Below are 57,671 nucleotides of genomic sequence, written 5' to 3' on the forward strand. Positions count from 1 at the left end.
TCGCAAGAAATTCAGTCGGCCGAACTCGATACGGGCACATTCGACTACAAGCGTCCGGACCTTTCGAAGCACGTCACGATGCCCGCGTTCGATCTTGACGATGTGCCGGGGCTGGGCGAGCAGTACGGATACACGGGGTCGCATACGTGGTCGGATCGCGACATGGGCGAGGCTCAATTGGGAAAAGGCCGGCGCGGCAAGCGGTACGCTGAAAAACCCGCTGCATTCGTCGCCGGTATCGGTCGACGGCGGGCGTTCCGCGCTGTTCTCCGGTTGAATCGCGCAGCCGGTATCGTTTCACCATAAGAAATCCTGAAAACCGAATCCGAGTCGGGAATCATGACCAAAACGACCCATAAGAAGAAGCACCATCCGGCGGCCGCGCCGCACCCGGCCGCCAAACCTGCCGAGCCGGTCGATACGCCGCTGAGTTGGGCCTACCCGTTCACGCCCGCAGACAAGAGCGACGCGGCCGACCCGATGACGTATTTCAAGGCGCTGGCGAAGTCCGCGACCGGCTTTTATCCGTTGGGCGTCAGCGGCATGTGGCATGGGGGCGTGCACTTCGACGACGGCAGTGCGCAAATGCTCAAGTTGGACAGCGGCGTGCATGCGATTGCAGACGGCAAGATCGTCGCGTACCGGCTGAACACGAAATACGAGGAAACGAAGTACCCGGACAACAGTCTGGCGCACTTTTCGACCGGCTTTGTACTGGTCCGGCATGAACTGAAACTGCCGCCGAAACCGGCCCCGAAGGAACCCGCGAAACCGGCGGCGGCTCCTGCGTCGGCACCCGCGCCCGCATCGACCACCGCTGCGCCTGCACCCGCGTCCGCTCCGGGGGCTCCCGCGCCATCCGACAGCAAACCGGCGAACGACAAGCCGCTCGTGTTCTTCAGCCTGTACATGCACACGATGGATTGGGCCAGCTACCAGAAGGCCATCGAACAGGCCAAATCGAACCCGAAGCCCGATCCGGCGCTTCCCGCGCCGATGTCGTATTGGGAAGGTGACCGCTACTATCGGGTCGGCAACAAGGCGAAGGACAAGCAAGCTATCCCGAAGCCGAAAGCGCCCGTGCCGCCCGCGAAGCGCACCGATGGGGCCGACGATCTGCCGATCAACAATACGAACGAGAGCGCGCCGCCGCCTGCCGATACCGATCAGGATGTCGTTCTGCCGCCGCCCGAGACGGGATTGAACATTCGGGAATTGCCGAACGGCAGGAGCAAGATTATCGGCGTGTTGCCGACAGGGGCCGAAATCATTGCGGGCGAAGGCGACCCGGCCCACCCGGACTGGATCAAGATCAAATCGATCAAATCGGGCACGGTTCTGTCTGCCGAAGTCGGTAAGCCGGTGTCCCCCCAAGCGCAGTGGAGTTACGTGTTCAAGGGGGAACTGGACGCCGTAGTCGACCCGCAGCCGCTTGATACGGTCGTGATCCTGAAGGAGCCGCAGCACGTCAAGGCGGGCGAAGTCGTCGCCCACGTCGGCCAGTATCAATGGCCGATGAAGGCCAGTCCGATACCACCGAAGCCGAACTACCCGATGCTGCATCTCGAAGTGTTCGCGGGGCCGGACCTGAAGGACTTCATCGATCGAAGCCGTGCGCGTGCGAAAGAACTGAACGAGAAAAACAAACCGCTTCTGGAAATCGAACCGGGGGCGAAGCTGGTCAGCGAAATTCCCGCACCGGACCAGAAACTGACCCAATCCGGGTTGAAGCTCGTGCCAATAGGTGATGCAAAGGGTTCGCACTGGATCAAGGTGCAGCCCAATAGCGTGACGAATGTGCCCGCGAAAGGCAAACAGAAGGCCCAACAAAAGTTAGTGCCCGTCGGCAACCCGCTGTGGGTCGAAAGCAGTCTGGCGAACACGATCAGCACGGCGAACGTAGCGGGATGGCAGAATTTTCCGCTGGACGTTTCCAAGGCAAGCGGACCGGGCGCAGATTTCAGGAACGTGTTGCGCCGTACTGAACTCGACAAGCTCGGTGAGGGCAATGTCGCGGTCGACGACAAGGGCCATCATTGGTGGAACGTCACGGTTGGCTCGAAGGACGGGTCCGGCCTGACTGGCTGGGTGTGCGATACCGATCACCCTCACGTACAGCTTCGTAGTCCGTGGGAATGGCCGGGTTTCGAATTGGTGGACAACGGCGGCGTCAGCCCGGCCGACATGTTCAAACGCCATATCCATACGACTGAGCAGTATTTGCCGGACGAGGAAGGCACTGAGTTTGCAGTGGAAGCGGTGAAGGTCAACGCTGGCGAACTCATCACGAAGATTGAACAGGCGATCGATACGGACCACGGCGGGAAGGTGACGGCGCAAGAACTGAAACACGCACTGGAAACGCAATGGATGGCCGAAGCGGTGTCGCATCTTGTGGTGCGCAACGAAACCGAATGGGGCGGCGGTCTGAGCAAGTGGGAAGAACTTATCCCGCTCATGCAGCAGCAGACCGAGGTGTGGAAGACGGAACTTGATCGGCTCGCGAAGCTTCAGTGGTGGGACCAAATCAAGGGCGTCGACGGCTTCCCCGCGGACCTTTCGCCGTGGCACCTTCATCCGATTGGGTTGATCGGGAATTTTGCAGGGAAAAATCTCGTATGCAAGAAATGTGGCGCAGTTATCACGTTAACCAAGGATTTTTTAAGAAAAATTGCGCCAGCGGCCAAGAGTGATTTTGTTGATGAATTGATTCTCGCATCAACCGATTTGTTTAAAAATTATGGGGTCAATAGTTGCAGACAGATAAAGCACTTATTGGCTCAAGCTAAGGTGGAGACGACTCGCTTTACCTCATTTCGCGAATCTCTTAATTATCAGAGCTATACTGGGAAGAGTTTATATAGAATGGCCCCGACGGCAATTGATAAGGGGTTTGCGAGAAAGAATATGAAGTTTTCTTCTCAGGATGAGAAAATAAAATGGATTCAAGATCACTTGGTTGCAAATGATGCAGCCTATGCTGAGCATTGCTTTGGGACGAATGATCAGCCGGGAAAAGATTTTCGCGGTAGGGGTCTGTTGCAGTTGACTTTCTATGAAACCTACCAACGGTGCGCAAAGGCAATTGGCTATCCTGTAGACAGTCAGCCTGAACTTGTGGAAGCAAATAATCGCGTTATTATAGAAAGTAGTCTATGGTATTGGCATAGTACAGGGATCGGTGCGATTGCGGACGATCCAGCTACCAGAGGTGACGAAGGAGTCAGGAGTGTTACCAAGCCAATTAATTCGGGCTATAAGGCGCTCGATGAGCGACAGCAGTATCATAGGGAAATTTCCCTTGAATTTAATAAAGATTTTTCATCCGGGTGCACTGATGATTAAAAGTATTATTGCGCTGGCTACTATTATTATTTGTGGCTCGGCATGTGCAGAGAGTACATGTGCGGATATTCGCGGTCAGCAAAATTATCCGCCGCTGAATATAGGAAGCGGGAGTATTTGCTTTATTCAGGAGCCTGTACTAGACTCAAAGACTAAAGAATCAATTGGCGCTGACGCAATTTCTTTGTACTATATTGCAAATGGGGGTGTCCCGGTCAAAGCGGAAGGACGAGGTCTTCTTTACGATGATACGCCCGGAAAAATTGTAGACGCGTTTTCGTCAAGCATCGATCGCGGCCACACAGAGAATATTTTTGTAATCCACTCCATGAATGTTCGAAGCTCGCTTGTTGAGCCGAATTCGTCTGGAAAATTTTATTCCGTTTCTGTTTTTGATTTGGTTGACAAAAAACTTCGCCGCGACGAGCGGGCATCCGAATGGTTTGGGGCGGACTATAGTTGGTTGTCGGATGGGCGAAATATAATTTATAAATTTCCATACCAATCAAGGAATGATGTTTTGCGCGCGATTGATTCCCAATTTTCTTCATTGATGAGCAATGGAAAGAAAATCCCGGTTGTCGTCAATAAAAAAAGCTATCTTTTTGATGATTCGAGCATAAAAAATAAAACTCACAAATACTTGATAAAAGGGGATCGCGCTGTTGTTGAAGATGTTTCTGCAGGGTGGTGTCGGGTCAACTACTCGTCGGGAAAAGCGCCGCTGGATATGTGGTTAATGTGTACATCCCTTGATGTCGCGTCGCAATAGAGAGTGTGATTTTTGGGTTGTTGCCAATCTTATCTGGATTGAGTGCAAAAATATGTCGATCAATATTATTCGAGTTGGCGACGATACCGACCATGGCGGCAAAGTCGAAACGGGTTCATCGACTATGAAATTCGATGGCCGCTACGTCGCGCGCAAAGGCGACCGGGTGTCGTGTCCGCAGCATCCGGCGTGTCGCCGAATGTCATAGAGGAAGGCGACGACTCGATGAAGGACAACGGCATCCCGATTGCGCGGCACGGCCATCGCGCTACGTGCGGCTGTCACCTGATTTCGAGCCTCGTGTAACGCTACAACAGCGGCGCGAGGCCCGGTCGCAGTGGACAGCGAACGATCACGGAGCCGTCGTTCTTCGACAGCACGACGAGCTGCGTGAAACCGTTGGCGGGCGCGTAGCGCGACAGGTACCCATCGAGCAGATGGATCAACGTTCCCATGCTGTTTTCAACGAATGCGCTTTCGTCTGCCGCCATCACGATTTCGAAGCCTCTCACAAGGGCCGAATGCGGCTTGATCGCCAGTAGTCGCTCGACGACGTTTCGCTTGACGAACGAAAGTGCCCCGACGTGTTCGGCCCGTCGATCATTCGGAGCAAGCTGGCGCATGAGCTTCACGAAGTCGGGCCACCCCTCACGCGTCAACTGCGTCAGGTTGGCCGTCGTCAACGCGATCACGCGCCACTGCGCGGCCGACTCGCGGGACGCGCTGTAAATCGGCGTCCGCTGTTTCAGCAGCGTAATTTTGCAAGGTACTTGGTCGTTTTCGTTCTTAAATCGCCCTTGGGCGAGCCGATTCGCATCCGCGACGGCCAATCGCGATTGGTGCACGTGAGGTCGACGGCCAATTGCAGCGGCATCTTCGTCGCCGCCGTGCCGTCGGCGCGCAGCAGGACCAGCGACGTTTCACGTCCGGGATGATGGGTTGCCGCATAGGGATCGTGACGCGCGAGCCAAAATCGTTCGCCCTTTCCGACGCCCCATGCGTTCAGTGGTGCAATGACCGTCCCGTCTGTTGGATCACGAACCGCGTCAATCGAATAGATGCCGCGCATGTCCGGGCGGTTCGGCTTCGGCACGAGCGGATATTCCGCAACGATTTCGCCGCGCGATGACTTGACGCCCGCGTGTTCAAACAGGTTGACGATTGGCGTACAGAACAAGCCGATGTTGTCCACCGATAACGGTGCAAGCGCCTGCGCGATGCGCGAATCGGCATGCACGCCTTCGATCGCCAAATGCAGCGTTACGCGCCGCGCGCGGTTCATTTGGCCGGGTTCAAGACATCGGCGCAATTGAATATCGACGAAATCGAACTTGTCAGGAAACCCGACGTATTCGAGCAACGGTTGAACCAGCGGCGAGGTTCGGGACGGCGGCAACAGCATGCCAGCCCCAGCTTTCGAGTTGGGCGGAGGTCAGCGTGGCCGTCAGCAGCGCGCCGAAGCCCGACGCGAGCAACGTCGCGAGGCCCTGGCTCGCGAACTGCCAGCTCGACATGAAGCCGCGCCGCTGCGGCGCGTGTTCGACGAGGAATGCGGTCGAACTCGCGAATTCGCCGCCCGCGGAAAAGCCCTGCATCAGCCGCGACAACATGATGCCGAGCGGCGCGAACATGCCTATCGATGCGTAGGTCGGCATCAGCGCGATCAGCAGCGTGCCGACCATCATCATCGCGATCGACAATAGCAGCGACGCCTTGCGGCCCGCGCGGTCGGCGTACGCGCCGAGCACGAAGCCGCCGATCGGCCGGATCAGGTAGGACAGCCCGAACGTGCCGAGCGTCAGCATCAGCGACGTCGCTTCGCTCGTGGCCGGGAAGAACAGCTTGGCGATCGTGACCGCGAAGAAGCCGTAGACGATCAGGTCGAACCATTCGAGCGCGTTGCCGATCGACGCCGCGAAAATGATGCGCCGGATTTTCGCGGCGCTCGGGTGCGCGGCGTCCTGCGCGGTGAGGGTGGTCGTATTCATCGTGTGTGCAGATCCCGTGAAAGGGGCGAAGCGCGTTACAGGGTGGCGCCGGCCGCGGCGGATGCCGCGCGGCGAACGGGCGGCGCGTCGTCGCCGAGATCCCAGAAGAGGCCGGCCATCATCTGCAGCCCCTCGCTGACGACGCTTGCGAGCAGATGCTCGTCGGGCGCGTGCTGCGAGCACGCCGGGTACGAGTGCGGCACCCACAGCGTCGGCAGCCCGAGCGTGTCGGCAAACACCTCGTTCGGCAGCGTGCCGCCGAGATTCGGCAGGATCGCCGGCTTCTTGCCGGTGGTGCGCGCGAGCGACGCGACGGCCCAGCGGACCCACGGATCGTCCGGCGGCACGCGCGTCGCCGGTGCGCCGCGCTCGACGTCGATCTCGACGTCGGCGAAGCCGTGCGCATCGAGGTGCGCACGCAGGTGCGCCTGCAGTGCTTCCCAGTCGGTGCCGACGACGAAGCGCAGCTGGCAGTGCGCATACGCGGCCGGCGGGATCGCGTTGACGGGGTGCTCCGGATTGCCGGCCTTGAACGCGAGGATCTCGAGCGTGTTCCAGCCGAACACGCGCTCGGCCGCGGACAGCCCGGGCTCGCCCCAGTCGGCGTCGAGCGCCGGGTCGCCGGGGCCGCCGCCGACCGAAAGATCGGCCAGCGCGTCGCGCACCGCGGCCGGGATCGGCGGCGGGCGCAGCCCCGCGACGCGAATCGCGCCGCGAGCGTCGACGAGGCTCGCGAGCGCATGTGCGAGCACGATCGCCGGATTGCGCAGCAGTCCGCCCCAGTTGCCGGAGTGATGCGCACCGTCGCGGGCGCGCAGGCTCAGCTTGAAGTTGACCGCGCCGCGCGAGCCGAGGAAGACCGTCGGCCGCGCGGCGGCGATGCGCGGGCCGTCGGACGCGATCAGCACGTCGGCCGCGAGCGCGTCGCGCTCCTGGCGGCACAGCGCGCCGAGGCCCGGCGACCCGGTTTCCTCGCCCATCTCGATCAGCAGCTTCGCGTTGAAGCCGAGCCGGCCGCCGCGCGCATCCAGCACGCTCGCCAGCGCGGCCAGGTTGATCGTGTGCTGGCCCTTGTTGTCGGCGCTGCCGCGGCCATACCAGCGGTCGCCGTCGGCCGTCAGCGTCCACGGCGACAGCGGCGCGCGCCATTGCGCGTCGTAGCCGCGCACGACGTCGCCGTGGCCGTAGATCAGCACGGTCGGCAGCGCGTCGTCTTCGTGGCGCGACGCGAGCAGGAACGGGCCGCCGCCGTCCACGGGGTTGTCGACGATCCGCGACGTGAAACCGAGGCGGGCGGCCTCGGGCGCGATCTCGTCGGTCAGGTAGGCGCGCAGCGCGGCTTCGCTGCCGCTTTCCTGGCTTTCGGTGCGCAGGCCGACGCGGCGGCTCAGGGTCGTGAAGAACGCGCCGGATTCGAATTGGTTCAGCGCGTGCTGGATGGCGGCGGTACGGCTCAAATCGTGTCTCCTCGGTCGGGTTCGCCGTGCGCGGGCCGCGCAGGCAGCGGGAAGTGCGATCGATTCTAGAAAGCCGGTTTTTTTGTCACAATGATCGAATTTCGAACCTTTCTTTGCCAAAAAGGCAAAGCAGCGCGGCCGGATGCGGCACGGAGACAGAACGATGGCGGCTTTCCTGCATGGCCTGGCGTTGCGGTATTTCGTCGAGGTGGCGCGCACCGGCTCGATCAGCGACGCGTCCGCGCGGCTGCACGTGGCCGTATCGGCGATCAGCCGCCAGATCGCCAAGCTGGAAAGCGAGCTCGGCGCGCCGTTGTTCGAGCGGCGGCCGCGCGGGATGGCGTTGTCGGAGGCGGGAGAGCGGCTGCTGGCGTTCGCGCAGCGCAGCCTGCTGGAGGCCGAGCACGTGATGAAGGACATCGGCGGGCTCGAAGCGCTGCACGGCAGCCTGCTGAAGATCGCGTGCTCGGAAGGGTTCGCGATCGATTTCCTGCCCGGCGTGCTCGCGAGCTTCAAGGCACGCCATCCGGGCGTCGATTTCACCGTATGGGTCGTGTCGCCGGCGGACGCGACCCGACGCGTGCGCGACGGCGATGCGGACGTCGCATTGACGTTCAGCCTCGCGCCGGAGAAGGGCGTGCGTGTCGACCACACCGAGCGCGCGCCGGTCTTTGCGCTGGTCCGGCACGATCATCCGCTCGCCGCGCGCGACGCGGTGTCGCTCGCCGATGTCGCGCGGCACGCGCACGTGCTGCCCGAGGCCGGCACGACGGTGCGCCAGCTGATCGACATCGCGTGCGCGCTCGACGGGCTGCTGCTCGAGCCCGAACTGACGAGCAACAACACCGCGGCGATGTACGGCTACGCGCGCCGCACGGGCGCGGTGATGTTCACGGGGCTGTTGTCGGTGCGCGATCGCGCCGATGCGGACGGCTTCGTCGTCGTGCCCGTGACCAACCCGCAACTGCGCGAACGCAGCATCCAGGTGCAGACGATGGCGGGCCGCGATCTGCCCGCGTCGGTGCGTGCGTTCCGCGACCATCTGATCGACGCGATGCAGGCCGCGTCGTCGTCGCCGACTGCCGCATGAGGCCCGGGACGCCGGCCCGTGAGATAATCGTCAATCCGCCTTCCGTGCCCATGCGGCTCCCCGAGCCGCATCGCTCCTGTTCGACGCCAAATTGAAGAACCTGATTGTTACCCTCGATCGCGCCGGCGAGTTCGACGAGATCATCGACGTGCGCACGCCGCTCGAGTTCGCCGAGGACCATCTCCCCGGCGCGCTGAACGCGCCCGTGCTCAGCAACGAGGAGCGCGTGCTCGTCGGCACGATGTACCGGCAGGTGTCGCCATACGAGGCGACGCGCGTCGGGGCGGCAATGGTGGCCCGCAACATCGCGCGCCATCTCGACACGACGTTCGCCGACCGGCCGCGCAACTGGCGGCCGCTGATCTACTGCTGGCGCGGCGGCAAGCGTTCGGGCTCGATGACGACCTGGTTCAACCTGATCGGCTGGAAGGCGCGTCAGCTCGACGGCGGCTACAAGGCATACCGCCGCTCGGTGTGCGCGACCCTCGATTCGCTGCCGACGCGCTTTCGTTACATCGCGCTGGTCGGCCATACGGGCTGCGGCAAGACGCGCCTGCTGAACGCACTGCGCGACGCGGGCGCGCAGACGCTCGATCTCGAGGCGCTCGCATGCCATCGCGGCTCGTTGCTCGGCGCGCTGCCGGGCAAGCCGCAGCCGGCGCAGAAGGGCTTCGACTCGGGGCTCGTCGAGACGCTCGGACGTTTCGACCCTCAATGGCCGGTATTCGTCGAGTCGGAAAGCCGCAGGATCGGGCTTGTGCAGTTGCCGGTAGCGCTGATCGAAGCGTTTCACGCGGGGCCGTGGGTGCAGGTCGAGGCGGCGCACGACGAACGGATCGCGTTCCTGCTCGACGATTACGCGCACCTGTTCGACGAACCGGCCGCGTTCAAGGCGCAGCTTCATCGGCTGATCGGCCTGCACAGCCGCGAAGAGGTGATGCGCTGGCAGGCGCTGGTCGATGCCGGCGCGCGGGCCGATTTGTTCACCGAACTGATCGACAGACATTACGATCCCGCCTACGCACGCACGTATCGCGCGACATACGACAAGCCGAACCGGGCGCTGACGTTCACGTTCCGGCCCAACGCGGCCGACGTGCGCGACCAGGCCCGCACGCTGCTGGCCGAACTCGCGCAAGCCGGATTGCCCGCATCGGCCGCGCTTGCCGCCGGCACGACATCCGAAACCCACAAAAACCAATCGACGATCACCACACGATGACGACCACACGCACCCAACCCAACCCGGCCCTCGGCTGGATGACCTTCCTGCTGATCGCGGTCGCGGGATTGTTCTACGTGAAATGGTTCCCGTACTACAACAAGGCATTCGTCGCCGCCGAGCACCATTCGATCGGCCAGTCGATCCTGATGGGCACGTCGGCGGCGGCGCCCGAGCCGTCGCTGAAGGCGGCGCTCGACTACGCATGGGCATACGGCAAGGCGATCTGGCAGGCGATGGTGCTCGGCCTGCTGCTCGGCTCGGCCGTGCAGGCGCTGCTGCCCGCGCACTGGGTGGCGCGCGTGCTCGGCCGCACGGGCTTCGGCAGCGTCGCCGCGGGCGGGTTGCTGTCGCTGCCCGGGATGATGTGCACGTGCTGCGCGGCGCCGGTCGTCGCGGGCTTGCGTGCGCGCCATGCGTCGCCGGGCGGCGCGGTCGCGTTCTGGCTCGGCAACACGGTGCTGAATCCGGCCGCGCTGGTATTCATGGGTTTCGTGCTCGGCTGGCACTGGAGCGCGCTGCGCGTCGTGCTGGGCGTCGCGATGGTGTTCGGGATCGGCTATCTGCTGAACCGTATCGCACGCCCCGAAGACCGCAGCATCGACGATGCACAGCTCGCCGCGCTGGCGGCCGAACAGGCCGCGGCCGGCAATCCGTTCGTCCGCTGGATGAAACTGCTCGCGCGCATGGCCGTGCGGCTCGTGCCCGAATACATCGTGCTCGTGCTGCTGCTCGGCGCCGCGCGCGCGTGGCTGTTCCCGCACATCGGCCCGGACATCGGCAATCACCTCGGCTGGATCGTCGCGTTCGCGGTCGCGGGCATGCTGTTCGTGATTCCGACGGCCGGCGAGGTGCCGATCATCCAGGCGATGCTGTCGCTCGGCATGGGCGTCGGTCCGGCCGCCGCGCTGCTGATGACGCTGCCGCCGATCAGCGTGCCGTCGCTCGCGATGCTCGCGCGTTCGTTCAAGCCTTACATGCTGGCGATCGTCGCGACGCTCGTCGTCGTATTCGGGATCGCGAGCGGCTTGCTCGCGATCGCGTTCGGGTTCTGATGCGCAGGCCCGGTGCGATAACTGCATTGATATTCGTCCGGCGCCGCCGCTTCGCGCGTGTGGCGCCCTTTACAAGAAGCAAACAGGAAAACGCATGACCCAACCGAAGATTCATCCTCGACTCGAAAAGGCGCTGACGCGCGGCGATCTCGCGATCCGCCAGGCCAATTCCGCGCGGGCGACTGCCGTGCTGCACGCACTCGGCACGATGATCATCGAGGCTTCCGCAACGATCGGCGTCGAGGCCAGCATCGACATTCCGCAAGGCGATCGCATTTACGATCCCGTCAACGGCCTGTGGCCGCAGAAGATGCTGGTGTCGTTCGACGGCCCGGTGGACGAAGCCGACAAGGAAGAACTGCGCACGGTGTATCTGGTGGCGGACGATCCGGGCACGCAATTCCGCGTCGAATGGCATCGCGCGGACGGCAAGCTCGGCCGCCAGGAAGGCGGCCCGCTCGCGACCGTCGCGTTCCTGACCGACGTCGAAATTCCGTGGAGCGATGACGACGAGTAACGTCGTCGCATGAAGCCGGCGCCCGGTGCGCCGGCCGTCAGCGCATCATCCGCCGCCGGAACAGCCACGCGGACAGCAAGAACCCGCCGACCGCGTAGCCGGCGAGCACCGCGACGTGCAACGCGATGTCGGCCGCCGGCCGGCCGAGCATCGCAGGCCGGATCAGCTCCACCGCATTCGCGAGCGGCAGCGCCTGCGCCGCGTGCCGCGCGAGCGGCGGCAACTGCGTGATCGGGAAGAACACGCCCGACAGCAGCAGCATCGGCGTCAGCACGAGCGTCTGGTAGAACATGAAGAAATCGTAGGACGGCGCGAGCGCCGTGACGATCATCGCGAGGCTGGCGAACGCGAGGCCGGCCAGCGCGATCACGGGCAGCACCGCGAGCATCGACGGAAACTCGGCGTAGCCGAGCACGCCCGCGACGAGCATGATCGCGCTCCCCGACAGCATCGCCTTGCTGGCCGCCCAGACGATCTCGCCGAGTACGATGTCGCCGAGCGCGAGCGGCGTATGCATGATCGCTTCCCACGTGCGCTGCACATGCATCCGCGAGAAACCCGAATACATCGATTCGAAGCTCGCGGACATCATCACGCTCGAGCCGACCGTGCCGGCCGCCAGGAACGCGATATACGACACGCCGTCGACATGGCCGAGCATCAGGCCGAGCCCGAAACCCAGCCCGAACAGATAGATCATCGGATCGGCGAGATTGCCGAACATCGATGCGAGCGCGAGCTTGCGCCATACGAGATAGTTGCGCCGCCAGACGGCGACCCAGTTGCTGGCGTTCGCCGGCATCGCGATCGCGAAGCGTGATTCGCGTGGCGGGGCCGACGGCGTGGTGGCGGAGTAGTTGCGAACGTCCATGGTCGATCAGTCCTGCATCTCGCGGCCCGTGAGCCGCAGGAACACATCCTCCAGATTGGCCGGGCGATGCAGATAGCGCAACCCCGTGCGGCCCTTGAGTCGCGCGCTGAGCGGTTCGGGGTCGGTCACATAGCAGAACAGCGTCTCGCCGCTGATCTCGGTGTGCTTCGCGAGCGCCGACAATTCGTCGCGCAGCGCGGCCGGATCGGGCCCGTAGATCTCGATCACGTCGCAGCCGATCTCCGATTCGATCAATGCGTGCGGCGCGCCTTCGGCGATCTTGCGGCCTTCCTCGATCACGCACAGCCGATCGCACAGGCGCTCGGCTTCTTCCATGAAATGCGTGGTGATCAGGATCGTCTTGCCGCGCGCGAGCAGTGAGCGCAGCCGTTCCCACATCAGGTGCCGCGCCTGCGGATCGAGGCCCGTCGTCGGCTCGTCGAGTACCAGCACGTCGGGATCGTTGACGAGCGCGCGGGCGAGGGTCAGGCGGCGCTTCATGCCGCCAGACAGCTCGCCGACCTTCGCGTCGGCCTTGTTCTCCAGCTTGGCGAATTCGAGCAACGGCGGCACGAGCGCGCGTGCGGCCTGCGCCGACATCCCGAAATAGCGGCTGAACACGAGCAGGTTTTCGCGGACGGTGAAGTCGGGGTCGAGGTTGTCGAACTGCGGAACGACGCCGACGCGCCGGCGTGCATGTCGCGCGCGTGATGGAACCGGTTCGCCGCACAGCGCAATCGTGCCCGCGTCGGGATGCGCGAGGCCGAGCAGCATCTTCAGCGTCGTGGTCTTGCCGGCGCCGTTCGGCCCGAGCAGGCCATAGCATTCGCCGGCCTTCACGTTGAAGGACAAGCCATTGACGACGAGCTTGTCGCCATAGCGCTTTTCGACGTTTCGGAAATCGATCGGTGCGACGGACATGGGCGTGTTGTCGTTGTAAGCGGGCGCGTTCCGCTGCCGGTGCGCGGGCCGATGTGCGAACGGATCGCGCGAAGGCGTGTCACATGGGCATGGCCGAAGCATGCGACGCGGGCGCGAGATGGCGCGCCGGACGTGGAACGGGGCCATTCTAGTGCATCGGCTGCATCGCTCAAGGGCATGCGTGCACGGTGCGATGCAAGTGCGCACCGATCGTGCACCGCATCATCGCGCACGCGCCACGCGGGGCGAATCAGCGTTTTCCATCCCTTGCGTCCTGAATTGCGGCGCACCATGATGAATGCGTAGGCTCGTTGTCGCGATAGGGAGGCTTCATGGCTAGCTACAACAAGATTTTGCTGTGTTACGACGGCACGCTCGAAGGGCGCAAGGCGCTGCGTTACGGCGCCAATCTCGCAATGGATCTGAAGGCCGAAACGCACTTGCTTTCGGTCGTGGACATGCGTTCGAGCATTGCGCAAAGCGCGGGTTTGCTGACCGATGTCGCATGCGGCCGCTTCGAGGAAACCGCGCGCGAAATCCTGCAGGAAGGCGTGAACTGGCTGCGCGAGCGCGGCGTCCAGGCCGAAGGCCATTTCGCATTCGGTTACCCGATCGACGAAATCGCGAATCTCGCGTCCGAGCTGAAGGTCGACCTCGTCGTCGTCGGCCACCGGTGCCGCAGCGGATTGTCGAGATGGTGGATGGGGTCGGGCAATACGCAACTGCTCGATCGCGTGAACTGCAGCATTCTGGTCGCGTGTTCGTCGGCGGAAGAGCAGAAGGCCGAAATCGCGCGCGAACGTGAAGCGGCCACGGCGAGCAGCCAATGATCTAAAGGCTGGATGACCCGCCTGACAGCCTGACCGGCGATACGGGCCGGTCAGGCGTCGCACTGCATTGGCGATGCGCGCATCACGCGCAGCTTGTTATGCGTGCAGGTCGATTCCGGACAATTTCCACGAGAACAGCCCGAAGCGGTGGAAGATCGCCGCATAGCGCGTGCCATCGGCGCTGCGCTGATACGTGACGACGAATTCATCGATGTTCCGATAGCCCGCGCTGGTTTGCTGCTGGCGCGACGCTTGCGGCGTTTCGCTCGGGCTAGCCGGTGTGGCGGGCGCGGGTGCCGGCGACGATGCCGCCGAAGCAGCCGCGTTGCCGCCCGGTACCGCAGTACTTGCCGGCGGCGGATTGGCGGGCGGTGCGGCAGGCGCGTTGCCGGACGCATTGCCTGCTGGCGGCTGACTCGACCATTCAGGCGGGCGCTCGCCCGGATTGCCGCGCGGCGGCAATCCGCTCATCAACGCGGCGACGCCTTCCGGCGTCGCGTACGCATCGACCAGCGGGCCGATCAGCGCGGACCCGATCAGTGCGCCAATCACCGCGAACGGATTGTTCTTCTTCACGGCGTCGATCCGGCGCATCAACTCTTCCGTGACCTGCTGCTTCAGGCTGATGCGTAGCGACGGAAAGTCGACATACTCGCTGATCGCCTGCGCATCGCGCGCATCGATCGCCGATTTCAGGCGACCGAGCGCGACATACGGCGACGCGTACGCATAGCCGAGCGCCGCAATGAGGGCGACGACCAGCGCAACGATCAGCAGCGGCTTGATTCGCCATGCGCGGCGCGACGGTTCAGTCACGTTGCCTCCGGTGCGGGAAGATTCCGCAATCAGAGACCGCCCGGCGTGGCCGATCGTTCCTCAGCGATGCAGCGATCGATCATCCGGCACACGGCATCGATCGTGCCCACCATGATCAGGCGCGAGCGGCCGTGATAGACGCGCACCGGCGCACGGCGCGCGGGTTCCGCGTGATTCAGACCGGCGTTCAGCGACACCCGCGCGAACGCGGGAAGCGCTGACGGCAGCAGGGACGCCTGCCGTTCGACTGCGATTTCTTCTTGCACAGGCGCCGCCGCGGACAGCGGTGCGCAGGGCGTGCGGCCGCGCAGATGACGCAGGCGACCGAATTGACGGAAAGGCAGCAGGCGGGAAAGGCGTTCCATGATGTTCTCCTAGCGAGACCGAATGTCAGAGTTCGCCCGAGCGGATCAGCCCGACGGCGATGCCTTCCAGCGCGAAATCCGCGCTGCCGGCCTTGACGAAGATGTTTTCGTAATCCGGGTTCTCCGCGATCAGCTCGAGGCCGCCGGGCCGGCGCATCAGGCGCTTGACCGTGACGTCGTCGCCGAGACGCGCGACGATGATCTGGCCGTCCTTCGCTTCCGTGCGCTTCTGCACGGCGAGGAGGTCGCCGTCGAGAATGCCGGCGTCGCGCATCGACAGGCCGCGCACCTTCAGCAGGTAGTCGGGCTTGCTGGTGAACAGCGCGGGATCGCACGCGTAGTGCTGCGAGATATGCTCCTGCGCGAGGATCGGGCTACCGGCCGCGACGCGGCCGACGAGCGGCAGCGACAGTTGCATCAGGCCGGCGTGCGGCAGCGTGAACTGGTGCGGGGCGTCGTCGATGCCGAGCAGCCGGATGCCGCGCGATGCGCCGGCCGCCAGCTCGATCACGCCCTTGCGCGCCAGCGCGCGCAGGTGCTCCTCGGCGGCATTCGGCGAGCTGAAGCCCAGTTCGGCCGCGATCTCGGCACGGGTGGGCGGGAATCCGGAGCGCTCGATCGCGCGACGGATCAAGTCGAACACTTGCTGCTGACGGGCGGTGAGTTTGGTCATGGCTCAACTGTATGGATAGACAGTGAGCTGTATTTTTATACAGTACTTGGGGAATTTCAAGTGTTACTTGAGGTTCGACGCGATCGCGCCGGTTCCGGCGCGATTTCGCGACGCCCGGACGCCGGTTTGTCCGCCGCAACCGTCCGTCCCGTCTGCGTTAGCACTTTTGAGTATTAAAAAATGAGGAACGATTATTTTTAATCATGTAACCCGTTCGATAGACTGGCCCGACATCGCAATACCGACAACACTGGAGAACCAAGGATGGCGAAGCGCAATACGGGGCTGGCGGGCGGAGTGGGTCGCCTGATCGCAACACTCGCGCTGGGCGCGGCGGCGGCGCTGGGCGTCGCGACGCACGCGCAGGCCGACACGACGTTCCTGAACGTGTCGTACGACCCGACGCGCGAGCTGTATCAGGATTTCAACCAGGCGTTCGGCAAGGAGTGGAAGGCGAAGACGGGCGAAACCGTCAACTTCAAGCAGTCGCACGGCGGGTCGGGCGCGCAGGCGCGCTCGGTGCTCGACGGCCTGCAGGCCGACGTCGTCACGCTGGCGCTGGCCTACGACATCGACGCGCTCGCGAACAAGGGGCTCGTGAACAAGGATTGGCAGAAGCGCCTGCCCGACAACGCGTCGCCGTACACGTCGACGATCGTGTTCCTCGTGCGCAAGGGCAATCCGAAGGGAATCAAGGATTGGGACGACCTGACCAGGCCGGGCATCTCGATCGTCACGCCGAACCCGAAAACCTCGGGCGGCGCGCGCTGGAACTACCTGGCCGCATGGGCGTACGCGCTGCACAAGCCGGGCGGCAACGAGCAGTCGGCGAAGGCATTCGTCACGAAGCTCTACAAGAACGCAGGCGTGCTCGATTCGGGCGCGCGGGGCGCGACGACGAGCTTCGTGCAGCGCGGAATCGGCGACGTGCTGATCGCATGGGAAAACGAGGCCTTCCTGTCGGTCAAGGAATTCGGCACCGACAAGTTCGAGATCGTCGTGCCGTCGGTAAGCATCCTGGCCGAGCCGCCCGTCGCGGTGGTCGACAAGGTGGTCGACAAGAAGGGCACGCGCAAGCTGGCCGAGGCGTACCTGAACTACCTGTACAGCCCGCAAGGCCAGGAGATCGCGGCGCGCAACTACTATCGGCCGCGGTCGAAGAACGTGCCGGCGGAGCTGACCAAGCAGTTCCCGAAGCTGAAGCTGTACACGGTCGACGACACGTTCGGCGGCTGGACCAATGCGCAGAAGACGCATTTCGCGGACGGCGGCGTGTTCGATTCGATCTACAAGCCGCAATAACGCACGCAGTCACACCATAACGACAAGCGGCGCGCCACGATAGCGCGCCGCCTCCCCGACGGGCCGCCGGCGCGATGCACTGCGCCGGCGTTTGCGTCGGGCCCGTGAGCAGCATCGACCCAGCAAGAGCATCCGATGACGACGTACACCTTTCGCAAGCCGAGCGCGCTGCCCGGTTTCGGCGTGACGCTCGGCATCACGGTGGCCTATTTGAGCCTCGTGGTGCTGATTCCGCTCGCCGCCACGTTCCTGAAGACCGCGACGCTGTCGTGGGACCAGTTCGTCACCGCCGTCACGTCGCCGCGCGTGCTCGCGTCGTACCGGCTGACGTTCTCGGCCGCGCTCGGCGGCGCGCTGATCAACGCCGTGTTCGGCTTCCTCGTCGCCTGGGTGCTGGTGCGCTACACGTTCCCGTTCAAGCGCCTCGTCGACGCGGTCGTCGACCTGCCGTTCGCGCTGCCGACGTCGGTGGCCGGCATCTCGCTCGCGGCCGTGTACGCGACCAACGGCTGGGTCGGCCAGTATCTGGCGCCGCTCGGCATCAAGATCGCGTTCACGCCGGCCGGCGTGCTGGTCGCGCTGACCTTCATCGGGCTGCCGTTCGTCGTGCGCACCGTGCAGCCGGTGCTCGAGGATTTCGAGCGCGAGCAGGAAGAAGCCGCCGCTTGCCTGGGCGCGTCGCGCTGGTTGACGTTCCGCCGCGTGGTGCTGCCGGCCGTGCTGCCGGCGCTGCTCACCGGTTTCGCGCTCGCGTTCGCGCGTGCGCTCGGCGAATACGGTTCGGTGATCTTCATCGCCGGTAACGTGCCGATGAAATCCGAGATCACGTCGCTGCTGATCATCACCAAGCTCGAGCAATACGACTACGCGGGCGCCACCGCGCTGGCGGTCGTGATGCTGGTCGTGTCGTTCCTGATGCTGCTGCTGATCAACACGCTGCAGTGGTATCTGCAGCGCAGGACGAGCAAGGGCGCGAGCGGCCCGGCGCCCGCCGCCGGCACCGCCGTCGCAGCAGGAGGCCAGCAATGAGCCAGAAGGCCACCGTCGTGCTGAAAACCCCGTCGCCGGCCGCGCGTGCCGCGAAGCGGCTCGACCCCGTCAGCGAGTCGCGCGTCGTGCGCTGGCTGCTCACCGGCATCGCGCTGGCGTTCCTCGCGTTCTTCCTCGTCGTGCCGCTCGCCGCGGTGTTCGTCGAGGCGTTGCGCAAGGGCGTCGGCTTCTATCTCGAATCGCTGGCCGATCCCGATGCGTGGTCGGCGATCAAGCTGACGCTGACCGTCGCCGTGATCGCGGTGCCGCTGAACCTCGTGTTCGGCGTGTGCGCATCGTGGGCGATCGCGAAGTTCGAATTCCGCGGCAAGGCGCTGCTGACGACGCTGATCGACCTGCCGTTCTCGGTGTCGCCGGTGATCTCGGGCCTCGTGTACGTGCTGTTGTTCGGCGCGCAGGGCTGGTTCGGGCCGTGGCTGCAGGATCACGACGTGCAGATCATCTTCGCGGTGCCGGGCATCGTGCTCGCGACGATCTTCGTCACGTTCCCGTTCGTCGCGCGCGAGCTGATTCCGCTGATGCAGGCGCAAGGCACCGACGAGGAAGAAGCCGCGCGCGTGCTCGGCGCGTCGGGCTGGCAGATCTTCCGCCGCGTGACGCTGCCGAACGTGAGATGGGGTCTGCTGTACGGCGTGATCCTGTGCAATGCGCGCGCGATGGGCGAGTTCGGCGCGGTGTCGGTCGTGTCCGGCCACATCCGCGGCGTGACCGACACGATGCCGCTGCACGTGGAGATCCTTTACAACGAATACAACTTCGCGGCGGCGTTCGCGGTGGCGTCGGTGCTGGCGCTGCTCGCGCTCGTCACGCTCGCGCTGAAGCTGATCGCCGAGCGTCACCTCGCGGCCGAACTGGCCGATAAGCACGACGCCGTTCCCGCACATGCCGGCCCTGTCGGCGCCGTTTCGTCGAAATCGTAAAGAGGCAACCAGAATGGGTATCACCGTCCGTCACCTTCAGAAGCGCTTCGGCGATTTCACGGCGCTCGACAACGTCTCGCTCGACTTTCCGCCCGGCGAGCTGGTCGCGCTGCTCGGGCCGTCCGGCTGCGGCAAGACCACGCTGCTGCGCGTGATCGCGGGCCTCGAGCACGCGGACGCCGGCCAGGTCGTGCTGCAGGGGCTCGACGTCGCGTCGGTCGGCGCGCGCGAGCGCCAGGTCGGCTTCGTGTTCCAGCACTACGCGCTGTTCCGCCACATGACGGTGTTCGAGAACGTCGCGTTCGGGCTGCGCGTGAAGCCGCGCCGCGAGCGGCCGTCCGAAGCCGCAATTCGCGAGAAGGTGCACGAGCTGCTCAAGCTCGTGCAGCTCGACTGGCTCGCGCAGCGCTATCCGTCCGAGCTGTCGGGCGGCCAGCGCCAGCGTATCGCGCTCGCCCGCGCGCTCGCGGTCGAGCCGAAGGTGCTGCTGCTCGACGAACCGTTCGGCGCGCTCGACGCGAAGGTGCGCAAGGAACTGCGCGGCTGGCTGCGTCGCCTGCACGACGACCTGCACATCTCGACGATCTTCGTCACGCACGACCAGGAAGAGGCGCTCGAGGTGGCCGATCGCATCGTCGTGCTGAATCGCGGCCACGTCGAGCAGGTCGGCAGCCCGCAGGACGTCTACGATCATCCGCAAAGCGCGTTCGTGTACGAGTTCCTCGGCGCGGCGAACCGGCTGCCGGGCACGGTTGCCGGGCGCGGCTTCGTCGCCGAGGGCGCGGCTGCGCCGATCGAGGTCGACGCCGATTTCGCGGGCCCCGCGAACGCGTACGTGCGGCCGCACGATCTGCAGCTGTGGCCGGCGGGCGATGGGCACCGCGACGGCATCGCGGTGGACGTGCGGCGCGTGATTCCGCTCGGCGGTTCGGTGCGCGTGGAGCTCGAGGCGCGCGCGGGCGGCGCGCTCGAGGCGGAACTCGACCGCGACGCATGGCGCGCGCTTGCGCTGCAGGTCGGCGACGGCGCGACCGCCGTGCCGCGCGCGGTGCGGGTATTTCCCGCACGTTGACGAGACAATGCAGGGCAGAGGGCGGGATTCGCTCCGATTCGACAAGCAAACAACGACAGCCTAAGAGGCATACCCATGAATTTTCAGCAATTGCGGTTCGTGCGCGAAGCGGTGCGCCAGAACATGAACCTGACGGAAGTCGCGAACGTGCTGTACACGTCGCAGTCAGGCGTGTCGAAACAGATCAAGGATCTGGAAGATGAGCTAGGCGTCGACATCTTCATTCGGCGCGGCAAGCGGCTGACGGGGCTCACGGAGCCCGGCAAGGCGGTGCACCAGCTGATCGAGCGGATGCTGCTCGACGCCGAGAACCTGCGCCGCGTCGCGCGCCAGTTCGCCGATCAGGACAGCGGCCACCTCGTCGTCGCGACGACGCACACGCAGGCGCGTTACGCGCTACCGAAGGTGATCCGGCAGTTCACCGAGGTGTTCCCGAAGGTGCATCTCGCGCTGCGCCAGGGCAGCCCGCAGCAGATCGCGCAGATGATCCTGAACGGCGAGGCCGATCTCGGCATCTCGACCGAGGCGCTCGACCGCTATCCGGACATCGTCACGTTCCCGTGCTATTCGTGGCACCACACGGTCGTCGTGCCGAAGGGCCACCCGCTCGTCGGCCGCGAGAACCTGACGCTCGAGGAAATCGCCGAATACCCGATCATCACGTACGACCAGGACTTCACGGGCCGCTCGCACATCGACCAGGCGTTCACGCAGGCGGGCGCCGTGCCCGACGTCGTGCTGACCGCGATCGACGCGGACGTGATCAAGACCTACGTCGAGCTCGGGATGGGGGTCGGCGTGGTCGCGGCGATGGCCTACGACCCGCAGCGCGATACGGGGCTCGTCGCGCTCGACACGCAGCATCTGTTCGAGGCGAGCACGACGCGGGTCGGGCTGCGCAAGGGTGCATTCCTGCGTGCCTACGCGTACCGGCTGATCGAAATGTTCGCGCCGCACCTGAACGAAGCGGAAATCGCGGGGCTGTTGCGCGAAGCCGTTTGATTCGCGCGTGTCGCGCGCTGTCCGGGCAGACGGACGGCGCGCGATACGCATGACGCCCACCTTGCCGTACGCCACACCGGGCGGCGGTGCGTGATGGCGGGGATGGCCGCCATCACGCTCGAAGCATCGGCCGACGCCCCCGATCAGGTGCGTCGCGTCGGCCGACGCTCGGCTTGCATTCCTTTGCGACAGAAAAACAAGAACAACCGGCAACGCCGAACTGCACGGCGCTTCGGCGAGCCGCCGTCGGCATCGCGAGTGTCGTATTTGCGCGTCGTGAAGCGCGCTCGCGCGCTCCGAATAAACCCTTAAATATTGGTTAGACAGGTTGCGCGCCGAAGCGAATCGGTACAGCATAGCCTTCACTCCGCCGGCGTCCCGCCGGCGGCGGCGCGTCAACGCCAGCACGCGCCAGGCAGTCGGCCGTCTGCCTCGTTTCCATTCCGTGGTACCGACAGCAGCATCGATGGCCATTGCCCGGGTAGTGTGACGCAAACGTTTGCTCTCATTAAAACAACAACCGAACAACAATCCGGCCTTCGGGCCAGTCGCCAGGAGATGTGTATGAATGTCCGCTTTCGCCGTCGCTTCCTGACCGCCGCGCTCGCCGCCGTCGCGGTCGCCGCCGCACCGGTCGTCCACGCGCAGTCCGCGGCCAAGCCGAAGGTCGCGCTCGTGATGAAGTCGCTCGCCAACGAGTTCTTCCTGACCATGGAAACGGGCGCGAAGGAATACCAGAAACACAACGCGAACCAATTCGACCTGATTACCAACGGCATCAAGGACGAGACCGACACCGCGAACCAGATCCGCATCGTCGAGCAGATGATCGTGTCGAAGGTCGATGCGATCGTGCTGGCGCCGGCCGATTCGAAGGCGCTCGTGCCGGTCGTGAAGAAGGCCGTCGATGCGGGCATCGTCGTCGTGAACATCGACAACCGGCTCGATCCCGACGTGCTGAAGTCGAAGAACCTGAACGTGCCGTTCGTCGGCCCGGACAACCGCAAGGGCGCGCGCAAGATCGGCGATTACCTCGCGAAGCGGCTGAAGGCGGGCGACCAGGTCGGCATCGTGGAAGGCGTGTCGACGACGACCAACGCGCAGCAGCGCACGGCCGGCTTCCAGGACGCGATGAAGGCGGGCGGGATGAAGGTCGTGTCGGTGCAGTCGGGCGAATGGGAAATCGACAAGGGCAATGCGGTGGCCGCCGCGATGCTCAACGAATACCCGAACCTGAAGGCGCTGCTGTGCGGCAACGACAACATGGCGATCGGCGCCGTGTCGGCCGTGCGCGCGGCCGGCAAGCAGGGCAAGGTGCTCGTGGTCGGCTACGACAACATCAACGCGATCAAGCCGATGCTGAAGGACGGCCGCGTGCTCGCGACCGCCGACCAGTACGCGGCGAAGCAGGCCGTGTTCGGCATCGACACGGCGCTCAAGGCGATCGCCGAGCATCGCAAGCAGGCCGACATGTCCGGCGTGGTCGAGACGCCGGTGGATCTCGTGACGAAGTAACGCCGCACCGGTCCGGCCGCCGCGCTCAAGAATCCGGCGCGGCGGCCGTTATCCGGTGTGAGCGCGATCACGGCCACTGCATGCACATGCACTTGTGAGCGTCATACCCGCGCGCCCCGTGCGCGCGGCCGCAACCAGGATCGCGATGGAACCGACCTTCCAACCCTCCCGTTCAGCCCACCCCGTGCTGTCCGTCTCCGGCATCGGCAAGACCTATGCCGAACCCGTCCTCGCCGACGTCACGCTGACGCTCGGCGCGGGCCAGGCGCTCGCGCTCACCGGCGAGAACGGCGCCGGCAAGAGCACGCTGTCGAAGATCATCGGCGGGCTCGTCGAGCCGACCGCCGGCACGATGCAGCTCGGCGGGGAAGCCTATGCGCCGGCGAGCCGCACGCAGGCCGAGGCGCTCGGCGTGCGCATGGTGATGCAGGAGCTGAACTTGCTGCCGACGCTCAGCGTCGCCGAAAACCTGTTCCTGAACCGCCTGCCGCGGCGCTTCGGCATCATCGATCGCGCGCGGCTGCGCGAGGACGCGCGCGCGGCGATGGCGCAGGTCGGGCTCGACGCGGTCGACCCCGATACGCCGGTCGGCGCGCTCGGCATCGGCCACCAGCAAATGGTCGAGATCGCGCGCAACCTGATCGGCGACTGCCGCGTGCTGATTCTCGACGAGCCGACCGCGATGCTGACCGCGCGCGAAGTCGAGCTGCTGTTCGAGCAGATCGACCGGCTGAAGGCGCGCGGCGTCGCGATCGTCTACATCTCGCACCGGCTCGAGGAGCTCGCGCGCGTCGCCGAGCGCGTCGCGGTGCTGCGCGACGGCCGGCTCGTGCATGCGGGCGACATGGCGGCGACGACCTCCGACGGGCTCGTCACGCTGATGGTCGGGCGCGAGATCGGCGAACACATCGATCTCGGCGAGCGCCGCTTCGGCGCGCCGCGGATCGCCGTATCGGGTCTCACGCGCGGGACGGCGGTGCGCGACGTGTCGCTCGAGGTGCGCGCGGGCGAGATCTTCGGGATCTCGGGGCTGATCGGCGCGGGGCGCACCGAGCTGCTGCGGTTGATCTACGGCGCCGATACGCCGGATGCCGGGACGATCGCGGTCGGCCAGCCGCTGAAGCCGGCGCGGATCGCGTCGCCGGTCGATGCGGTGAAGCGGGGCATTGCGCTGATCACCGAGGATCGCAAGGGCGAAGGGTTGCTGCTGTCGCAGTCGATCACCGCGAACGTGTCGCTCGGCCAGCTCAACCGGCTCGCGCGCGGTGGCATCGTCGATTCGGCACGCGAAACGGCGCTCGCCGAGCAGCAGATCGATGCGCTGCGGATCCGTACGCACGGCGCGGCGCAGCCGGTGGGCGAGCTGTCGGGCGGCAACCAGCAGAAGGTCGTGATCGGCCGCTGGCTCGCGCGCGACATGGGCGTGCTGCTGTTCGACGAGCCGACGCGCGGGATCGACGTCGGCGCCAAATTCGAGATCTACACTTTGATGGGCGCGCTCGCGCGTGAAGGCCGCGCGCTGGTGGTCGTATCGAGCGACCTGCGCGAGCTGATGCTGATTTGCGACCGGATCGGCGTGATGTCGGCCGGGCGCATGACCGCCGTGTTCGAGCGCGGCAACTGGACCCAGGACGCGTTGCTGGCCGCGGCGTTCGCCGGCTTCGGCCGCGAGACGCCGGCGGCCGCCATGCAGCATCCGGATGCGGAGCACGCGCGCGGCGCCGCTCCCGGCACTTCGACGACAGGACGACAGCAATGACCCAGCCTCCCGTATCCTCGACCGACGCAGGCGCGCAGCAGGACGTGACGGGGCGCCGCGCGCGCACGCTGTCCGGCACGCGGCTCGGCGTGTCGACCTATCTCGGGCTCGCCGGCGCGCTGGCCGCGATGATCGCGCTGTTCTCGGTGCTGAGCTCGCATTTCCTGACCTACGACACGTTCAGCACGATCGCGAACCAGATTCCCGATCTCGTCGTGATGTCGGTCGGGATGACGTTCGTGCTGATCATCGCCGGGATCGACCTGTCGGTCGGCTCCGTGCTCGCGCTCGCCGCGTCGATGGTCAGCGTCGCCGCGCTGAAATGGCAGTGGGGGCCGCTGCCGGCCGCGCTGATCGGGATCGCGGTCGCGACCGCCACGGGCGCGCTCACCGGCGCGGTCACGGTCGGGTGGCGGATTCCGTCGTTCATCGTGTCGCTCGGTGTGCTGGAGGCCGCGCGCGGCCTCGCGTACCAGCTGACGAATTCGCGCACCGCGTATATCGGCGACGCGTTCGACTTCCTGTCGAACCCGATCGCGCTGGGCATCTCGCCGGCGTTCCTGATCGCGGTCGCGGTGATGATCGCGGCACAGTTCGTGCTGACGCGCACCGTGTTCGGGCGCTATCTGGTCGGGATCGGCACGAACGAGGAAGCGGTGCGACTTGCAGGGGTTAACCCGCGGCCGTATAAAATCCTCGTATTCGCCCTGATGGGCGCGCTCGCGGGGCTCGCGTCGCTGTTCCAGATTTCGCGGCTCGAGGCGGCCGATCCGAACGCGGGTGCGGGCCTCGAGCTGCAGGTCATCGCCGCCGTCGTGATCGGCGGCACGAGCCTGATGGGCGGGCGCGGCTCGGTGATCAGCACGTTCTTCGGCGTGTTGATCATCTCCGTGCTGGCCGCGGGGCTCGCGCAGATCGGGGCGAACGAGCCGACGAAACGGATCATCACGGGTGCGGTGATCGTGGTGGCGGTCGTGCTCGATACGTATCGGAGCCGGCGTACGCGCGTGCGGTAAAAAGACAGACAGAACAGACCAGAGAGAAACGGGAAATGGCGACGATCAAGGATGTGGCGGCCATGGCGGGCGTGTCGTTTACGACCGTCTCGCACGTGGTGAACAATTCGCGGCCGGTGTCCGCCGACGTGCGTGCGAAGGTCGAGGGCGCGATCCGCGAGCTGAATTACGTGCCATCGGCCGTGGCGCGCTCGCTGAAGGCGCGGGCGACGGCGACCATCGGCCTCGTCGTGCCGAACAGCACGAATCCGTACTTCGCCGAGCTGGCGCGCGGCATCGAGGATCAGTGCGCGGCCAACGGCTATTGCGTGTTCTTCTGCAATTCGGACGACGATCCCGTGAAGCAACGCAACTACCTGCGCGTGCTGCAGGAAAAACGCATCGACGGGCTGATCGTCGCGTCGGCGGGCGAGGACGCGGTGCTCGCGCAGACGCTCGCGGACATCCATGCGCCGCTCGTCGTCGTCGACCGCAACATCGAGGGGCTCGCGGCCGATCTCGTGCAGATCGATCACGAGCGCGGCGCGTATCTGGCGACGCGCCACCTGCTCGAACTCGGACACGCGAAGATCGGCTGCATCACCGGGCCGACCGACACCGCGGTCAGCGCGATGCGCGTGCACGGCTTCATCCGCGCGATGGCCGAGCGCGGGGTCGACATCGTGCCGGGCGCGATCGCCGAAAGCGATTTCTCGTGCCTCGGCGGCTATCACGCGGCGGCGCGGCTGTTCGAATCGGTGCGGCCGAGCGCGATCTTCGCGGGCAACGACCTGATGGGCGTCGGCGCGCTGCGCGCGGCGGCCGAGCGCGGGCTGCGCGTGCCCGACGACTGCTCGATCATCGGCTTCGACGACATCGAATTTTCCCGCTACACGTATCCGGCACTGTCGACGGTCGGCCAGTCGGTGCGCGCGCTCGGCGAAATGGCCGCCCAGACGCTGATCGAACGGATCGGCGGCGGCTCGAGCGCCGTGCCGAGCCGCCGCCGCGTCGTGTCGCCGCGCCTCGTGCTGCGCGAATCGACGGCGGTCTACCGCGAGCCGGCCGCGCCGGGCGCGCGCGCATGACGGCGCGCGCAACGGGCGCCGGCCGCGTGACGGTGGTCGGCAGCCTCAACATGGATCTCGTCGTGCGCGCGCCGCGGCTGCCGCTGCCGGGCGAAACGCTCGCCGGGCACGCGTTCGCGCAGGCGGCGGGCGGCAAGGGCGGCAACCAGGCCGTCGCCGCGGCCCGGCTCGGCGCGCAGGTCGCGATGATCGGCTGCGTCGGCGCGGATGCGCATGGCGCGGCACTGCGCGCGGGCCTCGAGGCCGAGGGAATCGATTGCACGGGGCTCGCGACGAGCGCATCGGCGTCGACCGGCGTCGCGCTGATCGTCGTCGACGATGCGAGCCAGAACGCGATCGTGATCGTCGCGGGCGGCAACGGCGAGGTCACGACCGATACGATCGCGCGGCACGAGGCCGCGCTGGCGGCGGCCGACGTGCTGATCTGCCAGCTCGAGACGCCGCCGGACGCGGTGTTCGCGGCGCTATCGGCCGGGCGCCGGCTCGGCCGCACGGTGGTGCTCAATCCGGCCCCGGCCGTCGCACCGCTGCCGGACGGCTGGCTGCCGCTCGTCGATTACCTGATCCCGAACGAGGTCGAGGCGGCCGCGCTGACGGGGCTGCCGGTGCGTGACCCGGCGGAGGCCGAAGCCGCTGCGCGGGCGCTTCGGACCGGCGGCGCGCGCAACGTACTGATCACGCTCGGTGCGCGCGGCGTGCTGGCGCTGACGGCCGACGGCACCGCGCGCCACTATCCGGCGCCGGTCGTGCAGGCCGTCGACACGACGGCGGCCGGCGACACCTTTATCGGCGGGTTTTCCGCACGGCTCGCGGCCGGCGCGGATGTCGATACAGCCATCCGCTTCGCGCAACGCGCGGCGGCACTGTCGGTTACGCGCGCGGGCGCGCAGCCGTCGATTCCGACGCGTGCCGAACTGGCCGACTAGGGCCGGATCACCGGTTTCCCGCTCGCCGTGCTGCCGGGTCCGTCGCATGAGACGGCCGGCCGCGCCGCCGGCAATCCGTTGCCGCTTCCCCCAGGCCTTTACCCCGATTCTCCATCCAGCCCCGAATTTCGTCATTTATTCAGACTTATTCAATATACGGACGAATAATTTGAAGTAAACACGCCAAAACCATCAAGTTATGCGTGGCGCGGTCGTAAATGCACCGAGTGAAGCAATGCTTCGAGCCAACGGGCCCGGCCCGTTCATGACGACGCAACACAGGATGGATGATGGTGTTCAGGAACCTGACGATTCGTGCGCGCATCGGTTTGACGATGGCGTTTCTGGCGGTACTGCTCGGGGTCACCGGCGTGCTCGGTCTGCACGGGATGACGCGCTCGAACGATTCGATGCGCGAGATTTTCACGAACCAGATGCCGAGCGCGGTCGACGTGGCGATGGCGGAAATGTTCTCCGCGCGCGAGCGTCTCGCCCTCGACCGTGCGGCGCTGCTGGTCGGTACGCCCGACTCGGCGGCGGCCATCGAGCGCAGCCGCGCGATGCGGGCGCAATCGGACGCCTGGTGGCAGAAATACCTTGCGCTGCCGCGCGAAGCCGACGAAGACCGGCTTGCACAGGACGTCGCCGCCCGGCGCAAGGTGCTGCAGGGCAGTTGCGACGCGTTCGCGAGTGCGGTCGTGGCCGGCGATCACGACCGGATCGGCGACGGCGCGAAGCAGCTTCAGGCGCGCTATACCGAGCTGGCCGCGGCCGGTGAAGCGCTGCGCGGCTTCCAGTTCACCAATGCGCAGGCGCGGTTCGATCAGGCGGAATCGGTGTTCGGGACGATGCGCGCGCTGGCGATCGTCATGCTGCTGGCCGGCATCGGCGCCGCGGTACTGTCGTGGCTGGCGCTGAGCCGCGCGATCGGCCGTCCGATCGCCGACGCGCTGTCGCATTTCGACGCGATCGCCGCGGGCGACCTGCGCCGGCCGATCGTCGTGGACCGGCGCGACGAGATGGGCCGGATGCTGGAAGGCCTCGCGAGGATGCAGCGCGGGCTCGTCGACACGGTGCGCACCGTGCGCGGCGGCAGCGAGTCGATCGCGACCGCGGCCCGCCAGATCGCGGCCGGCAACATCGACCTGTCGTCGCGCACCGAGGAACAGGCCTCGGCGCTGCAGGAAACCGCGTCGAGCATGGAGCAACTGACCGGCACCGTGAAGCAGAACGCGGACAATGCGCGTCAGGCGAGCTCGCTGGCCGCGAATGCGTCGGAGATTGCAAACAAGGGCAATACGGTGGTCGGCCAGGTGGTCGGCACGATGGGCGAAATCAACGACAGCTCGGCGAAAATCGCGGACATCATCGCGATCATCGAGGGAATCGCGTTCCAGACCAACATTCTTGCGCTGAATGCGGCCGTCGAAGCCGCGCGGGCGGGCGAGGAAGGCCGCGGTTTCGCGGTCGTCGCCGGCGAAGTGCGCAGCCTCGCGCAGCGTTCGTCGAGCGCGGCGAAGGAAATCAAGGCGCTGATCGACGCGTCGGTGGAGCGTATCCGGACCGGCTCGACGCTGGTCGACGAAGCAGGGCGCACGATGAGCGACGTGATCGGCGCGGTCCAGCGCGTGACGGACATCATGGGCGAGATCGCGGCGGCGTCCGAGGAGCAGAGCAGCGGGATCGACCAGGTGGCGCGCGCGGTCACGCAGATGGACGAGGTCACGCAGCAGAACGCCGCACTCGTCGAGGAAGCCGCGGCTGCCGCGCAGTCGCTCGAGGAACAGGCGGCCCGCCTGCGCGAAACGGCGGCGGTATTCCAGCTCGACGACGCAGCGGCCCGCGCGGGCGCCGTCGTTGCGGTGGCGGCGCGTCCCGCGCCGCGCGCGTCTGCCGTGCCTTCCGTCTCGGCTGCGGCGCCCGCACCGGCTGCCGCACGCGTCGAACGCGACGCCGCGCCGAAACGCGCGGCCGCCGCGACGCCGGCGCGCAAGCCTGCCGCCGTATCGGCGGCGCCCGCGCCCGCGCCGGCCGCCGCGACCGCGGGCGGCGACGACTGGGAGACGTTCTGATCCACGCGCGTCGCGTATCTATCCCCATTTGGCGACGCACGACGCCCGCGATTGCGGGCGTCGTCGTTTCCGCGACCGGTCGAATGTGACAGCGCGGACGATCGAGCGTGCATCGGCACGTGCGTGGCGCGTCGTGCGCCGACGGATCCCCCGGGAAGCGCTGCGTGCGCGTCGTGTTCCCGCGTTCGTCGTACGGGTATGTCCGTAAGGGACTGCGAAAAAAATTTGTAACGGTGCGCGCGGCGTGTCATCGCACGCGAGCGCTCGAACGTATAGGGATGAAGGGGAGAAGCGGCGACGTCGGAGGTGTCCAACGCACGAGACGTTTCGATGTTCGACGAGACGCGGCGGATGCAGTTTCTGCGGCTCGGGAGGTCGATTGTAAAACGACGAAATGCGTTGTCCAAGCGGTGTTGTCGAGAATGACGAACTTCATACGAAGAGTTCGTGAAAAAAAATAAGAAAGGGTTTAGGATGAATTCGAACGCGCTTGCTTCTGCGCAGTCGTACGAAGGCAGGCACGTCTTCAGACTCAGGCGAGGGAGGTAGCATGGATATTTACAGCAGCTTCGCGAACCGCTTCGAAAAAACGCGAGAGGAAGAGCTCTCGCTGGAGGAGTATCTCGCGCTCTGCAAGAACGATCCATCCGCGTACGCGACGGCTGGTGAACGCATGCTGGAAGCAATCGGGGAACCTGAACAGATCGATACCCGCAACGACCCGCGCCTGTCGCGGATCTTCGCGAACAAGGTCATCAAGGTGTATCCGGCATTCCGTGAGTTCTACGGAATGGAGGAGGTGATCGAGCAGGTGGTCGCATACTTCCGCCACGCTGCGCAAGGTCTTGAAGAGAAGAAGCAGATTCTCTATCTGCTGGGCCCGGTGGGCGGCGGCAAGTCGTCGATCGCCGAGCGCCTGAAGCAACTGATGGAGCGCGTGCCGTTCTATGCGCTGAAGGGCTCGCCCGTCAACGAATCGCCGCTCGGGCTGTTCGACTACGACGAGGATGGCCCGATCCTCGAGGAACAGTACGGCATTCCGCGCCGCTACCTCAAAAGCATCCTGAGTCCGTGGGCGGTCAAGCGCCTGCACGAATACAACGGCGACATCCGCCAGTTCCGCGTGGTGCGCCGCTATCCGTCGATCCTGCGGCAGGTCGGCATCGCGAAGACGGAGCCGGGCGACGAGAACAATCAGGACATCTCGTCGCTGGTGGGCAAGGTCGATATCCGCAAGCTCGAACAGTACGCGCAGGACGATGCCGACGCGTACAGCTACTCGGGCGGCCTGTGTCTCGCGAACCAGGGCCTGCTCGAATTCGTCGAAATGTTCAAGGCGCCGATCAAGGTGCTGCACCCGCTGTTGACCGCCACGCAGGAAGGCAACTTCAAGGGTACCGAAGGTTTCGGCGCGATTCCGTTCGACGGCGTGATTCTTGCGCACTCCAACGAATCGGAGTGGAAGGCGTTCCGCAACAACCGCAACAACGAGGCATTGCTCGACCGGATCTTCGTCGTGAAGGTGCCGTACTGCCTGCGCGTGTCGGAAGAGATCAAGATCTACGAGAAGCTGATCCGCAACTCGTCGCTGGCCGAGGCCGTATGCGCGCCGGGCACGCTGAAGATGATGTCGCAGTTCTCGGTGCTGTCGCGCCTGCACGAGCCGGAGAATTCGAGCCTGTTCTCGAAGATGCAGGTATACGACGGCGAAAACCTGAAGGACACCGATCCGAAGGCGAAGTCGTACCAGGAGTATCGCGACTACGCGGGCGTGGACGAAGGGATGACCGGCGTGTCGACACGCTTCGCGTTCAAGATCCTGTCGCGCGTGTTCAACTTCGATACGAGCGAGGTCGCGGCGAACCCGGTGCATCTGATGTACGTGCTCGAACAGCAGATCGAACGCGAGCAGTTCCCGCCGGAAACCGAGCAGAAGTATCTGTCCTTCGTGAAGGACGTGCTCGCGTCGCGCTACGCGGAGTTCATCGGCAAGGAGATCCAGACGGCGTATCTCGAGTCGTATTCGGAATACGGCCAGAACATCTTCGATCGCTACGTCACGTATGCGGACTTCTGGATCCAGGATCAGGAATTCCGCGATCACGACACGGGCGAGAGCTTCGACCGCGCCGCGCTGAATGCGGAACTGGAGAAGATCGAGAAGCCGGCCGGGATCAGCAATCCGAAGGATTTCCGCAACGAGATCGTCAACTTCGTGTTGCGCGCACGGGCGGCGAACGCCGGCAAGAACCCGGTGTGGACGAGCTACGAGAAGCTGCGCGTCGTGATCGAGAAGAAGATGTTCTCGAACACCGAGGAACTGTTGCCTGTCATTTCATTCAACGCCAAGGGTTCGGCGGAGGAGCAGCGCAAGCATGAGGACTTTGTGAACCGGATGGTCGCGAAGGGCTATACGCCGAAGCAGGTAAGGCTGCTTTGCGACTGGTACCTGCGCGTGCGCAAGTCGTCATGACGCGCGCGGTATCGCGCCCGTACGGCGAGTCCGTACGGGCGCTTTCAGAGGCGCCGCCCGCATGACGGCACACGGCATGCGCGGCGAGTGCCCCGGCAGATCGACTTTCGAGCGGGAGACCGGGAGTGCTTCATCAAATCATCGACCGCAGGCTGGCCGGCAAGAACAAGAGCATCGCCAATCGCGAACGCTTTCTGCGTCGCGTCAAGAACTACATTCGTCGTGCCGTGTCCGACGCGGTGCGCGACCGTAGCATCAAGGATATCCAGAGCACGCAGAGCATCACGATCCCGCGCAAGGACATCGCGGAGCCGAATTTCCGGCACGCGCCGGGCGGGCGTCGCGAATACGTGCACCCGGGTAATGAAGACTACGTGCGCGGCGACAAGATTCCGCGTCCGCAGGGCGGCTCGGGCGGCGGCGGCAGTCAGGCGAGCAACGAGGGTGAAGGGCAGGACGACTTCGTGTTCGAGCTGTCGCGCGACGAGTTCATGCAGTACTTCTTCGACGATCTCGAACTGCCGCGCCTCGTGAAGACGCACCTGCTGACGGTGCCGAGCTGGAAGAACGTGCGCGCGGGCTGGTCGGCGGAAGGCACGCCGAACAACATCGACGTCGTGCGTTCGCTGCGCAGCGCGCTCGGCCGGCGCATCGCGCTCGGTTCGCCGCTCGTCAACGAGCTGCGCGAGCTCGAGGCGCAGCTCGAAGCGCTGAAGAGCGACCCCGAAGACCGCCGCGCGGAAATCGCGACGCTCGAGGCCGAGATTCATCACCTGAAAGGGCGCATTTGGCGGATTCCGTTCATCGATCCGTTCGACCTGCGCTACATCAACCGCGTGAAGCAGCCGCAACCGTCGAGCCAGGCCGTGATGTTCTGCCTGATGGACGTGTCGGGGTCGATGGACGAGCAGCGCAAGGATCTCGCGAAGCGCTTCTTCATCCTGCTTTACCTGTTCCTCAAGCGCAACTACGAGCGCATCGAAGTCGTGTTCATCCGTCACCACACGCGCGCCGAGGAAGTCGACGAGGACACCTTCTTCCACTCGACCGAAAGCGGCGGCACGGTCGTGTCGAGCGCGCTCGAACTGATGCGCAAGGTGATGGACGAGCGCTACTCGCCGACCGAGTGGAACATCTACGGCGCGCAGGCGTCCGACGGCGACAACTGGACTGACGATTCGCCCAAGTGTCGCAAAATCCTGGAAGAGGATATCCTCACCAAGACGCGTTACTTCGCGTATATCCAGGTCGCGCCGGAAGAGCAGAATCTGTGGCTGGAATACGCGCAACTGGCCTTGTCGCAACCGCATCTCGCGATGAAAAAAGTGGAATCGGCTGCGGACATTTACCCGGTGTTTCGCGAATTGTTCGAAAAGCAGGTGGAAATGTCATGACGACCCGCCACCTGCACAACGAGTCGCGCGGCTACGAGCCGCGCCCCTCCGGCGACGACACGGCCGGCCCTGCCGCACCGCAGCAACGCGCGCAGGCCGAACCGCCGCCGCCGGCCGCCGACTTGCCCGGTTCCGGGCAGAAGGAAGCGCGTATGAACGTTGCCGAACGCAAGCCGCTGCCGTGCCCGTCCGACTGGACGTTCGAATTGCTCGAGGAATACGACACGCACATCGCGCAGGTCGCCGAACAATACGAGCTCGACATCTACCCGATCCAGCTCGAACTGATCAGCGCCGAGCAGATGATGGATGCGTATGCGTCGGTCGGGATGCCCGTCAACTACCGTCACTGGTCGTTCGGCAAGCACTTCCTCGCGACCGAGAAGAGCTACCGCCGCGGCCAGATGGGCCTCGCCTACGAAATCGTCATCAATTCGAACCCGTGCATCGCGTATCTGATGGAAGAGAATACGATGACGATGCAGGCGCTCGTCATCGCGCACGCGGCGTACGGGCACAATTCGTTCTTCAAGGGCAACTACCTGTTCCGGCTGTGGACCGACGCGCACGCGATCATCGACTATCTGGTGTACGCGAAGAACTATGTCGCGGAATGCGAGGAGCGCTACGGCCTCGATCGCGTCGAGGAACTGCTCGACTCGTGCCATGCGCTGATGAACTACGGCGTCGACCGCTACAAGCGGCCGCAGAAACCGTCGCTGTCGAAGGAAGCGGCGCTGCGGCGCGAGCGCGAGGCGTACCTGCAGTCGCAGGTCAACGAGCTGTGGCGCACGCTGCCGGGCAAGAAACCCGAGCTCACGGAGGAGCAGGACGACCGCTATCCGTCCGAGCCGCAGGAGAACCTGCTGTATTTCGCTGAGAAGAATGCGCCGTTGCTCGAGCCGTGGGAGCGGGAAGTGATCCGCATCGTGCGCAAGATCGGCCAGTATTTCTATCCGCAGCGGCAGACGCAGGTGATGAACGAAGGCTGGGCGACGTTCTGGCACTACACGCTGCTCAATACGCTGTACAACCAGGGGAAGCTGGAAGACGGCTTCATGATGGAGTTCCTGCATTCGCACAGCAACGTGGTCTACCAGCCGCCCGTCACGAAGCCGTATTACAGCGGGATCAACCCGTATGCGCTCGGTTTTTCGATGATGAGCGACATCCGACGGATCTGCGAAGCGCCGACGGAGGAAGACTACAAGTGGTTTCCGGAGATCGCGGGCACGCCGTGGCTGCCGGCGATGCACTATGCGATGCGCAACTTCAAGGACGAGAGCTTCATCGCGCAGTACCTGTCGCCGAACCTGATCCGCGAGATGCGGCTCTTCTCCGTGCTCGACGACGACATGCGCGATTCGCTCGAGGTCTCGGCGATCCACGACGACTCCGGCTACCAGTACGTGCGGCAGGCGTTGTCGCGGCAGTACGACATCCATCACCGCGAGCCGAACATCCAGGTGTGGGCCGTCAACACGCGCGGCGACCGCAGCCTCACGCTGCGCCACTTCATGACCGACAACCGCCACCTGTCGAACGACAGCGACGAAGTGCTCAAGCACATGGCGCGGCTCTGGCAGTTCGACGTGTACCTGGAAAGCGTCGACGAGGCCGGCACCGTGCGCAAGCGCTACGAGTGCCGCTACGTGCCGCCGGAAGTGCGCGTGTGATCGTCGCGTCGACCATGTTTGCATCGGACGCCAGCCTTCGGGCTGGCGTTTTCATATGACGAACGCGTGGCGGGAGAAAAATCTTCTACATCGGGACGAACCCGGAGCGCTTGTTACTTTACATTTCGCTAAAATCCCCTAGCGCCGTGCGCCGGAACCGGTGCCACGTGCGATCGCACGCGGCGGCCCCAGCCGTCTCGCCCAGAAAGTACTACAAGGAACAGACCACCCCATGGACGTCCAGACCGACCAAGCTGCGCTGTCCGCGCACGACACCCGGCGGCGCGTGTTCGCCATCGTCGGCGCCTCATCGGGCAACCTCGTCGAATGGTTCGACTTCTACATCTACTCGTTCTGCGCGCTGTACTTCGCGCCGGCGTTCTTCCCGAGCGGCAACACGACGACGCAGCTGCTGAACACGGCGGGCGTGTTCGCGGCCGGCTTCCTGATGCGTCCGATCGGCGGCTGGCTGTTCGGCCGCATCGCCGACCGCCACGGCAGGCGCACGGCGATGATGATCTCCGTGCTGATGATGTGCGGCGGGTCGCTGGTGATCGCGGTGCTGCCGACCTATGCGCAGATCGGCGCGCTCGCGCCGGCGCTGCTGCTGGTCGCGCGCCTGTTCCAGGGCTTGTCGGTGGGTGGCGAGTACGGGACGAGCGCGACCTACATGAGTGAAGTCGCGCTGAAGGGGCGGCGCGGCTTCTTCGCGTCGTTCCAGTACGTGACGCTAATCGGCGGCCAGCTGTGCGCACTCCTGGTGCTCGTGATCCTGCAGCAGACGCTGTCGGCCGGCGAGCTGAAAGCGTGGGGCTGGCGCATTCCGTTCGTGGTCGGCGCGGCGGCCGCGCTGATTTCGCTGTACCTGCGCAAGTCGCTCGACGAGACGTCGACGAGCGCATCGCGCGACAAGAAGGATGCCGGCACGATCCGCGGCGTATGGCAGCACAAGGGCGCGTTCTTCACGGTGGTCGGCTTCACGGCCGGCGGCTCGCTGATCTTCTACACGTTCACGACGTACATGCAGAAGTACCTCGTGAATACCGCCGGCATGCATGCGAAGACGGCCAGCAACGTGATGACCGTCGCGCTGCTCGTCTACATGCTGATGCAGCCGGTGTTCGGCGCGCTGTCGGACAAGATCGGCCGCCGCACGTCGATGATCCTGTTCGGTTCGTTCGCGGTGATCGGCACGGTGCCGCTGATGCATGCGCTGAAGACCGTGACGAGCCCGGTCGCCGCGTTCGTGCTGATCACGGTGGCGCTGGCGATCGTCAGCTTCTACACGTCGATCAGCGGCCTGATCAAGGCCGAGATGTTCCCGCCGGAAGTGCGCGCGATGGGCGTCGGCCTGTCGTATGCGGTGGCGAACGCGATCTTCGGCGGCTCGGCCGAGTACGTCGCGCTGTGGTTCAAGTCGATCGGCAGCGAGGAAACGTTCTACTGGTACGTGACCGTGCTGTGCGCGATCTCGCTGATCGTGTCGTGGCGGATGCGCGATCCGAGCAAGGAAGGGTATCTGCGTCACGAGCCGTGATCGGCCGCGTGTTGCGCGCTCGTGCATCATGACGAACGTCCCGCCGATCGGCGGGACGTTTTTTTGCGACGGGCGATGACGCGTGCGGTGGTCGTGGCGGCTCGACCCGGGGAATGTCGACATGAGCGCGGCCCGTCATATCGATATGGAAATCGATTCGTTGTCCGTGGCGCGCGATTTCCTTAATCTGGCTGCGTAGTTCCTGTGACACCTCCTTGACTGGGATTCGCGCCCGCTGCGTGCAGCGGGCGTCTTTTTATTCCGGATCCGCAGGCCAGTGTCGCCACGTTCTCCTGACGGGACGCGAAATATAATGGCGCTCGCGCGGCTTGCGCGCGGCAACCCATACCAAGATCCCTATGAGAGAACAACAACGCCCGATGCCGTGGCTGACGATTCTGCTGGCCGTCGTCAATGCAGTCATCTTTATGCTGATGTGGCGGCAAGCGTCGTATGGCCCGCTATCGAACGGGCTATTGCTCGACTGGGGCGCGAACTTCGCGCCCTATACGCTTACCGGGCAGCCGTGGCGGCTGCTGACCAGCGCGTTCCTGCACGGCGGCTGGACGCATCTCGCGCTGAACCTGTACATGCTCGTCGTGCTCGGCGCCGTGCTCGAACGCGTCGGCGGGACGCTGCGATTCGGCGTCGTCTATCTGCTGTCCGCACTCGGCGGCTCGTTGTTGAGCGCGCTGTGGCATGGCTATCACGAGGTCGCCGGCACCAGCCTCGCGTTCGGTGTCGCGCTTCAGACGAGCGGCATCAAGCCGGTCGTGAGCGTCGGCGCGTCGGGCGCGCTGATGGGGCTGGCCGGTGCGGCCGCGGCCTTCGCGCTGCGCCGCGCGCGCGAAGGCGGGCACGACGCGCCGGGCGTGATCAACCTCGGTGCGGTCGGGCAGGTGATCGCGATCAATCTCGCGTCGGGCTTCTTCATCGGCGGCATCGACCAGGCCGCGCATCTCGGCGGCGTGATCGCCGGCTTCGTCGCCGGCTGGTTGATCTACGGCGCCGGCGGGCCGGGGCAGGTCCGCGGCGGTGTCGTCGTGCCGCTCATGCTTGCGGTGCTCGGCAGCGCCGCGATGCTGTTCGCCGCGCAGCGGGCCGGCAGCGAGGAATTGCAGGCGTGGCGTGTCGAGATGGATCGGGAGATGGCGCACGACGCCGCGCAGCGTCAGGCGAAACGGCAGGCGGCGGCGATCGACGCGCAGATCCGCGACGACGAGCAGCACCGTCCGGCACCGGTGTCAGCCGAGCAGGCCGCCGGCACGGTCGTGCCGGTCGGCAAGTCGCCGTACGCGATGGTGCTCGGCGCATCCGGCAAGCGCCTGTACGTGACCGACATCGACGCGAACACGCTCGTCGTCGTCGACGTCAATCGACGCGCGGTCGTGCGCACCGTCACGGGCGAGCCGTTCAAGACGGGGCTCGACGGCTGCCCGGGCAATATGTGCCGCGGGCGCGGCGCGAGCGGCGTCTATGTGAGCCCGGACGAGCGGTACGCCTACGTCGCGTCGATGCGCCAGAACGGCCTCGTGCGGATCGACCTGAACAGCGGCGCGATCGTCGACGGCGTGGCGCTTGGCCGGTTTCCGCGCGCGGTCGTCGCGTCCGCCTCGAACGACAGGCTCTACGTGCTGAACAGCCTCGATGACACGATCTCCGTCGTCAGCCTCGCGCACTGGCCGCAGGTCATCGCGACGCTGCCGCTCGGCGAGCACGATGCGGCGGGCGTCGAGTTCGGCCGCGCGCTGTCGATGTGGTTGTCGCCCGATGGCCGGCGACTGTATGCCTACGCGATGCAGAAGGGCGCGATCGTCGCGTTCGATACGGCGACGAATGCCCCGGTCCAGACCTATCCGGTCGATCAGGATTTCATTCAGGCGATGCCGGGCGCGAACGGTGCGGGAACGTGGTTCTACAACGCGTCGTCGGTGCAGTGGCGCGACGCGTCGAGCCTGGTCGCGCGCGACAGCTATCCGGTCTGCCAGACGTCGATGCACGGTTTCGACGGCAATGGCGACGGCACGCTGATCGCGGTGACCGGATACGACGACAAGCCGTTGCGCGTGATCAAGACCGCGACGCGCCGCACGGTCGGCGAATTTCCGGTGACGGGCGGCGTGTCGCAGGCCATCTTCGCGCCGGACCACCGCACGCTGTTCGCACTTGGCGCATCGGGCACGCTGTCGTTCCTGAGCATGGACCGGTCGCTCGACTACCTGCAGGACAATGGCGACGGTGAATTTCTGTGTGCGGTGTCCACCGCCGGCGGCACGGATGACGGCGACGAGTGAGCGCGAGCGTGGGGCGGCGTGATGAACGCGCGCGATGCGTGGGCCGCGCTTCATCACGAAATCCGCAGAGCAAAGCGCCATTTGTTGGTTCGGATTCGCCGCACGCGCTGATACGTTAGTGGCTTCGCGACGGCATACTCCGTCGCGATGTGCTTCGAACCGTGCCGCCGCGCGATCCGCGGCGGCCTCCATGACAAATCAGGTCGTGCTCATGAAAATCAACACGCTCGCTGCGTGGCTCATCGGGGTCGCGCTCATCACCGCAGGCACCGTCGCGCATGCGGATCGTCTGGACGACATCAAGAAGGCCGGCGTGCTGCGCGTCGCGACGTTCGACAGCAATCCGCCGTTCGGCTATGTCGACGCGAAAAGCAACCACATCGTCGGTCTCGACGTCGATTACGCGAAGGCGCTTGCCGACACGCTCGGCGTGAAGCTGCAACTGCAACCGACCAACCCCGCGAACCGCATCCCGTTCCTGACGTCCGGCAAGGTCGATCTCGTGGTCGCGAACTTCACGATCACCGACGAGCGCGCGAAGCAGGTCGACTTCAGCATCCCGTATTTCTCGTCGGGCCAGCAGTTTCTCGCGAAGAAGGGCGTGCTGAAGTCGGCCGACCAGCTGAACGGCCTGCGCGTCGGCGCGGACAAGGGCACGACCAACGAGATCACGCTGCGCGAGAAATTCCCGAAGGCGACGATCGTCGCGTACGACGACACGCCGTTCGCATTCGCCGCGCTGCGCGCGGGCAACGTGCAGGCGATCACTCAGGATGGCCCGAAGCTGATCGGCCTGCTCGCGAACGTGCCGGACAAGCAGAACTACGAGATCCCGGCGTTTACGATCTCGAACGACTACATGGGCGTCGGCGTGCCGAAGGGCGAAACCAGCCTGCTCGGGTACTGAACCTGGCAATTCGCTGGACCTGTTTAACTCCTCAATTCCGGGAGGGGACAACGTGCGTTATGCTATCGATTCCCGCGGCAACATCAATCGATTCTACTCGGACGGAAATGGCGTTTATCACTGGTCCGGCTCTACTGGCGATTTATCCGCGCCGCTCAACGTTTCGAAGATTCCGATCGACGTCAGACGATCACTCGGTTTTAAGGGGAAGTAAATGTTATCTGGCAACCCTGATACGTTCGCCATTTGGTTCGACTCAGTTGAATCTTGGTCGACCGATAGTTTCAAGAATGGATGCTTTGGTTGCTTCGTCGCGGGAGAATTGATTTGGTCCCTGCGGTCTACGATCGGAGTCGATCTTCATGGACTAAGTCTGCTGAACGCCATGAATCATCCTGTCGAAAACGAGGAGGTGTTTAATTTGCCGCTGGATTCTGCATATAAGCGACTTTGCAAACTCGCTTTTCCCTCAATTGATTCGGGTGCCGAGGTCAGCGATTTCACGCATCTCGTATCACCGGAAAGCCTCTCTGATGAAGGGTATTACCTCTTTCTTGTGGAGCTCGGAGAGCGGGCGAAGCTGATCTCTGGGGTCAGGGAAGACCTTAGCAGTGTTCGGCAAGTTATTTTGAAACGCGGAGAATTTCAAGATGTCGTGAGGGGGGCGATTGAGAAGTCTACGGTATAGAAGAATGGATTGCGAACTGAGGTTGGCAGCACGCTGAACACAGTCGGCGCGCTTGCACTGGCCTTGATAAGGAGTGGTTTCATAAAGCAGTTCAGTCCACCGGAGGATATTCCAGAAGATCAGCAACAACTGAACGATCGATGGAACTGAATCACGAGCCCGTCCCCGCCCGTGATGGTGGGAAGGAATTCGTGCCTCGGTGGCCGCAAGACCATGCAAAAGTAGATCCGTATCGCAGACTGGGATATTGACATGACGAACATCTCATTAGCGCAGCGTTTCCAAGAAGCTAGAGCACCCAAAATTGAAGTTGACGGGCCGGTGCGTCGGCAAGCAGGGCATTGACATCCTTGTCAAGGGTCTGTCGTTGACTCTAACGGGATGGTGATAGTAAAAGTCCCTCGGAATACGCCATGAGCAATCAAGTAGCCTTGGAAAAGTTGATGAATCTCGTTCGGAATGAGCAGAAGTTGCTACCTGAGCTCGTTCATGACGCCGTATATCGGCGAACAAAAGTCCGCCTTGGTGCAGTCTACAGTGGGCTGGCAAGCCGCGCACGTTCGCAAGCTGTTGTTGATTATTTTGGAGATAGCGATATATCAGCCAGCAAGCAGAATTTCTATCTATCTTCAAAGCTTTCTATTGAGAGCAGTGGTTTGGATGGAGGTGCTAGTTTCACAACGGGACTTGAGTTGCTTTGTGCAATTCTATCCGATGATCAGGGCATTATCGAGCGAGCTGCAAAGGTTGAGACCTCAGTCCTGCTTGACGGAAGAGGCGATCCAAAATCGGCAGCGGCACTGCAATACAGATTCCAGCTCGCGATCTTGGGTAAAGATCGGGAGCTGGAGGCGCTTATCGAGGAAGTGAGGAAAAAGGGAATCAAGGCTGATCGGCAAGCGATCGAAAGCGGCGAGTATTTTTTCTCCTTACTTCTATCGCGCGATGCTGCGGGATTGAGGTCGCTGATCGAGAAGCGGCACGCAAACATCAAGAGCGCTTGGCCGGATTTGGAGGACTTCATCTCATATCTTGGGACGCTTGAGACAAAGATTTGCTGGCGTCGTGGAATCCAAATTGAAGTCGATCATCCGCTTGTGCCGATGGGGCTAATGCCGGTCAAGCCTCTCGATCACTACGATGACGTCTACGATTTTCTGAAGTCGGGGTGGGTGCCGCCTTCGCAGGGGCTAATTGGCCGAGTTTCCAAATGGTTTAAGTCGTAATTGGCCGACATCCGACTCAATCAGGCCGCAAACGCCTTTCTGAATCAAGCGCATGGGTTGCTTCCTGCTGATGGAAATAGTGGCCCCGGATATATGTTCTACGCGACGCCGGATCAAAAGGCCAACGTAGCGATGTACGGGAAGTATTATCCGAATGGCGTAGGCATGAATGTGCCGCCTGCACAAGCGGTCGCGAGTTCGGCCAATCGAGACAAGGCTCAGCAGGAAAAGTACAGTACGCTAACTTCCTCTGCCGCAGCGGTGGCCGCATTGGTAACGGGCGGCGTGGCGTTGTTTCCGGACGCAGCGACAGCAATTGGTACAGCGATCAAGGCTTGTGCGGCGAATCCGATCCTCTGCGGAAATCAGGCGGCGATCACTGTCGGCGATTTGGCTGCTGGCGGAGCGATGCCGGCCGGCACGGGGGCGGCTGTAGCGGGTGCCGGGGCTGCTGCCGCTGGCAAGCTGATCGGTTCGACGGAAAACCTAACCGCAGCCGAGCGCGGCTTCATCAACGAGATGGTGAGCGGCGGCCGAACTGTCGAGGTGATTCCGTCGAGTAACGTTGGCCGGTCCGGCGACTTCCTTATCGATGGCAAGAAGTACGAACTCAAGACGATGACCAACGTGGTAAAGCAGGATTCCGACGGATTGTCGAAGGCGATTTCGAGCACGGCGATGGACGCGCGCGGGCAATCCGGTGACATTATTATCGATGCAAGGAATCAGGCTGGCATGACGCCGGAAATTGCAACGCGTGGAATTAGTCGAGCATTGAGTCGTGATAGTGGATCTGGAGAAAAAATTCAAAGCATTACTATTATTACTTCACAGGGGATGGTGTACGTCCCGAGGGTGCCGAAATGACAGCTTTGATTAATGGATATCCGACAGTAGAGGAATTAAGAAATAGAATTCTGCGTCAATTGGAATGGCGAGGCCCTACGGCCGAGGTCGCGTCTGTGTGGCGCGGCTATTTAACTGCACTTCTTGAGTGGGGGCTTTTAGAGATTTCTGATCATGACACATTGGCTTCACTGCTTCCTGTTAAAGGGGTCAAAGAGGTTGTGGAACTTTCTGCTGATGAGCCGCTGGATAAAGAAACTGACGCTTATATTGATGAGAAAATGAAGCTGGACGAAGATAAATGGAAATGATTGCGTGAGGGGAAAAGGGGATTTTGAAAGCAATATTTTTAATCACGTCGGTTGCTATGCTTGCCTTGCTCGCGGCATGTGAAACAGTGCCACCCGACGCGCCGCCGCGCCCGCCTTCCAAACCAGAGATGTCGCCCGTCCTTCCTTCATGGTCGACCATGACGTGGGTGATGGGGTTCTGGAAATGGAGTGGGACGGAGTGGGTCTGGATTCCTGGTCACCTTGCCCCCAAACCCTAAAACAAACTCAACGCACGCTTACGAATGAGAATCAGCACGCCCGTCGTCCTTCTGTCGATTGCTTTCCTTGTACCAATGACGGGATATACACAGCAGGCCCAGACGCATGCGGACCAAGCCGCCGCAGCACGGGCGAACGCCGAGCAGGATCGACAGGCGCAGCAGCACCGTGACGTGCAGCAGCGCGACGCGGCCGTGCGTACTCCTTCCGTGCGTTCCGATGTACCGAAGGCCGAAGCGTATCCGGCGCTTCCTGCCGAAACGCCGTGCATGGCTGAACCACTACGCAGGGCAATGCGTCGGTAAGCAAGGCGTCGACGTGTTAGTCAAAGGGCTATCCCAGGCAATTCTGGCGCGCGGCTACGTCACGACACGCGTGCTCGTTCCCGAGCAAGACCTATCGACCGGCACGCTCAAACTCTCGCTGATTCCGGGCACGATTCACCATGTGCGCTTCGCTGATGAAAAACTGCGGGGTACATGGAAAACAGCTTTCCCCACCCGCGACGGTGAGGTGCTGAACCTGCGCGACCTCGAACAAGGCCTCGAGCAAATGAAGCGCGTATCGAGCCAGGACGTGTCGATGCAAATCGTTCCGGGCGAACATCCTGGCGAAAGCGACGTCGTGCTCGACGTAAAGCGCGGCAAGCCGTGGACGGTCGTCGCATCGGTCGACAACGCCGGCACGCGCGCGACCGGCAAGCTGCAAGGCAACCTGTCGCTTGGCATCGACAACCCACTCGGCTTGAACGACGTCTTCAACATCGACGTGAGCCAGGATCTCGAATTCGGCGACAAGCGCCTTGGCTCGCACGGCTGGAACAGCTTCTACTCGATTCCATGGGGCTACTGGACGGCCACGCTGTCCGCCTACACGAACACGTACTACCAGCAGATTGCCGGCGTGAACCAGACATTCGTCGCGAGCGGCAATTCGAAGACGGTTGATTTCAAGTTGGCCCGCGTGTTGTCGCGTAGTCAGAACGACGTATTCGGCGCCTACGTTCGCCTGTCGCGCCGTTTCGGACAAAGCTTTATCGAAGACACCGAGATCTCACAGCAGCGCCGCAATAACACGATGATCGAACTCGGCCTGACCGATCGCCACTACTTCGGCGGCGCACAGCTCGACGACTCGCTTGCATATCGTCAAGGTGTCGGTGGATTGGGCGCACAGGACGACACGTTGGCGGCCGGTGGCGGGCCAACCTATCGCTTCAAGATGGCGGTGTTCGACGCGAACCTGTCGGTGCCGTTCGCGATCGGCAAGCAGCCATTCCGCTATGTCGGCACATTCCACGGCCAGTACACCGGGAACACGCTGTACTACATCGACGACCTGACGATCGGCAGCCGCTACACGGTACGCGGCTTCGACGGTGAAACGATGCTGGCCGCCGCACGCGGCTTCTACTGGCGCAACGAACTGCAGGCGGCGATCGGCCAGACGGGGCAGGCACTTTATGCGGGACTCGACTATGGTCGCGTATGGGGCCCGCAGCCTGTCGTCCTCGTCGGGACGCAATTGGCCGGCGCCGTGATCGGCATAAAGGGCAGCGTGGGCACGCGATTCGGAGCCTATGCGTACGATCTCTTCGCGGGTACGCCTGTCTACAAGCCGTCGGGTTTTCCGACTGCGCGAGTGACGCTCGGTTTTCAGCTGACTGCTCAGTTCTGAATAAACACGGTCTTGTTTGTCATGACGGAACCTATCTCGGTCAATTGCGAGGGGTAAGTGCACCCCGCCGGCGGTATCGGGCGGAGGTCTGCCCTTATCCCGCGCCAAAACGTCGGCTCAAGCCCGTGACCAGCCGACGGTGTAGAGAAGAGCACGCGAGCATTCTGACAACCGTACGCTCTTCTCCAACCACCAGGACCGTGTGCCTCGGAGTCAGCCTCGTTCCGCCGAGTAGTGCGTATCGAAAACCGCGCGCAGCGTCGACGAACCGGTCGCGAAATCCCCCCACAGCGGCCCGTCGTTCTGCGCGAACGCGAACGGCGTCTTATTGATCGACGCGAGGCGGAAGCGCCATTGCGCGGCTTCCTGGCGGAACGCGGTGAGCTGCATGTCGGACAGCCCCGTCTGCGCGTTCGCGAGCGTGACGAGCGGATCGACCGGATCGTTCGCAACCCGCACCTCGAAGTGCAGGTGCGGGCCGGTGGCCGCGCCCGTCATCCCGACCGAGCCGATGCGCTGGCCCTGCTTCACGGTTTCGCCGACCTTCAGCCCGCGAGCGTATGCGGACAGGTGCGCGTAGTACGTCGAATAGCCGTCCGCATGATCGACGATCACATAGCGGCCGTAGCCGCCCGGATCGGTGCCGACGAACGACACGACGCCGTCGGCCGCCGCATCGACCGGCGTGCCGCTCGGCGCGGCGAGATCGACGCCCGTATGGAACGCCATCGCCTGCGACAGCGGATGGATGCGCTCGCCGAAGAACGAACTGATGCGCGTCCACTTGACCGGCATCGTGAACGCGGCGGCTTCGAGCGGCGAACCGTCGAGCGTGTAGTACGCACCGTGCTCGGCGCCCGGCGCGCGGAACCAGATCGCACCGAACGTGCGGCCGGCGACGCGCAGCTCGAGCGCGGTGAGGCGCGGCGTGCCGTCGTTCGTGTCGAACGCGACGCGGTAATAGTCGCCGCGCTGCGCACTCGCGCGCATCGCAACCTTGCCGGTGACGAGGTCGCCGAACTGGATGCGCACTTCGGGCGGCACGTCGAGACGGTTCAGCGTATCGGACAGCGTGAGCTCGATGTCGCCCGCGCGCATCCCTTGCCGGTGATCGGGCGACGCGAACTGGAACAGGCTCGTGTAGCCGAGCATGTCGTTGCGATGCGCGCTGAGCGGCGCGAACAGGCCCGGCTGCAGGCTGCGATCGTTGTTGCGATCGAGATGTTCGTTGCGCTCGCCGATCGTGCGCGCGAGCTCGCTCGTCACGAAATGCTGCGCGGTGGGAAACGGCGTATCGGACAGCACGCGCTGCGGCAGCGCGGTCGTGCCCGAATCGACGGCGCCCGGCAGTTGCGACACGGCCGGCAGCGCGGCGGCGAGGCCGAATGCGGCGAGGGCGCCGAGCACGGCAGCCGGCACGAGCGCGCGCACGGCGCGCTGCGCGCGACCGGGCGCGACGGCATCAGGGGTTGCGACAGGCTTGACCAAGGTGTCCACATCCAGGAAAGCGGTTCAAAGGGGTGTGGGCGGGGGCCGCCGGCGGCACATCCGTCGAACGGCGACGGGGCGGGCGGCGGGCGTGCAACAAAACAGGCCCCGCCAGGGGCCTGTGTCGTTTCCGTTCGACCCAACCTGCGGGGCGGTGCCCGCTTCGAACGGCGGCGTGCATACCGGGTCGAACCCGGTTATCACGAAGACGCTAAAGAAAGATGACAGCGTCAGTCTACCGATGTTCCGCGAAACGTTAAAAATTTTAAAGAGGGTCGGCTCACTCGTTTCGCACTGCGGTAAGTCGGGTTAAATCAGCATTTGTTACGACGATTTTCGTTGGTCAGGCAATTTTTGCGTGCGCCGACGCAGCGCGGCGGACGTGCGCACGGCGTCGAAACCGGCGTCGAGCATCGCCTCGGCGTCGTTCCACAGATTGCCGCGCAGCCGGTTGGTCCAGATCATCGACGCGAACACGCCTTCGAGCAGCGACACGAGATAGACGGCGGCCAAATGCACGTCGAGATCGGCGGCAACTTCGCCGGCTGCGATCGCGCGACGCAGCAACGCCTTCGTGATCCGCAGCATCTGTAGCTCGAGCAGCATGCGCCGCCGCTGCAGCGCGCTGTTTTCCTCGCTCTGCTCGCATTTCGTATAGAGGATCACGAGTACGCGCTGCATCGGGCCCGGCTCGCCGCATTCCTGCAGGTAGTGCGACGCGGCGCGCCGCAATGTAGCGAGCGGCCGCAGGCCGTCGCCCGCGTCGAATCCTTCGGACGTGCGCGCGAACGCGCGATCGCACATCGCCAGACACACGTCCATCTTGTTGCGGTAGTGGCCGTAGACCGCGCCCCGCGACATCCCGGCCGCCTCGGCGAGGTCCGCCATCGCGGTTTGCGCGACGCCTCTTTCGAGCAGCACGAGCTCGGCGGCGTCGAGGATCCGGTGCTTGATGGCGAGCGATTCTTCCCGGGTCTTGCGGGCCATGTCGTGAAATTCCTTACAGTTCGCTGTCGTTTTATTGAGACAGTGCGTCAGTCGATTGAAAGCGGATGTATTTAATCAGTCGTGACTGATTATAATCGGCCACCCTGAGCCGCCGCATTGTATCGGCGGCGAACGATCCGAGGTCGGAACATGAATAACACACGCACCCTGTGGCGCCGCATGCGGCTGGCGCCGTTCGCGCTCGCGGCGCTGCTGGCCGTGGCCGGATGCGGAAAGGGCGACAAGGACACCGCAGCGGAGACCGCGAAGCAGGCCACCGTCGTGACGGTGCGCCCGACGGCCGTGCCGATGACCGTCGAACTGCCGGGCCGGCTCGACGCGTACCGGCAGGCGGAAGTCCGCGCGCGAGTCGCGGGCATCGTCACCGCGCGCACTTACGAGGAAGGCCAGGAAGTGAAGCAGGGCGCGGTGCTGTTCCGCATCGATTCCGCGCCGCTGAAGGCCGCGCGCGACGCCGCGCAGGGCGCGCTCGCGAAGGCGCAGGCCGCCGCGCTCGCGGCGACCGACAAGCGTCGCCGTTACGACGATCTCGTGCGCGATCGCGCGGTGAGCGAGCGCGACCACACCGAAGCCGTCGCAGCCGATACGCAGGCGAAGGCCGAGGTCGCGTCGGCGAAGGCCGAACTCGCGCGCGCGCAACTGCAACTCGACTACGCGACCGTCACCGCGCCGATCGCGGGCCGCGCACGCCGCGCGCTCGTGACCGAGGGCGCGCTCGTCGGCCAGGACCAGGCGACGCCGCTCACGACCGTCGAGCAGCTCGATCCGATCTACGTGAACTTCTCGCAGCCGGCCGCCGACGTCGACGCACTGCGCCGCGCGGTGAAGAGCGGGCGCGCGACGGGCATCGCGCAGCACGACGTCGCGGTGACGCTGCTGCGCGCCGACGGCACCGCGTATCCGCTGAAGGGTAAGCTGCTGTTCAGCGATCTCGCGGTCGATCCGACCACCGACACCGTCGCGATGCGCGCGCTGTTCCCGAATCCGGAGCGCGAGCTGCTGCCGGGCGCGTACGTGCGGATCGCGCTCGACACGGCGGTGGACCAGCGGGCGATCCTCGTGCCGCGCGACGCGCTGCTGCGCACGGCCGACCGTACGTCGGTGCGTGTCGTCGGCGCGAACGGCAAGGTCAAGGACGTCGAGGTCGCGGCCGACCAGATGAGCGGCCATGGCTGGCGCATCACGCGCGGCCTCGCGGGCGGCGAGCGCGTGATCGTCGACGACGTCGCGCAGTTCGCGCCCGATACGGCCGTCCAGCCCGTCGAAAAGGCGCCGCCGTCGAAGGCGGCGCCGGCAGCAGCCGCATCGCAGGCGGCCGCCCGTCAAACCTGACCGGTTCAAACCAACATGGCACGTTTCTTCATCGATCGCCCCGTCTTCGCGTGGGTGATCGCCATTTTCATCATGCTGGGTGGCCTGTTCGCGATCCGCGCGCTGCCCGTCGCGCAGTACCCGGACATCGCGCCGCCCGTCGTCAGCATCTATGCGGCGTACCCGGGCGCGTCCGCGCAGGTCGTCGAGGAATCGGTGACCGCGCTGATCGAGCGCGAAATGAACGGTGCGCCGGGGCTGCTGTATACGTCCGCGACGAGCAGCGCCGGCGCGGCGTCGCTGTACCTGACGTTCAAGCAGGGCGTGAACGCCGATCTTGCCGCCGTCGAAGTGCAGAACCGGCTGAAGACGGTCGATGCGCGCTTGCCCGAGCCCGTGCGCCGCGACGGCATCCAGGTCGAGAAGGCCGCCGACAACATCCAGCTCGTCGTGTCGCTGACGTCCGACGACGGCCGGATGACGGACGTGCAGCTCGGCGAATACGCGTCGGCGAACGTCGTGCAGGCGCTGCGCCGCGTCGAGGGTGTCGGCAAGGTGCAGTTCTGGGGCGCCGAATATGCGATGCGGATCTGGCCCGACCCGGTGAAGCTGGCCGGGCACGGCCTCACCGCGTCGGATATCGCGTCGGCCGTGCGCGCGCACAACGCGCGCGTGACGATCGGCGACATCGGCCGCAGCGCGGTGCCGGACAGCGCGCCGATCGCGGCGACCGTGTTCGCGGACGCGCCGCTGAAGACGCCGGCCGATTTCGGCGCGATCGCGCTGCGCGCGCGGGCCGACGGCGCCGCGCTGTTCCTGCGCGACGTCGCGCGCATCGAATTCGGCGGCAACGACTACAACTATCCGTCGTACGTGAACGGCAAGGTCGCGACCGGGATGGGCATCAAGCTCGCGCCGGGTTCGAACGCGGTGTCCACCGAGAAGCGCGTGCGCGCGACGATGGACGAGCTGTCCCGCTACTTCCCGCCGGGCGTGAAATACCAGATCCCGTACGAGACGTCGTCGTTCGTGCGCGTGTCGATGAACAAGGTCGTCACGACGCTGATCGAGGCTGGCATGCTGGTGTTCCTCGTGATGTTCCTGTTCATGCAGAACCTGCGCGCGACGCTGATTCCGACGCTCGTCGTGCCGGTCGCGCTCGCGGGCACGTTCGGCGTGATGTATGCGGCCGGCTTCTCGATCAACGTGCTGACGATGTTCGGGATGGTGCTCGCGATCGGCATCCTCGTCGACGACGCGATCGTCGTCGTCGAGAACGTCGAGCGGCTGATGGTCGAGGAGGGGCTCGCGCCGTACGACGCGACCGTCAAGGCGATGCGGCAGATCAGCGGCGCGATCGTCGGAATCACCGTGGTGCTGACGTCGGTGTTCGTGCCGATGGCGTTCTTCGGCGGCGCGGTGGGCAACATCTACCGGCAGTTCGCGCTGTCGCTCGCGGTGTCGATCGGCTTCTCGGCGTTCCTCGCGCTGTCGCTGACGCCCGCGCTGTGCGCGACGCTCCTCAAGCCGGTGTCAGGCGACCATCACGAGAAGCGCGGCTTCTTCGGCGGGTTCAACCGCTTCGTCGCGCGCGCGACGCAGCGCTATGCGACGCGGGTCGGCACGATGCTGAAGCAGCCGGTGCGCTGGCTCGTCGTGTACGGCGCGCTGACCGCGGCCGCGGTGCTGATGCTCACGCAATTGCCGAGCGCCTTCCTGCCGGACGAGGACCAGGGCAACTTCATGGTGATGGTGATCCGCCCGCAAGGCACGCCGCTCGCGGAAACGATGCAGAGCGTGCGCGCCGTGGAGTCGGCGATCCGCCGCGACGAGCCGGCCGCCTATACATATGCGCTCGGCGGCTTCAACCTGTACGGGGAAGGGCCGAACGGCGGGATGATCTTCGTCACGCTGAAGAACTGGAACGAACGCAAGGCCGCGCGCGATCACGTGCAGTCGATCGTCGCACGCATCAACGAACGCTTCGCGGGCACGCCGAACACGACGGTGTTCGCGATGAACTCGCCGGCGCTGCCCGACCTCGGTTCGTCGAGCGGCTTCGACTTCCGGCTGCAGAACCGCGGCGGGCTCGACTACGCGACGTTCAGCGCCGCGCGCGAGCAACTGCTCGCGGCGGGCGGCAAGGATCGCGCGCTCACCGACCTGATGTTCGCGGGCACGCAGGACGCGCCGCAGCTGAAGCTCGACATCGATCGCGCGAAGGCGTCCGCGCTCGGCGTGTCGATGGACGAGATCAACACGACGCTCGCGGTGATGTTCGGCTCGGACTATATCGGCGACTTCATGCACGGCACACAGGTGCGGCGCGTGATGGTGCAGGCCGACGGGCGGCACCGGCTCGATCCGGACGACGTGAAGAAGCTGCGCGTGCGCAACGCGCGCGGCGAGATGGTGCCGCTCGCCGCGTTCGCGACGCTGCACTGGACGATGGGGCCGCCACAGCTCACGCGCTACAACGGCTATCCGTCGTTCACGATCAACGGCTCGGCCGCGGCCGGCCACAGCAGCGGCGAGGCGATGACCGCGATCGAGCGGATCGCCGCGAAGCTGCCGGCCGGCATCGGCTATGCGTGGTCGGGGCAGTCGTTCGAGGAGCGGCTGTCGGGCGCGCAGGCGCCGATGCTGTTCGCGCTGTCGGTGCTCGTCGTGTTTCTCGCGCTCGCGGCGCTCTACGAGAGCTGGTCGATTCCGTTCGCGGTGATGCTGGTCGTCCCGCTCGGCGTGATCGGCGCGGTGCTCGGCGTGACGCTGCGGATGATGCCGAACGACATCTATTTCAAGGTGGGGCTGATCGCGACGATCGGGCTGTCCGCGAAGAACGCGATCCTGATCGTCGAAGTCGCGAAGGATCTCGTCGCGCAGCGCATGTCGCTCGTCGACGCGGCGCTCGAGGCCGCGCGCCTGCGGCTGCGGCCGATCGTGATGACGTCGCTCGCGTTCGGCGTCGGCGTGCTGCCGCTCGCGTTCGCGTCGGGCGCCGCGTCCGGCGCGCAAACGGCGATCGGCACCGGCGTGCTCGGCGGCGTGATCACGGCGACCGTGCTCGCGGTGTTCCTCGTCCCGCTGTTTTTCGTGATCGTCGGCCGCCTGTTCGACGTCGGCCCGCGCCGGCGCGGCGGCGCGCAGCCGACGACGATGGAGGGTTCGCAACCATGATGTTCGCGCTGAATGCACGCGCCGCGCGGCGGGCTCCGCTCGCGCTGGCCGCCGCGCTCGCGCTCGCCGGGTTCGCCGGGTGCTCGCTCGCACCGCGTTACGAGCGTCCGACGGCGCCCGTGCCGGCGACTTATGCGCCGGTCGACGGCAGTACGGCGCCGGTGACCCAATCGAGCGCGGCACAGGATGCCGCGCTGCTCGACGACTGGCATGCGTATTTCACCGATCCGGCGCTGCAGGCGTGGATCGACGCGGCGCTCGCGAACAACCGCGACCTGCGGATCGCGGCCGGCCGACTCGAGGAAGCGCGCGCGCTGTACGGCGTGCAGCGCGCGGACCGGATGCCGTCGATCGATGCGAATCTCGGCTATGAACGCGCACGCCAGTACGATCCGGTCGTGCGCGAAAGCGCGATCAGCGGGCTGTATCGGGCGGGCGTCGGCGTCAGCGCATACGAGCTCGACCTGTTCGGCCGCGTGCGCAACCTGTCCGACGCGGCGCTCGCCGAGTATTTCGCGACCGCCGATGCGCAGCGCACGGTCCGTATCGGCGTGATCGCCGAAGTGGCGGGCGCGTACGTTTCCGAACGATCGTTGCACGAGCAACGGGCACTCGCTCGGCGCACGCTCGATGCGCGCGAACGGATGGCCGCGCTCACGCAGCGCCGCTATGCCGCCGGCACGAGCGACGCGATCGAGCTGCGTTCGGCCGAGATGCTGGTGGCGTCCGCGCGCGCGTCGCAGGCCGCGCTGCAGCGCGAGCATGCGCAGGCCGTACGGGCGTTGCAATTGCTGGCGGGCGACTTCGCGCGCAACGTGCCCGACGACGCGACCGCGCTCGACACGCTGTCGATCGCACCCGTGGCGCCCGGCGCGCCGAGCGCGCTGCTCGAACGGCGGCCGGACGTCCGGCAGGCCGAGGCGCGGCTGAGGGCCGTGAACGCGAACATCGGCGCGGCGCGCGCGGCGTTCTTCCCGCGCATCGCGCTGACGACCGACTACGGGTCGGTGAGCGACGCGTTCTCGAGCCTGTTCGCGGCCGGCACGAGCGTGTGGACGTTCGCGCCGCGCATCACGCTGCCGATCTTCGCGGGCGGCCGCAATCGCGCGAATCTCGACGTCGCGCACGCACGCAAGGACATTGCGGTCGCCGAATACGAGAAGGCGGTGCAGACCGCGTTTCGCGAAGTGGCCGATGCGTTCGCCGCACGCGACTGGATCGACCGGCAGCTCGCCGCGCAGCAGGACGTGTATGCGGCGGACGGCGCGCGGCTGAAGCTCGCGGAGCGCCGCTACGCGGGCGGCGTCGCGACCTATCTCGAGCTGCTCGACGCGCAGCGCAGCACGTACGAGTCGGGACAGGAGCTGATCCGGCTCAGGCAGCTCAGGCTCGCGAACGCGATCGCGCTGTATCGCGCGCTCGGCGGCGGCTGGGCGCCGGCTACGGCGGAGGCCGCGGCTTCCGCGTGACGTGCGACGTGCCACGCATCGCCTGACGCCGCAGCGGGTCGGGCGACATGGAGGCGGCCGTACGATGCGTCGTGCGGCCGCCTTTTGCCGCTCGGCATCGGCGCTTCCTGACGCTGTTCCCCGCATCCTTTTCATCTCCCGGCAGGGCGCAGGCCGCTTGCCCGCCATCCGCACCCGGCGACCGATCGTGTCGCGCTCCGGTGCAAACGTGTGCCGCGTTTCTTCCCGTTTCATCTCGTCCAATCGGGCATGCCGGCCGCGTTCCAGCGGCCGCGCATGCATGCGATTCAAGTTCGGCAATTGACGATTGGATTGATCAACATATTGGAATGAATGGCGACGGCAAAGTGTCGCGGTAAAGCGTTTGTATTCTTGCGCAATCGTTTGCGTGATAAATCCGTGTTGATGAAAGGCCATCGTTAATTTCCTGTCAGTTGAAAATTATTCGATATTCGAGTTGTAATCGGACAACGATGGCGGCATTGGACAATGTTTTGTCCTTTGAGCGTCGGTCCTGCGCAAGCCAATGCCAGCAAGGAAGAACGCGGTGCCGGTGATTGTCGGAAAGGAATTCCATTAATCTTCAATCGGTTCCGTAAAATCAAAAAGGACTGCGGATAAAATCCCCGTCATTGGAAATCAAAAAGAAAGAGTGGCGTTTTGGAAGGGTAAATCGAACATTGTCAGATGCATTTGACAATGATTTACAGAAATCTTTCATGGTTATCTCGATAATGCACGCCTCGTGCCGGGCGGGAGTCGCCATACGCTGCCGTTTGTATCCGTCACGTTGTCCATTCCATTTGCATTTCTCACGGGAAACGTCATGAAAAAATCCATCCTGAGCGCTGTCGCACTCGCGGCCCTGTCCACCTCGGCCTTCGCGGCGGGCACCGGCACGATCAACTTCACGGGCGAGATCGTCGCGGGCGCATGCGGCATCGATTCGGGCTCGGTCAACCAGACCGTGAACCTCGGCAAGGTGCCGACCAACGTGTTCAAGCAAGCCGGCGACAAGTCCACGCCGACCAACTTCGACATCAAGCTGACCGATTGCGACACGAGCGTCGCGAAGAACGCGTACTTCACGTTCACGGGCACGTCGAGCGCGGGCCAGCCGAAGCTGCTCGCCACGATCGGTTCGGCAACCAACGTCGGCATTCGCCTGCAGGCCGCGTCGGGCGAATACCTCGACAACGGCGCCGAGCAGAAGGCGCCGACCGTGCTGCAGAACGGCACGAACATCGCGCGCTTCGCGGCGATGTACGAAGCGACGGCAGCCGGCGTGACGCCGGGTACCGCCGACGGCGTCGCGAACTTCACGGTCCGCTACCAGTAAGCGTCCGTACCGGAGGAGGAGGGCGTGCATGCCTTCCTCCTCATCTTTCCTCCCGTTTCCGTTCTCCTCGGACTCCCGGTAGCACCGCGTGCGAATCAGACATTCCTTCCTTTGCGTCTCCGTGCTGGTCGTTGGCAGCCAGAGCCAGGCGACGGAATTCAATTCGTCGTTCCTCGACATCGACGGAACGCGCAACGTCGACCTGTCGCAGTTCTCGCAAGCCGACTTCACGCTGCCCGGCGAGTACATGCTCGACGTGCAGGTCAACGACCTGTATCTCGGATTGCAGCCGATCGAATTCGTGGCGGTCGATGCGACGGGCGCGGGCAAGCCGTGCCTGCGACCGGCGCTCGTCGCGCGGTTCGGCCTGAAGCCGTCGCTGGTCAAGGACCTGCCGCGCTTCCGGGGCGGCAGTTGCGTCGACTTGGCCGCGATCGAAGGGGCGACCGCGCGTTACCTGAAAAGCGACGGGCGGCTCAAGATCACGATTCCGCAGGCCGCGCTCGAGTTCACCGATTCGACCTACCTGCCGCCGGAGCACTGGTCCGAAGGGATTCCCGGCGCGATGCTCGACTATCGCGTGATCGCGAACACGAACCGCAACTTCGGTGCGGGCGGCGGCCAGACGAACGCGATCCAGGCGTACGGGACGGTCGGCGCGAACTGGGAGGCGTGGCGTGTTCGCGGCGACTACCAGGCGCAATCGAACGTGGGCAACACCGCGTACGCGGACCGCACGTTCCGCTTCAGCCGGCTGTATGCGTTTCGCGCGCTGCCGTCGATCCAGTCGACGGTGACGTTCGGCGACGACTACCTGAGCTCCGACATTTTCGACACGTTCGCGCTGACGGGCGCGTCGATCCGCAGCGACGACCGCATGCTGCCGCCGTCGCTGCGCGGCTATGCGCCGCTGATCTCGGGCGTCGCGCGCAGCAACGCGACCGTGACCGTGTCGCAGGCCGGCCGCGTGCTGTACGTGACGCGCGTGTCGCCGGGCGCGTTCGCGCTGCAGAACGTCAACACGAGCGTGCAGGGCACGCTCGACGTCGCGGTCGAGGAAGAGGACGGCAGCGTGCAGCGCTTCCAGGTGACGACGGCCGCCGTGCCGTTCCTCGCGCGCACCGGCCAGTTGCGCTACAAGGCAGCGGTCGGCAAGCCGCGCCTGTTCGGCGGCGCCGGCGTCACGCCGTTCTTCGGTTTCGGCGAAATCGCGTACGGTTTGCCGTTCGACGTCACCGCCTATGGCGGCTTCATCGCCGCGTCGGGCTATACGTCGATCGCGCTCGGCGTCGGTCGCGATTTCGGCGCCTTCGGCGCGGTGTCGGCCGACGTCACGCATGCGCGGGCGCGCCTGTGGTGGAACGGCGCGACACGCAACGGCAACTCGTATCGCATCAACTATTCGAAGCACTTCGACGGGCTCGACGCGGACGTGCGCTTCTTCGGCTACCGCTTCTCGGAGCGCGAGTACACCAGCTTCGCGCAGTTTTCCGGCGACCCGACCGCGTACGGCCTCGCCAACAGCAAGCAACGCTATTCGGCGACGCTGTCGAAGCGCTTCGGCGACACGTCGACCTATTTTTCCTACGACCAGACGACCTACTGGGCGCGTGCGAACGAGCAGCGCGTCGGCCTGACGCTCACGCGCGCGTTCTCGATCGGCACGCTGCGCAACCTGAACGTCAGCGTGTCGGCATTCCGCACGCAGAGCGCCGGTGCGAGCGGCAACCAGTTCTCGGTCACCGCGACGCTGCCGATCGGCGGCCGCCACACCGTCACGTCGAACCTGACGACCGGCAACGGCAGCACCAGCGTGAACGCCGGCTACATCTACGACGATCCGGCCGGCCGCACCTATCAGGTCAATGCGGGCGAGACCGACGGCCGCGCATCGGCGAACGCGAGCTTCCGGCAGCGCACGTCGGCGTACCAGCTCACCGCGCAGGCATCGACGCTCGCCAATGCCTATGCGGCCGCGTCGCTCGAAGTCGACGGCTCGTTCGTCGCGACGCAGTACGGCGTGTCCGCGCACGCGAACGGCAATGCGGGCGATACGCGGCTGCTGGTGTCGACCGACGGCGTGCCCGACGTGCCGCTGTCCGGCACGCTCACGCGCACCGATTCGCGCGGCTACGCGGTGCTCGACGGCATCTCGCCTTATAACGTGTACGACGCGACCGTCAACGTCGAGAAGCTGCCGCTCGAAGTGCAGGTGACGAATCCGATCCAGCGCATGGTGCTGACCGACGGCGCGATCGGTTTCGTGAAGTTCTCCGCCGCGCGCGGCAGCAACCTGTACCTGACGCTGACCGACGCGGCCGGCAAGGCGCTGCCGTTCGGCGCGTCGGTGCAGGACGCGGCGAACGGCAAGGAACTCGGCATCGTCGGCGAGGGCGGCACGGCGTTCCTGATGCAGGTTCAGCCGAAATCCGCGCTGGCGGTGCGGGCGGGCGAACGCACGCTGTGCACGATCGACGCACTGCCGAACCAGCTCCAACTCGAAGGCACGCCGATTCCGGTGACGTGCCGGACACCGAGCGAGTCGCATGCGGCGGCCGCGCGGGTCGACCGATGATTTTCATGGATCCAGCGATGAAGAACGCTTTTCCCCTTGCTTTCCCGCGGCGCGCGCTGTGCGTGTTCGCGAGCGCCGGCGCGATGCTGGCAGGCGCCGCGCAGGCGGCGATCGTGCCCGATCGCACGCGCGTGATCTTCAACGAAGGCGAGCAGGCCGCGATCGTGACGATCACCAACAAGAGCGCGACGTATCCGTATCTGGTGCAGTCGTGGCTCGAGGACGCGAAGGGCAACAGGACCACGTCGCCGATGATGGTCGTGCCGCCGCTGCAACGCATCGAGGCGAACGAGCGCAACGTGCTGCGGATCGCGAAGCTGCCGGGCACCGGGTTGCCGGCCGATCGCGAAACGGTGTTCTACCTGAACATCCGCGAAGTGCCGCCGAAGACCGACACGCCGAACACGCTGCA

Annotated in this window: 44 protein-coding genes and 4 pseudogenes (1 of these 48 running past the window's edge); 38 read left to right on the forward strand and 10 right to left on the reverse strand. The window is 64.8% G+C overall.

Annotation, left to right across the window (positions count from 1 at the left end):
• The 4 genes and pseudogenes from QZM72_RS20480 to QZM72_RS20495 all read left to right on the forward strand — a co-directional run.
• A partial coding sequence (locus tag QZM72_RS20480; protein WP_301739136.1) for a hypothetical protein occupies nt 1–306 on the forward strand: 306 nt, incomplete at its 5' end.
• Between the two features lie 33 nt (nt 307–339).
• On the forward strand, nt 340–3,345 hold the full coding sequence (locus QZM72_RS20485) for a glycoside hydrolase family 19 protein (protein WP_301739040.1): 3,006 nt from the start codon (nt 340–342) through the stop codon (nt 3,343–3,345).
• Nucleotides 3,269–4,117, forward strand: a complete 849-nt coding sequence (locus QZM72_RS20490; protein WP_144030071.1) for a hypothetical protein — start codon at nt 3,269–3,271, stop codon at nt 4,115–4,117. The genes QZM72_RS20485 and QZM72_RS20490 overlap by 77 nt, the downstream gene beginning before the upstream one ends.
• 52 nt (nt 4,118–4,169) lie before the next feature.
• Nucleotides 4,170–4,423 (forward strand): annotated as a pseudogene (locus QZM72_RS20495) (PAAR domain-containing protein).
• Nucleotides 4,424–4,425: 2 nt separating this feature from the next.
• On the opposite strand, the pseudogene QZM72_RS35685 reads toward QZM72_RS20495, so the two are convergent.
• From QZM72_RS35685 to QZM72_RS20515, 3 genes and pseudogenes are all read right to left on the reverse strand, one after another.
• Nucleotides 4,426–5,519 (reverse strand): annotated as a pseudogene (locus tag QZM72_RS35685) (type VI secretion system baseplate subunit TssF).
• A complete protein-coding gene (locus QZM72_RS20510; RefSeq protein ID WP_301739043.1) occupies nt 5,452–6,105 on the reverse strand; it encodes an MFS transporter in 654 nt (217 codons plus the stop codon). Before QZM72_RS20510 ends, QZM72_RS35685 begins: the two are co-directional and overlap by 68 nt.
• A 35-nt stretch (nt 6,106–6,140) precedes the next feature.
• Complete coding sequence (locus QZM72_RS20515) at nt 6,141–7,562, reverse strand: M20 family metallopeptidase (protein ID WP_301739044.1); 1,422 nt, start codon at nt 7,560–7,562, stop codon at nt 6,141–6,143.
• A gap of 163 nt (nt 7,563–7,725) precedes the next feature.
• Between QZM72_RS20515 and QZM72_RS20520 the strand changes: the two genes are divergently transcribed.
• The 4 genes from QZM72_RS20520 to QZM72_RS20535 all read left to right on the forward strand — a co-directional run bounded on the left by QZM72_RS20520 (nt 7,726) and on the right by QZM72_RS20535 (nt 11,446).
• Nucleotides 7,726–8,652 (forward strand): LysR substrate-binding domain-containing protein, encoded by a 927-nt coding sequence (locus QZM72_RS20520; protein ID WP_089467367.1) that lies wholly within the window; start codon nt 7,726–7,728, stop codon nt 8,650–8,652.
• A gap of 91 nt (nt 8,653–8,743) precedes the next feature.
• Nucleotides 8,744–9,874 carry a tRNA 2-selenouridine(34) synthase MnmH gene (mnmH, locus tag QZM72_RS20525; RefSeq protein WP_301739045.1) on the forward strand — a complete coding sequence of 377 codons (1,131 nt, stop codon included), beginning with the start codon at nt 8,744–8,746 and terminating at the stop codon, nt 9,872–9,874.
• Nucleotides 9,871–10,929, forward strand: coding sequence for a permease (locus QZM72_RS20530; RefSeq protein WP_301739046.1), 1,059 nt, complete (start codon nt 9,871–9,873; stop codon nt 10,927–10,929). Before mnmH ends, QZM72_RS20530 begins: the two co-directional genes overlap by 4 nt.
• 94 nt (nt 10,930–11,023) lie before the next feature.
• Nucleotides 11,024–11,446 (forward strand): hypothetical protein, encoded by a 423-nt coding sequence (locus QZM72_RS20535; protein WP_069621435.1) that lies wholly within the window; start codon nt 11,024–11,026, stop codon nt 11,444–11,446.
• Between the two features lie 37 nt (nt 11,447–11,483).
• Here QZM72_RS20535 and QZM72_RS20540 read toward each other — a convergent pair whose 3' ends face one another.
• Complete coding sequence (locus QZM72_RS20540) at nt 11,484–12,317, reverse strand: ABC transporter permease (protein ID WP_301739047.1); 834 nt, start codon at nt 12,315–12,317, stop codon at nt 11,484–11,486.
• A 6-nt stretch (nt 12,318–12,323) separates the two neighbouring features.
• Nucleotides 12,324–13,238, reverse strand: a complete 915-nt coding sequence (nodI, locus tag QZM72_RS20545) for a nodulation factor ABC transporter ATP-binding protein NodI (RefSeq protein ID WP_089467372.1) — start codon at nt 13,236–13,238, stop codon at nt 12,324–12,326.
• A 332-nt stretch (nt 13,239–13,570) separates the two neighbouring features.
• Between nodI and QZM72_RS20550 the strand changes: the two genes are divergently transcribed.
• Nucleotides 13,571–14,068 carry a universal stress protein gene (locus tag QZM72_RS20550; RefSeq protein WP_089467374.1) on the forward strand — a complete coding sequence of 166 codons (498 nt, stop codon included), beginning with the start codon at nt 13,571–13,573 and terminating at the stop codon, nt 14,066–14,068.
• Between the two features lie 96 nt (nt 14,069–14,164).
• Here the strand turns inward: QZM72_RS20550 and QZM72_RS20555 are convergent, their stop codons facing one another.
• From QZM72_RS20555 to lexA, 3 genes are read right to left on the reverse strand one after another with little or no spacing between them, the layout of a single operon-like run.
• Nucleotides 14,165–14,884 (reverse strand): DUF2939 domain-containing protein, encoded by a 720-nt coding sequence (locus QZM72_RS20555; RefSeq protein ID WP_089467375.1) that lies wholly within the window; start codon nt 14,882–14,884, stop codon nt 14,165–14,167.
• 29 nt (nt 14,885–14,913) lie between these two features.
• Entirely contained in the window at nt 14,914–15,249 is a 336-nt protein-coding gene (locus QZM72_RS20560; protein WP_069621440.1) for a hypothetical protein, read from the reverse strand.
• A 25-nt stretch (nt 15,250–15,274) separates the two neighbouring features.
• Nucleotides 15,275–15,922, reverse strand: a complete 648-nt coding sequence (gene lexA, locus QZM72_RS20565; RefSeq protein WP_006476077.1) for a transcriptional repressor LexA — start codon at nt 15,920–15,922, stop codon at nt 15,275–15,277.
• Between the two features lie 264 nt (nt 15,923–16,186).
• Between lexA and QZM72_RS20570 the strand changes: the two genes are divergently transcribed.
• From QZM72_RS20570 to QZM72_RS20680, 23 genes and pseudogenes are all read left to right on the forward strand, one after another.
• Complete coding sequence (locus QZM72_RS20570) at nt 16,187–17,224, forward strand: sulfate ABC transporter substrate-binding protein (protein WP_089467376.1); 1,038 nt, start codon at nt 16,187–16,189, stop codon at nt 17,222–17,224.
• 135 nt (nt 17,225–17,359) lie between these two features.
• Nucleotides 17,360–18,253 (forward strand): sulfate ABC transporter permease subunit CysT, encoded by an 894-nt coding sequence (gene cysT, locus QZM72_RS20575; protein WP_089467377.1) that lies wholly within the window; start codon nt 17,360–17,362, stop codon nt 18,251–18,253.
• Nucleotides 18,250–19,194 carry a sulfate ABC transporter permease subunit CysW gene (cysW, locus tag QZM72_RS20580; RefSeq protein ID WP_301739048.1) on the forward strand — a complete coding sequence of 315 codons (945 nt, stop codon included), beginning with the start codon at nt 18,250–18,252 and terminating at the stop codon, nt 19,192–19,194. Before cysT ends, cysW begins: the two co-directional genes overlap by 4 nt.
• Nucleotides 19,195–19,207: 13 nt before the next feature.
• Complete coding sequence (locus QZM72_RS20585) at nt 19,208–20,266, forward strand: sulfate/molybdate ABC transporter ATP-binding protein (RefSeq protein ID WP_301739049.1); 1,059 nt, start codon at nt 19,208–19,210, stop codon at nt 20,264–20,266.
• A gap of 75 nt (nt 20,267–20,341) precedes the next feature.
• On the forward strand, nt 20,342–21,268 hold the full coding sequence (locus QZM72_RS20590) for a CysB family HTH-type transcriptional regulator (protein WP_089467380.1): 927 nt from the start codon (nt 20,342–20,344) through the stop codon (nt 21,266–21,268).
• A gap of 564 nt (nt 21,269–21,832) precedes the next feature.
• Nucleotides 21,833–22,783: a sugar ABC transporter substrate-binding protein gene (locus tag QZM72_RS20595; RefSeq protein ID WP_060318414.1), complete on the forward strand. Its 951-nt coding sequence runs from the start codon at nt 21,833–21,835 to the stop codon at nt 22,781–22,783.
• 145 nt (nt 22,784–22,928) lie between these two features.
• Nucleotides 22,929–24,542, forward strand: a complete 1,614-nt coding sequence (locus QZM72_RS20600; protein WP_301739050.1) for a sugar ABC transporter ATP-binding protein — start codon at nt 22,929–22,931, stop codon at nt 24,540–24,542.
• Nucleotides 24,539–25,558 (forward strand): ABC transporter permease, encoded by a 1,020-nt coding sequence (locus QZM72_RS20605; protein WP_089467383.1) that lies wholly within the window; start codon nt 24,539–24,541, stop codon nt 25,556–25,558. The genes QZM72_RS20600 and QZM72_RS20605 overlap by 4 nt, the downstream gene beginning before the upstream one ends.
• A gap of 35 nt (nt 25,559–25,593) precedes the next feature.
• On the forward strand, nt 25,594–26,625 hold the full coding sequence (locus QZM72_RS20610; RefSeq protein ID WP_089467384.1) for a LacI family DNA-binding transcriptional regulator: 1,032 nt from the start codon (nt 25,594–25,596) through the stop codon (nt 26,623–26,625).
• Complete coding sequence (gene rbsK / locus QZM72_RS20615; RefSeq protein WP_089467385.1) at nt 26,622–27,551, forward strand: ribokinase; 930 nt, start codon at nt 26,622–26,624, stop codon at nt 27,549–27,551. The genes QZM72_RS20610 and rbsK overlap by 4 nt, the downstream gene beginning before the upstream one ends.
• Before the next feature lie 290 nt (nt 27,552–27,841).
• Nucleotides 27,842–29,623 carry a methyl-accepting chemotaxis protein gene (locus QZM72_RS20620; RefSeq protein ID WP_089467947.1) on the forward strand — a complete coding sequence of 594 codons (1,782 nt, stop codon included), beginning with the start codon at nt 27,842–27,844 and terminating at the stop codon, nt 29,621–29,623.
• 550 nt (nt 29,624–30,173) lie between these two features.
• Complete coding sequence (locus QZM72_RS20625; protein WP_027784391.1) at nt 30,174–32,096, forward strand: PrkA family serine protein kinase; 1,923 nt, start codon at nt 30,174–30,176, stop codon at nt 32,094–32,096.
• Between the two features lie 125 nt (nt 32,097–32,221).
• Nucleotides 32,222–33,490, forward strand: a complete 1,269-nt coding sequence (locus QZM72_RS20630; protein ID WP_006476064.1) for a YeaH/YhbH family protein — start codon at nt 32,222–32,224, stop codon at nt 33,488–33,490.
• On the forward strand, nt 33,487–35,166 hold the full coding sequence (locus QZM72_RS20635) for a SpoVR family protein (RefSeq protein ID WP_089467387.1): 1,680 nt from the start codon (nt 33,487–33,489) through the stop codon (nt 35,164–35,166). Before QZM72_RS20630 ends, QZM72_RS20635 begins: the two co-directional genes overlap by 4 nt.
• 232 nt (nt 35,167–35,398) lie before the next feature.
• The gene (locus tag QZM72_RS20640; protein ID WP_089467388.1) at nt 35,399–36,703 is read left to right on the forward strand and encodes an MFS family transporter; all 1,305 of its coding nucleotides are present in this window, start codon (nt 35,399–35,401) and stop codon (nt 36,701–36,703) included.
• A gap of 359 nt (nt 36,704–37,062) precedes the next feature.
• Nucleotides 37,063–38,997 carry a rhomboid family intramembrane serine protease gene (locus QZM72_RS20645; RefSeq protein WP_089467389.1) on the forward strand — a complete coding sequence of 645 codons (1,935 nt, stop codon included), beginning with the start codon at nt 37,063–37,065 and terminating at the stop codon, nt 38,995–38,997.
• 211 nt (nt 38,998–39,208) lie between these two features.
• A pseudogene (locus QZM72_RS20650) lies at nt 39,209–39,901 on the forward strand (ABC transporter substrate-binding protein); the annotation flags it as partial.
• 217 nt (nt 39,902–40,118) lie between these two features.
• Nucleotides 40,119–40,592, forward strand: coding sequence for an immunity 42 family protein (locus QZM72_RS20655; protein ID WP_089467390.1), 474 nt, complete (start codon nt 40,119–40,121; stop codon nt 40,590–40,592).
• A gap of 413 nt (nt 40,593–41,005) precedes the next feature.
• Nucleotides 41,006–41,818 (forward strand): contact-dependent inhibition immunity protein BcpI, encoded by an 813-nt coding sequence (gene bcpI, locus QZM72_RS20660; protein ID WP_301739051.1) that lies wholly within the window; start codon nt 41,006–41,008, stop codon nt 41,816–41,818.
• Nucleotides 41,819–42,685 carry a hypothetical protein gene (locus tag QZM72_RS20665; RefSeq protein WP_301739052.1) on the forward strand — a complete coding sequence of 289 codons (867 nt, stop codon included), beginning with the start codon at nt 41,819–41,821 and terminating at the stop codon, nt 42,683–42,685. It abuts the gene before it with no gap.
• Nucleotides 42,682–42,975, forward strand: coding sequence for a hypothetical protein (locus tag QZM72_RS20670; protein ID WP_256979603.1), 294 nt, complete (start codon nt 42,682–42,684; stop codon nt 42,973–42,975). The genes QZM72_RS20665 and QZM72_RS20670 overlap by 4 nt, the downstream gene beginning before the upstream one ends.
• A 56-nt stretch (nt 42,976–43,031) precedes the next feature.
• On the forward strand, nt 43,032–43,214 hold the full coding sequence (bcpO, locus tag QZM72_RS20675) for a CDI system lipoprotein BcpO (protein WP_089467392.1): 183 nt from the start codon (nt 43,032–43,034) through the stop codon (nt 43,212–43,214).
• A 24-nt stretch (nt 43,215–43,238) separates the two neighbouring features.
• A pseudogene (locus tag QZM72_RS20680) lies at nt 43,239–44,892 on the forward strand (ShlB/FhaC/HecB family hemolysin secretion/activation protein).
• A gap of 213 nt (nt 44,893–45,105) precedes the next feature.
• Here QZM72_RS20680 and QZM72_RS20685 read toward each other — a convergent pair.
• Nucleotides 45,106–46,380, reverse strand: coding sequence for a M23 family metallopeptidase (locus tag QZM72_RS20685; RefSeq protein ID WP_301739053.1), 1,275 nt, complete (start codon nt 46,378–46,380; stop codon nt 45,106–45,108).
• Between the two features lie 324 nt (nt 46,381–46,704).
• The gene (locus tag QZM72_RS20690) at nt 46,705–47,367 is read right to left on the reverse strand and encodes a TetR family transcriptional regulator (protein WP_301739054.1); all 663 of its coding nucleotides are present in this window, start codon (nt 47,365–47,367) and stop codon (nt 46,705–46,707) included.
• 150 nt (nt 47,368–47,517) lie between these two features.
• On the opposite strand from QZM72_RS20690, the gene QZM72_RS20695 reads away from it, so the two are divergent.
• From QZM72_RS20695 to QZM72_RS20720, 6 genes are all read left to right on the forward strand, one after another.
• Nucleotides 47,518–48,720 carry a MexX/AxyX family multidrug efflux RND transporter periplasmic adaptor subunit gene (locus tag QZM72_RS20695; protein ID WP_301739055.1) on the forward strand — a complete coding sequence of 401 codons (1,203 nt, stop codon included), beginning with the start codon at nt 47,518–47,520 and terminating at the stop codon, nt 48,718–48,720.
• 15 nt (nt 48,721–48,735) lie between these two features.
• Nucleotides 48,736–51,876, forward strand: a complete 3,141-nt coding sequence (locus tag QZM72_RS20700) for a multidrug efflux RND transporter permease subunit (RefSeq protein WP_301739056.1) — start codon at nt 48,736–48,738, stop codon at nt 51,874–51,876.
• Nucleotides 51,876–53,345 carry an efflux transporter outer membrane subunit gene (locus tag QZM72_RS20705; RefSeq protein ID WP_301739130.1) on the forward strand — a complete coding sequence of 490 codons (1,470 nt, stop codon included), beginning with the start codon at nt 51,876–51,878 and terminating at the stop codon, nt 53,343–53,345. The genes QZM72_RS20700 and QZM72_RS20705 overlap by 1 nt, the downstream gene beginning before the upstream one ends.
• A gap of 826 nt (nt 53,346–54,171) precedes the next feature.
• Nucleotides 54,172–54,684, forward strand: coding sequence for a fimbrial protein (locus QZM72_RS20710; protein WP_301739057.1), 513 nt, complete (start codon nt 54,172–54,174; stop codon nt 54,682–54,684).
• A 121-nt stretch (nt 54,685–54,805) separates the two neighbouring features.
• A complete protein-coding gene (locus tag QZM72_RS20715) occupies nt 54,806–57,259 on the forward strand; it encodes a fimbria/pilus outer membrane usher protein (RefSeq protein ID WP_301739058.1) in 2,454 nt (817 codons plus the stop codon).
• A gap of 17 nt (nt 57,260–57,276) precedes the next feature.
• Nucleotides 57,277–57,671, forward strand: partial view of a molecular chaperone gene (locus QZM72_RS20720; RefSeq protein ID WP_301739059.1) — the 5' portion only. Its footprint extends 352 nt past the window's final position; only the first 395 of its 747 coding nucleotides appear in the window; its start codon is at nt 57,277–57,279; its stop codon lies beyond the right edge, outside the window.

The sequence above is a fragment of the Burkholderia sp. AU45388 genome (assembly GCF_030481585.1).
Classification (GTDB): Bacteria; Pseudomonadota; Gammaproteobacteria; order Burkholderiales; family Burkholderiaceae; genus Burkholderia; species Burkholderia sola.

What these genes read in the sequence shown, in the direction of transcription:
- QZM72_RS20595 (WP_060318414.1), top strand. Translation starts at nt 21,833, where the DNA reads ATGAATGTCCGCTTTCGCCGTCGCTTCCTGACCGCCGCGCTCGCCGCC.
- QZM72_RS20655 (WP_089467390.1), top strand. Translation starts at nt 40,119, where the DNA reads ATGTTATCTGGCAACCCTGATACGTTCGCCATTTGGTTCGACTCAGTT.
- QZM72_RS20530 (WP_301739046.1), top strand. Translation starts at nt 9,871, where the DNA reads ATGACGACCACACGCACCCAACCCAACCCGGCCCTCGGCTGGATGACC.
- QZM72_RS20635 (WP_089467387.1), top strand. Translation starts at nt 33,487, where the DNA reads ATGACGACCCGCCACCTGCACAACGAGTCGCGCGGCTACGAGCCGCGC.
- bcpO (WP_089467392.1), top strand. Translation starts at nt 43,032, where the DNA reads ATGCTTGCCTTGCTCGCGGCATGTGAAACAGTGCCACCCGACGCGCCG.
- QZM72_RS20550 (WP_089467374.1), top strand. Translation starts at nt 13,571, where the DNA reads ATGGCTAGCTACAACAAGATTTTGCTGTGTTACGACGGCACGCTCGAA.
- QZM72_RS20510 (WP_301739043.1), bottom strand. Translation starts at nt 6,105, where the DNA reads ATGAATACGACCACCCTCACCGCGCAGGACGCCGCGCACCCGAGCGCC.
- bcpI (WP_301739051.1), top strand. Translation starts at nt 41,006, where the DNA reads ATGAGCAATCAAGTAGCCTTGGAAAAGTTGATGAATCTCGTTCGGAAT.
- QZM72_RS20520 (WP_089467367.1), top strand. Translation starts at nt 7,726, where the DNA reads ATGGCGGCTTTCCTGCATGGCCTGGCGTTGCGGTATTTCGTCGAGGTG.
- QZM72_RS20585 (WP_301739049.1), top strand. Translation starts at nt 19,208, where the DNA reads ATGGGTATCACCGTCCGTCACCTTCAGAAGCGCTTCGGCGATTTCACG.
- QZM72_RS20605 (WP_089467383.1), top strand. Translation starts at nt 24,539, where the DNA reads ATGACCCAGCCTCCCGTATCCTCGACCGACGCAGGCGCGCAGCAGGAC.
- QZM72_RS20490 (WP_144030071.1), top strand. Translation starts at nt 3,269, where the DNA reads ATGAGCGACAGCAGTATCATAGGGAAATTTCCCTTGAATTTAATAAAG.
- QZM72_RS20705 (WP_301739130.1), top strand. Translation starts at nt 51,876, where the DNA reads ATGTTCGCGCTGAATGCACGCGCCGCGCGGCGGGCTCCGCTCGCGCTG.
- QZM72_RS20645 (WP_089467389.1), top strand. Translation starts at nt 37,063, where the DNA reads ATGAGAGAACAACAACGCCCGATGCCGTGGCTGACGATTCTGCTGGCC.
- QZM72_RS20690 (WP_301739054.1), bottom strand. Translation starts at nt 47,367, where the DNA reads ATGGCCCGCAAGACCCGGGAAGAATCGCTCGCCATCAAGCACCGGATC.
- QZM72_RS20670 (WP_256979603.1), top strand. Translation starts at nt 42,682, where the DNA reads ATGACAGCTTTGATTAATGGATATCCGACAGTAGAGGAATTAAGAAAT.
- QZM72_RS20710 (WP_301739057.1), top strand. Translation starts at nt 54,172, where the DNA reads ATGAAAAAATCCATCCTGAGCGCTGTCGCACTCGCGGCCCTGTCCACC.
- lexA (WP_006476077.1), bottom strand. Translation starts at nt 15,922, where the DNA reads ATGACCAAACTCACCGCCCGTCAGCAGCAAGTGTTCGACTTGATCCGT.
- cysT (WP_089467377.1), top strand. Translation starts at nt 17,360, where the DNA reads ATGACGACGTACACCTTTCGCAAGCCGAGCGCGCTGCCCGGTTTCGGC.
- QZM72_RS20625 (WP_027784391.1), top strand. Translation starts at nt 30,174, where the DNA reads ATGGATATTTACAGCAGCTTCGCGAACCGCTTCGAAAAAACGCGAGAG.
- cysW (WP_301739048.1), top strand. Translation starts at nt 18,250, where the DNA reads ATGAGCCAGAAGGCCACCGTCGTGCTGAAAACCCCGTCGCCGGCCGCG.
- QZM72_RS20560 (WP_069621440.1), bottom strand. Translation starts at nt 15,249, where the DNA reads ATGGAACGCCTTTCCCGCCTGCTGCCTTTCCGTCAATTCGGTCGCCTG.
- QZM72_RS20600 (WP_301739050.1), top strand. Translation starts at nt 22,929, where the DNA reads ATGGAACCGACCTTCCAACCCTCCCGTTCAGCCCACCCCGTGCTGTCC.
- QZM72_RS20485 (WP_301739040.1), top strand. Translation starts at nt 340, where the DNA reads ATGACCAAAACGACCCATAAGAAGAAGCACCATCCGGCGGCCGCGCCG.
- QZM72_RS20700 (WP_301739056.1), top strand. Translation starts at nt 48,736, where the DNA reads ATGGCACGTTTCTTCATCGATCGCCCCGTCTTCGCGTGGGTGATCGCC.
- QZM72_RS20610 (WP_089467384.1), top strand. Translation starts at nt 25,594, where the DNA reads ATGGCGACGATCAAGGATGTGGCGGCCATGGCGGGCGTGTCGTTTACG.
- rbsK (WP_089467385.1), top strand. Translation starts at nt 26,622, where the DNA reads ATGACGGCGCGCGCAACGGGCGCCGGCCGCGTGACGGTGGTCGGCAGC.
- nodI (WP_089467372.1), bottom strand. Translation starts at nt 13,238, where the DNA reads ATGTCCGTCGCACCGATCGATTTCCGAAACGTCGAAAAGCGCTATGGC.
- QZM72_RS20540 (WP_301739047.1), bottom strand. Translation starts at nt 12,317, where the DNA reads ATGGACGTTCGCAACTACTCCGCCACCACGCCGTCGGCCCCGCCACGC.
- QZM72_RS20570 (WP_089467376.1), top strand. Translation starts at nt 16,187, where the DNA reads ATGGCGAAGCGCAATACGGGGCTGGCGGGCGGAGTGGGTCGCCTGATC.
- QZM72_RS20590 (WP_089467380.1), top strand. Translation starts at nt 20,342, where the DNA reads ATGAATTTTCAGCAATTGCGGTTCGTGCGCGAAGCGGTGCGCCAGAAC.
- QZM72_RS20535 (WP_069621435.1), top strand. Translation starts at nt 11,024, where the DNA reads ATGACCCAACCGAAGATTCATCCTCGACTCGAAAAGGCGCTGACGCGC.
- QZM72_RS20695 (WP_301739055.1), top strand. Translation starts at nt 47,518, where the DNA reads ATGAATAACACACGCACCCTGTGGCGCCGCATGCGGCTGGCGCCGTTC.
- QZM72_RS20620 (WP_089467947.1), top strand. Translation starts at nt 27,842, where the DNA reads ATGGTGTTCAGGAACCTGACGATTCGTGCGCGCATCGGTTTGACGATG.
- QZM72_RS20640 (WP_089467388.1), top strand. Translation starts at nt 35,399, where the DNA reads ATGGACGTCCAGACCGACCAAGCTGCGCTGTCCGCGCACGACACCCGG.